The 55,184-nt window shown below is 68.0% G+C and carries 59 protein-coding genes and 1 other RNA gene (2 of these 60 cut by a window edge); 25 read left to right on the top strand and 35 right to left on the bottom strand.

The features are described 5' to 3' along the window. The 3 genes in view from M9978_RS14650 to M9978_RS14640 are tightly spaced (at most 9 nt apart) and all read right to left on the bottom strand, a layout consistent with a single transcriptional unit that may run on beyond the window. A protein-coding gene (locus tag M9978_RS14650; protein ID WP_254294445.1) for a heparinase II/III family protein crosses the window boundary here: on the bottom strand, positions 1-1,061 show its 5' portion. The gene continues 673 nt to the left of window position 1, outside the view; 1,061 of the gene's 1,734 nt are visible here — the first part of the coding sequence; the start codon lies at positions 1,059-1,061; its stop codon lies beyond the left edge, outside the window. Beyond that, on the bottom strand, positions 1,058-1,732 hold the full coding sequence (gene rpe, locus M9978_RS14645) for a ribulose-phosphate 3-epimerase (RefSeq protein ID WP_254294443.1): 675 nt from the start codon (positions 1,730-1,732) through the stop codon (positions 1,058-1,060). Before rpe ends, M9978_RS14650 begins: the two co-directional genes overlap by 4 nt. Positions 1,733-1,741: 9 nt before the next feature. Beyond that, complete coding sequence (locus M9978_RS14640; RefSeq protein ID WP_254294441.1) at positions 1,742-3,034, bottom strand: RsmB/NOP family class I SAM-dependent RNA methyltransferase; 1,293 nt, start codon at positions 3,032-3,034, stop codon at positions 1,742-1,744. A gap of 62 nt (positions 3,035-3,096) precedes the next feature. Between M9978_RS14640 and M9978_RS14635 the strand changes: the two genes are divergently transcribed. Next, positions 3,097-3,258 carry a DUF1674 domain-containing protein gene (locus tag M9978_RS14635; protein WP_254294439.1) on the top strand — a complete coding sequence of 54 codons (162 nt, stop codon included), beginning with the start codon at positions 3,097-3,099 and terminating at the stop codon, positions 3,256-3,258. Here the strand turns inward: M9978_RS14635 and M9978_RS14630 are convergent. Genes M9978_RS14630 through M9978_RS14600 form a run of 7 tightly spaced genes read right to left on the bottom strand, consistent with a single transcriptional unit; the run spans position 3,255 to position 7,843 of the window. Next, positions 3,255-3,800, bottom strand: a complete 546-nt coding sequence (locus M9978_RS14630; RefSeq protein WP_254294436.1) for a DUF1697 domain-containing protein — start codon at positions 3,798-3,800, stop codon at positions 3,255-3,257. The two genes, M9978_RS14635 and M9978_RS14630, sit on opposite strands and share 4 nt — an antisense overlap. Position 3,801: 1 nt before the next feature. Beyond that, positions 3,802-4,779 (bottom strand): NAD(P)H-dependent glycerol-3-phosphate dehydrogenase, encoded by a 978-nt coding sequence (locus M9978_RS14625; protein WP_254294434.1) that lies wholly within the window; start codon positions 4,777-4,779, stop codon positions 3,802-3,804. Further along, complete coding sequence (tsaD, locus tag M9978_RS14620; protein WP_254294432.1) at positions 4,776-5,801, bottom strand: tRNA (adenosine(37)-N6)-threonylcarbamoyltransferase complex transferase subunit TsaD; 1,026 nt, start codon at positions 5,799-5,801, stop codon at positions 4,776-4,778. The genes M9978_RS14625 and tsaD overlap by 4 nt, the downstream gene beginning before the upstream one ends. A gap of 23 nt (positions 5,802-5,824) precedes the next feature. After that, complete coding sequence (locus tag M9978_RS14615) at positions 5,825-6,361, bottom strand: SRPBCC family protein (RefSeq protein WP_254294430.1); 537 nt, start codon at positions 6,359-6,361, stop codon at positions 5,825-5,827. A 5-nt stretch (positions 6,362-6,366) separates the two neighbouring features. After that, positions 6,367-6,801 (bottom strand): SRPBCC family protein, encoded by a 435-nt coding sequence (locus tag M9978_RS14610; RefSeq protein WP_254294428.1) that lies wholly within the window; start codon positions 6,799-6,801, stop codon positions 6,367-6,369. After that, complete coding sequence (locus M9978_RS14605; protein WP_254294426.1) at positions 6,798-7,127, bottom strand: ArsR/SmtB family transcription factor; 330 nt, start codon at positions 7,125-7,127, stop codon at positions 6,798-6,800. The genes M9978_RS14610 and M9978_RS14605 overlap by 4 nt, the downstream gene beginning before the upstream one ends. 44 nt (positions 7,128-7,171) lie before the next feature. Then, positions 7,172-7,843, bottom strand: coding sequence for an MBL fold metallo-hydrolase (locus M9978_RS14600; RefSeq protein ID WP_254294424.1), 672 nt, complete (start codon positions 7,841-7,843; stop codon positions 7,172-7,174). 97 nt (positions 7,844-7,940) lie between these two features. Between M9978_RS14600 and pabB the strand changes: the two genes are divergently transcribed. The 3 genes from pabB to msrA all read left to right on the top strand — a co-directional run bounded on the left by pabB (position 7,941) and on the right by msrA (position 11,831). Continuing rightward, positions 7,941-9,704, top strand: coding sequence for an aminodeoxychorismate synthase component I (gene pabB / locus M9978_RS14595; protein ID WP_254294422.1), 1,764 nt, complete (start codon positions 7,941-7,943; stop codon positions 9,702-9,704). Between the two features lie 32 nt (positions 9,705-9,736). Next, positions 9,737-10,936: a pyridoxal phosphate-dependent aminotransferase gene (locus M9978_RS14590; RefSeq protein ID WP_254294420.1), complete on the top strand. Its 1,200-nt coding sequence runs from the start codon at positions 9,737-9,739 to the stop codon at positions 10,934-10,936. A gap of 265 nt (positions 10,937-11,201) precedes the next feature. Further along, on the top strand, positions 11,202-11,831 hold the full coding sequence (gene msrA / locus M9978_RS14585) for a peptide-methionine (S)-S-oxide reductase MsrA (protein ID WP_254294475.1): 630 nt from the start codon (positions 11,202-11,204) through the stop codon (positions 11,829-11,831). Here msrA and M9978_RS14580 read toward each other — a convergent pair. Both M9978_RS14580 and mgtE read right to left on the bottom strand, forming a co-directional pair. Next, entirely contained in the window at positions 11,828-12,223 is a 396-nt protein-coding gene (locus tag M9978_RS14580) for a DUF1489 family protein (protein WP_254294418.1), read from the bottom strand. The genes msrA and M9978_RS14580 overlap by 4 nt on opposite strands. A gap of 31 nt (positions 12,224-12,254) precedes the next feature. Continuing rightward, positions 12,255-13,652 (bottom strand): magnesium transporter, encoded by a 1,398-nt coding sequence (mgtE, locus tag M9978_RS14575; RefSeq protein WP_254294416.1) that lies wholly within the window; start codon positions 13,650-13,652, stop codon positions 12,255-12,257. 139 nt (positions 13,653-13,791) lie between these two features. Between mgtE and M9978_RS14570 the strand changes: the two genes are divergently transcribed. The 4 genes from M9978_RS14570 (at position 13,792) to ribA (ending at position 17,139) form a co-directional block, all read left to right on the top strand. Beyond that, on the top strand, positions 13,792-14,250 hold the full coding sequence (locus tag M9978_RS14570) for a peptidylprolyl isomerase (protein ID WP_254294414.1): 459 nt from the start codon (positions 13,792-13,794) through the stop codon (positions 14,248-14,250). A 62-nt stretch (positions 14,251-14,312) separates the two neighbouring features. Beyond that, entirely contained in the window at positions 14,313-14,921 is a 609-nt protein-coding gene (locus M9978_RS14565) for a LolA family protein (protein ID WP_254294412.1), read from the top strand. Positions 14,922-15,304: 383 nt separating this feature from the next. Beyond that, positions 15,305-16,090, top strand: coding sequence for an exodeoxyribonuclease III (locus M9978_RS14560; RefSeq protein WP_254294410.1), 786 nt, complete (start codon positions 15,305-15,307; stop codon positions 16,088-16,090). Continuing rightward, the gene (gene ribA / locus M9978_RS14555; RefSeq protein ID WP_254294408.1) at positions 16,087-17,139 is read left to right on the top strand and encodes a GTP cyclohydrolase II; all 1,053 of its coding nucleotides are present in this window, start codon (positions 16,087-16,089) and stop codon (positions 17,137-17,139) included. The genes M9978_RS14560 and ribA overlap by 4 nt, the downstream gene beginning before the upstream one ends. On the opposite strand, the gene ygfZ is transcribed toward ribA, so the two are convergent. Continuing rightward, complete coding sequence (ygfZ, locus tag M9978_RS14550) at positions 17,136-17,867, bottom strand: CAF17-like 4Fe-4S cluster assembly/insertion protein YgfZ (RefSeq protein WP_254294406.1); 732 nt, start codon at positions 17,865-17,867, stop codon at positions 17,136-17,138. The genes ribA and ygfZ overlap by 4 nt on opposite strands. 44 nt (positions 17,868-17,911) lie before the next feature. On the opposite strand from ygfZ, the gene M9978_RS14545 reads away from it, so the two are divergent. Further along, entirely contained in the window at positions 17,912-19,237 is a 1,326-nt protein-coding gene (locus M9978_RS14545; protein ID WP_254294404.1) for a dihydroorotase, read from the top strand. Here the strand turns inward: M9978_RS14545 and M9978_RS14540 are convergent, their stop codons facing one another. After that, positions 19,238-21,055 carry an ABCB family ABC transporter ATP-binding protein/permease gene (locus M9978_RS14540; protein WP_254294402.1) on the bottom strand — a complete coding sequence of 606 codons (1,818 nt, stop codon included), beginning with the start codon at positions 21,053-21,055 and terminating at the stop codon, positions 19,238-19,240. A gap of 125 nt (positions 21,056-21,180) precedes the next feature. On the opposite strand from M9978_RS14540, the gene M9978_RS14535 reads away from it, so the two are divergent. Beyond that, positions 21,181-21,408 (top strand): hypothetical protein, encoded by a 228-nt coding sequence (locus tag M9978_RS14535; RefSeq protein WP_254294400.1) that lies wholly within the window; start codon positions 21,181-21,183, stop codon positions 21,406-21,408. A 39-nt stretch (positions 21,409-21,447) separates the two neighbouring features. Then, positions 21,448-23,031: a peptide chain release factor 3 gene (locus tag M9978_RS14530; RefSeq protein ID WP_254294398.1), complete on the top strand. Its 1,584-nt coding sequence runs from the start codon at positions 21,448-21,450 to the stop codon at positions 23,029-23,031. Positions 23,032-23,271: 240 nt separating this feature from the next. Here M9978_RS14530 and M9978_RS14520 read toward each other — a convergent pair whose 3' ends face one another. Both M9978_RS14520 and M9978_RS14515 read right to left on the bottom strand, forming a co-directional pair. Next, positions 23,272-24,537 (bottom strand): spinster family MFS transporter, encoded by a 1,266-nt coding sequence (locus tag M9978_RS14520; RefSeq protein ID WP_254294394.1) that lies wholly within the window; start codon positions 24,535-24,537, stop codon positions 23,272-23,274. Positions 24,538-24,619: 82 nt separating this feature from the next. Continuing rightward, positions 24,620-25,384, bottom strand: a complete 765-nt coding sequence (locus M9978_RS14515) for a TonB-dependent receptor domain-containing protein (RefSeq protein ID WP_254294392.1) — start codon at positions 25,382-25,384, stop codon at positions 24,620-24,622. Positions 25,385-25,461: 77 nt separating this feature from the next. Here M9978_RS14515 and M9978_RS14510 point away from each other — a divergent pair, with 77 nt between their 5' ends. After that, positions 25,462-26,133, top strand: a complete 672-nt coding sequence (locus tag M9978_RS14510) for a TetR/AcrR family transcriptional regulator (protein WP_254294390.1) — start codon at positions 25,462-25,464, stop codon at positions 26,131-26,133. 13 nt (positions 26,134-26,146) lie between these two features. On the opposite strand, the gene M9978_RS14505 is transcribed toward M9978_RS14510, so the two are convergent. Next, a complete protein-coding gene (locus M9978_RS14505) occupies positions 26,147-27,148 on the bottom strand; it encodes an NADP-dependent oxidoreductase (RefSeq protein WP_254294388.1) in 1,002 nt (333 codons plus the stop codon). Between the two features lie 206 nt (positions 27,149-27,354). Here M9978_RS14505 and hrpB point away from each other — a divergent pair, with 206 nt between their 5' ends. Continuing rightward, on the top strand, positions 27,355-29,823 hold the full coding sequence (gene hrpB, locus M9978_RS14500; protein WP_254294385.1) for an ATP-dependent helicase HrpB: 2,469 nt from the start codon (positions 27,355-27,357) through the stop codon (positions 29,821-29,823). 10 nt (positions 29,824-29,833) lie between these two features. Next, a complete protein-coding gene (locus M9978_RS14495) occupies positions 29,834-30,115 on the top strand; it encodes an ETC complex I subunit (protein ID WP_254294383.1) in 282 nt (93 codons plus the stop codon). Between the two features lie 33 nt (positions 30,116-30,148). Here M9978_RS14495 and M9978_RS14490 read toward each other — a convergent pair whose 3' ends face one another. The 5 genes from M9978_RS14490 to M9978_RS14470 are packed head-to-tail and all read right to left on the bottom strand — an operon-like array spanning position 30,149 to position 33,260. Next, the gene (locus tag M9978_RS14490) at positions 30,149-30,679 is read right to left on the bottom strand and encodes an NUDIX hydrolase (protein ID WP_254294381.1); all 531 of its coding nucleotides are present in this window, start codon (positions 30,677-30,679) and stop codon (positions 30,149-30,151) included. Next, the gene (locus M9978_RS14485; RefSeq protein WP_254294379.1) at positions 30,676-31,350 is read right to left on the bottom strand and encodes a TPM domain-containing protein; all 675 of its coding nucleotides are present in this window, start codon (positions 31,348-31,350) and stop codon (positions 30,676-30,678) included. The genes M9978_RS14490 and M9978_RS14485 overlap by 4 nt, the downstream gene beginning before the upstream one ends. Beyond that, complete coding sequence (locus M9978_RS14480; RefSeq protein ID WP_254294473.1) at positions 31,350-32,153, bottom strand: TPM domain-containing protein; 804 nt, start codon at positions 32,151-32,153, stop codon at positions 31,350-31,352. The genes M9978_RS14485 and M9978_RS14480 overlap by 1 nt, the downstream gene beginning before the upstream one ends. Before the next feature lie 2 nt (positions 32,154-32,155). Further along, a complete protein-coding gene (locus M9978_RS14475) occupies positions 32,156-32,638 on the bottom strand; it encodes a TPM domain-containing protein (RefSeq protein ID WP_254294377.1) in 483 nt (160 codons plus the stop codon). A 37-nt stretch (positions 32,639-32,675) separates the two neighbouring features. Then, positions 32,676-33,260, bottom strand: coding sequence for a LemA family protein (locus M9978_RS14470; protein ID WP_254294375.1), 585 nt, complete (start codon positions 33,258-33,260; stop codon positions 32,676-32,678). Between the two features lie 256 nt (positions 33,261-33,516). On the opposite strand from M9978_RS14470, the gene mscL reads away from it, so the two are divergent. Next, positions 33,517-33,951, top strand: a complete 435-nt coding sequence (gene mscL / locus M9978_RS14465) for a large conductance mechanosensitive channel protein MscL (RefSeq protein WP_254294373.1) — start codon at positions 33,517-33,519, stop codon at positions 33,949-33,951. Here the strand turns inward: mscL and M9978_RS14460 are convergent. Continuing rightward, positions 33,948-34,379 (bottom strand): RrF2 family transcriptional regulator, encoded by a 432-nt coding sequence (locus tag M9978_RS14460; RefSeq protein WP_254294371.1) that lies wholly within the window; start codon positions 34,377-34,379, stop codon positions 33,948-33,950. The genes mscL and M9978_RS14460 overlap by 4 nt on opposite strands. A gap of 82 nt (positions 34,380-34,461) precedes the next feature. On the opposite strand from M9978_RS14460, the gene ssrA reads away from it, so the two are divergent. Next, positions 34,462-34,806, top strand: a transfer-messenger RNA (tmRNA) gene (gene ssrA, locus M9978_RS14455). 39 nt (positions 34,807-34,845) lie between these two features. On the opposite strand, the gene M9978_RS14450 is transcribed toward ssrA, so the two are convergent. Next, complete coding sequence (locus M9978_RS14450; protein ID WP_254294369.1) at positions 34,846-35,979, bottom strand: serine hydrolase domain-containing protein; 1,134 nt, start codon at positions 35,977-35,979, stop codon at positions 34,846-34,848. Between the two features lie 132 nt (positions 35,980-36,111). Between M9978_RS14450 and M9978_RS14445 the strand changes: the two genes are divergently transcribed. Further along, positions 36,112-37,560 carry an amidohydrolase family protein gene (locus M9978_RS14445; RefSeq protein WP_254294367.1) on the top strand — a complete coding sequence of 483 codons (1,449 nt, stop codon included), beginning with the start codon at positions 36,112-36,114 and terminating at the stop codon, positions 37,558-37,560. A gap of 92 nt (positions 37,561-37,652) precedes the next feature. Here M9978_RS14445 and pnp read toward each other — a convergent pair whose 3' ends face one another. The 9 genes from pnp to rimP all read right to left on the bottom strand — a co-directional run bounded on the left by pnp (position 37,653) and on the right by rimP (position 48,018). Next, positions 37,653-40,016 carry a polyribonucleotide nucleotidyltransferase gene (pnp, locus tag M9978_RS14440; protein ID WP_254294365.1) on the bottom strand — a complete coding sequence of 788 codons (2,364 nt, stop codon included), beginning with the start codon at positions 40,014-40,016 and terminating at the stop codon, positions 37,653-37,655. 179 nt (positions 40,017-40,195) lie between these two features. After that, complete coding sequence (gene rpsO / locus M9978_RS14435) at positions 40,196-40,465, bottom strand: 30S ribosomal protein S15 (RefSeq protein WP_254294363.1); 270 nt, start codon at positions 40,463-40,465, stop codon at positions 40,196-40,198. A 21-nt stretch (positions 40,466-40,486) separates the two neighbouring features. Further along, on the bottom strand, positions 40,487-41,368 hold the full coding sequence (gene truB, locus M9978_RS14430) for a tRNA pseudouridine(55) synthase TruB (RefSeq protein ID WP_254294361.1): 882 nt from the start codon (positions 41,366-41,368) through the stop codon (positions 40,487-40,489). A gap of 5 nt (positions 41,369-41,373) precedes the next feature. Continuing rightward, the gene (locus M9978_RS14425; RefSeq protein ID WP_254294359.1) at positions 41,374-41,958 is read right to left on the bottom strand and encodes a thymidine kinase; all 585 of its coding nucleotides are present in this window, start codon (positions 41,956-41,958) and stop codon (positions 41,374-41,376) included. An 18-nt stretch (positions 41,959-41,976) separates the two neighbouring features. After that, the gene (gene rbfA, locus M9978_RS14420; protein WP_254294357.1) at positions 41,977-42,384 is read right to left on the bottom strand and encodes a 30S ribosome-binding factor RbfA; all 408 of its coding nucleotides are present in this window, start codon (positions 42,382-42,384) and stop codon (positions 41,977-41,979) included. 44 nt (positions 42,385-42,428) lie between these two features. Then, on the bottom strand, positions 42,429-45,101 hold the full coding sequence (gene infB, locus M9978_RS14415) for a translation initiation factor IF-2 (RefSeq protein WP_436977195.1): 2,673 nt from the start codon (positions 45,099-45,101) through the stop codon (positions 42,429-42,431). A 1-nt stretch (position 45,102) separates the two neighbouring features. After that, entirely contained in the window at positions 45,103-45,858 is a 756-nt protein-coding gene (locus tag M9978_RS14410; RefSeq protein ID WP_436977194.1) for a DUF448 domain-containing protein, read from the bottom strand. After that, entirely contained in the window at positions 45,839-47,470 is a 1,632-nt protein-coding gene (gene nusA, locus M9978_RS14405) for a transcription termination factor NusA (RefSeq protein ID WP_254294355.1), read from the bottom strand. Before nusA ends, M9978_RS14410 begins: the two co-directional genes overlap by 20 nt. Before the next feature lie 2 nt (positions 47,471-47,472). Next, the gene (rimP, locus tag M9978_RS14400) at positions 47,473-48,018 is read right to left on the bottom strand and encodes a ribosome maturation protein RimP (protein ID WP_254294353.1); all 546 of its coding nucleotides are present in this window, start codon (positions 48,016-48,018) and stop codon (positions 47,473-47,475) included. Between the two features lie 195 nt (positions 48,019-48,213). Here rimP and M9978_RS14395 point away from each other — a divergent pair, with 195 nt between their 5' ends. Then, positions 48,214-49,344 (top strand): PQQ-dependent sugar dehydrogenase, encoded by a 1,131-nt coding sequence (locus tag M9978_RS14395; RefSeq protein ID WP_254294350.1) that lies wholly within the window; start codon positions 48,214-48,216, stop codon positions 49,342-49,344. Here M9978_RS14395 and M9978_RS14390 read toward each other — a convergent pair. Together M9978_RS14390 and M9978_RS14385 are read right to left on the bottom strand one after the other, a co-directional pair. Further along, positions 49,334-49,723 (bottom strand): PaaI family thioesterase, encoded by a 390-nt coding sequence (locus tag M9978_RS14390; RefSeq protein ID WP_254294348.1) that lies wholly within the window; start codon positions 49,721-49,723, stop codon positions 49,334-49,336. The two genes, M9978_RS14395 and M9978_RS14390, sit on opposite strands and share 11 nt — an antisense overlap. After that, positions 49,720-50,157 (bottom strand): PaaI family thioesterase, encoded by a 438-nt coding sequence (locus M9978_RS14385; RefSeq protein ID WP_254294346.1) that lies wholly within the window; start codon positions 50,155-50,157, stop codon positions 49,720-49,722. Before M9978_RS14385 ends, M9978_RS14390 begins: the two co-directional genes overlap by 4 nt. Before the next feature lie 143 nt (positions 50,158-50,300). Between M9978_RS14385 and M9978_RS14380 the strand changes: the two genes are divergently transcribed. The 7 genes in view from M9978_RS14380 to M9978_RS14350 are tightly spaced (at most 58 nt apart) and all read left to right on the top strand, a layout consistent with a single transcriptional unit that may run on beyond the window. Next, complete coding sequence (locus M9978_RS14380) at positions 50,301-50,450, top strand: hypothetical protein (RefSeq protein WP_254294344.1); 150 nt, start codon at positions 50,301-50,303, stop codon at positions 50,448-50,450. Positions 50,451-50,462: 12 nt separating this feature from the next. After that, positions 50,463-51,401 (top strand): hypothetical protein, encoded by a 939-nt coding sequence (locus M9978_RS14375; protein ID WP_254294341.1) that lies wholly within the window; start codon positions 50,463-50,465, stop codon positions 51,399-51,401. Beyond that, positions 51,389-52,276, top strand: coding sequence for a transposase (locus M9978_RS14370; RefSeq protein ID WP_254294339.1), 888 nt, complete (start codon positions 51,389-51,391; stop codon positions 52,274-52,276). The genes M9978_RS14375 and M9978_RS14370 overlap by 13 nt, the downstream gene beginning before the upstream one ends. A gap of 58 nt (positions 52,277-52,334) precedes the next feature. Continuing rightward, on the top strand, positions 52,335-52,952 hold the full coding sequence (locus M9978_RS14365; RefSeq protein WP_254294337.1) for a winged helix-turn-helix domain-containing protein: 618 nt from the start codon (positions 52,335-52,337) through the stop codon (positions 52,950-52,952). Between the two features lie 29 nt (positions 52,953-52,981). Next, entirely contained in the window at positions 52,982-53,767 is a 786-nt protein-coding gene (locus M9978_RS14360; RefSeq protein ID WP_254294336.1) for a crotonase/enoyl-CoA hydratase family protein, read from the top strand. 42 nt (positions 53,768-53,809) lie between these two features. Then, on the top strand, positions 53,810-54,715 hold the full coding sequence (hemC, locus tag M9978_RS14355) for a hydroxymethylbilane synthase (RefSeq protein WP_254294335.1): 906 nt from the start codon (positions 53,810-53,812) through the stop codon (positions 54,713-54,715). Further along, positions 54,712-55,184: the 5' portion of a uroporphyrinogen-III synthase gene (locus M9978_RS14350; RefSeq protein WP_254294334.1), read on the top strand. 202 nt of this gene lie beyond the right edge of the window; the window shows 473 of its 675 coding nt (coding positions 1-473); the start codon lies at positions 54,712-54,714; the stop codon falls past the right edge of the window. The genes hemC and M9978_RS14350 overlap by 4 nt, the downstream gene beginning before the upstream one ends.

The following is a 55,184-nucleotide window of genomic DNA, read 5'->3' as shown; positions in this document are numbered from 1 at the left end:
GCGGCATCCATGATCAGGACCGTCTTCTGCTGCGCCAGCCGCTGATAGCCCCAGGCCCGTGCCTGCCGCAGCGGTCGCACGCGTGCGCCAGTCGCCGCGATCATCGCGTCGATCGTCTCGCCATCGACCGGTACGCCGCCCTGCCAGCTGGCCAGCCCCCGGTCGCCATGCGTCACCCCGAGCAGCGCGGTGACCATCTTCGTCAGCGTCGCGCTGACCAGCTCGGGCGCCTCGAGCCGCCGCGCGGCATAGGTCGAACGCAGCAAAGTCAGCAGCATGACCGCGTCGAGCAATGCCTGCGGCGAGCGTCCGTTGATTCCGCCATCGTCGCTTACCGATCCGCGCAGCGCTCGCGCCAGCCCCGCCTCGCCGAATGCGCGGCGCGGGTCGCCGCCCGGGATCATCAGCCCCGCAGTCAGCACGCCGCACCACGCCGCGATGCGCGGCACGCCCAGCGGCACCCGCTCGGCCGAACGGTCGAGATGCCGCGCGCCGCGCGCCAGCGTGTTGAGCACCTTCGAGCGATAGACGAGGTCGGTGCTCGACAGGATCAGCGGCGCATGCGCGGTCCAAAACAGGATGCGCCGCCCCCACAGATCGGCGCGCCACGCCGGATCGGTGACCTTGTCGGCGTGCGCGGCCAGCCATTTGCGCATCAGCGTCTCGGCCACCGGCACCGCTTCCACCCGCGTCGCCACGCTCGACAGGTCGCGCAGCCAGGCGAAGCTGTGAAGATAGTCGCCGAACGGCTTGGACCAGTTGGGCCTGGCGAGATCGAGGCCTTCGACCACATGGTTCTCGCCACGAAAGCTCAGCTTGCCGTCGAGCAAAGCCCGCCCGCGCGCGACATCGCCGAAGAAGGGATCATCGACCACCGCGATCAGCTTGAGCGGATGCCGGCCGCGCAGGCGAAAGCTGTGGATCGGCGTGCGCCAGGCCAGCCGGTGCAGGCGCTCGCTGACCCGATCGGCAAGCGACAGCCCCCGGTCGCCCCCGATACGGATCAGCCGCTTGCCTTGCTCGATCCCGTCGGTAGCGGGATCGCCGCGCTCGTCGCTCACCGGATGCTTGCGATCTCTGGCCGCAACGCCCGGATATTGTCGGCGTAATGCGCCGGCCCGCCCTTGAACGCGGCGGTGCCCGCGACCAGCGCGTCGGCGCCCGCCGCGATCACGCGCGCGCAATTATTGGCATCGACCCCGCCATCGACCTCGAGGTCGATCTGCCGCCCGCTGGTGTCGATCTTGGCACGCAGCGTGGCGATCTTGGCAATTTGGCTCTCGATGAACTTCTGCCCGCCGAACCCCGGATTGACGCTCATCACCAGGATCAGATCGGTGAGGTCGAGCACATGATCGACCACATCGACCGGTGTTGCCGGATTGAGCACCACGCCGGCACGCTTGCCCAGCGCCTTGATCGTCTGCAGCGTGCGGTGGAGATGGGGCCCGCTCTCGGGATGCACCGACAGGCAGTCCGCGCCAGCCTCCGCAAAGGCTTCGAGCATCGGATCGACCGGCGCGATCATCAGATGGACGTCGAACGGCTTGGCACTGTGCGGGCGCAGCGCCTTAACCACTGCCGGACCGATCGTGAGATTGGGCACGAAATGCCCGTCCATCACGTCGATATGGATCCAGTCGGCACCCGCTTCGTCGATCGCGCGTACCTCCTCGCCCAATTTGGCGAAGTCGGCGGAGAGGATGGACGGCGCGATGCGGACTGCTGACATGAAGACCCCTTAAGCCGCCCGCGAATCACCCGCAACACGCATCAGCCGCACCATGAAAAAGCCGTCGAGCCCACCTTGTTCCGCCAGCATGCCGGGCAGCGTGCGCAGCCAGCCGCGCTCATGCGCGTACAGCCCGGCGGGCAGCTCGTCCGCGCTCACGCGATCGATCGCAAAGTCCGCATGCGCGCTCAGGAAACGCTCGATCTGCGCCTCGCCTTCCTCGGGCTCGAGCGAGCAGGTCGCATAGACCAGCAGCCCACCGGGCCGCACCCACTTCGCCGCGCGCGGGAGGAGTGCCGCCTGCATCTCGGCCATCTCGGCGATCACGCGCGGGCGCACGCGGTGGAGCACATCAGGGTGGCGGCGGAAAATGCCGGTCGCGCTGCACGGCGCGTCGAGCAGCACGGCATCGGCCGCGAACCCCGGTTCCCACTTCATCAGATCAGCGGTGACGACGCTCGCCGTCAGTCCGATGCGGTCGAGATTCTCCGAAAGTCGCGCCAGACGACTATCCGAGATGTCGACCGCGGTGACGTCCCAGCCAGCCGCGGCGAGCTGCAACGTCTTGCCGCCGGGCGCGGCGCACAGGTCGAGCGCGCGGCCGGTGCCTTTGCCGATCAGCCGCGCGGGCAGCGACGCGGCGAGGTCCTGCACCCACCATTGCCCTTCGGCATAGCCGGGCAGTTGCTGGACCGGCACATCGGTCCGGACTCGAACATGGCCCGGCAACAGGCTCTCACCTTCGACCGGCGATTCGCCCCGCACGGTCAGGTCGAGCGGCGGTTGGTCGGTGATCGCGACAGCCGCCGCGTCGGCCACCGCCTCGCCCCAATTCGCCATCAGCCGCATATAGGCGGCGTCGGGGAGGCTGGCATGTTCGGGCAGGGTCGCGTTCTGGCGCATCAGCGTACCGAACACGCCGTGCACGAGCTTGCGCGGCCCGCCCTCGACCAGCGGCAGGGCGGTCGAGATCGCGGCATGCGGCGGCGTGCCGAACTGCAACGCCTGGACCAGCGCAATGCGCAGCACGAAGCGCGCCTTGGCGTCGTCCGCCAGCCGGTTGCGCGTCGCGCTGTCGATCAGCGCGTCGAGATCGGCGAGCCGGCGCAGCACCTCGGCCGCGATGGCATGGGCGAGCCCACGGTCGGGCGGCGCCAGTCCGCTCGTCGCATTGTCGAGCGCCTGCTCGATCGCGAGGCCACGCCGCAGAACCGCGTCGAGCAGCCGCAACGCGGCGCGGCGCGCAGGCACGCCGGGCGGATCGGCAGCCAGATGCGATGGGCGTGTCTTCGAACCGTTCACTTGACCCGCTCCTTTGCCGCCCCGATGTGGGGCCTGACTGCCGCTGTAACCAGGACAAGCTCATGGGCAAGCGCCCCGATCATGTGAAGCCGCCGGCCTATCTCTCGAAGAGTCCGCCTTTGCCCAAGCCCGAACCGGGCACGAAGGCGGAAACCGACCCGCTCGGCAACGATCCCACGCGCTATGGCGACTGGGAGCGCAAGGGGATCGCGGTCGACTTCTAGAGCGCGTCGCGGATCTTCAACACCGTGTTCCAGTTGCGCGCCGTGTTGACCGGATCGAGCTTCGGCCGCGCCTTGCTCATCGCCGGATAGAGGTTCGACCGCCCCTGCCCGTCGGGAAAGTCGATGAACAGCTCGCGCCCGGTTGCCTTCACCCGCTCCGGCCCGTCGTAGCTTTCCAGCAGCTCGCCGAGCGGCGCCGGGTCGATCGCGTCGCGATGGAAGATCACCACCAGCTGGCTCGGGCGTTCCTTTGCCACCTCCGGAAACGGATTTGCGGCGACGATCGCGTCCATCTCGTTGGGACCTCGCACGAAAATCTCGGACTTGAGTCCGGTCGCCTTCGCCAGCGCGTCATGGATCGCGGCTTCCAGCGCCGCCGCGTTCGTGCCCGGCGCGGTGAACACGACATTGCCCGAGGCGAACAGGGTCTTGACGTCAGTGAAGCCCAGCCCCTCGACCACCCCCTTCAATTCCGCCGATTTCAGCTGGCGCTTGCCGAGATTGATCCCGCGCAGCAGCGCCGCCCATCTCGATCCGCTCATTTCAATGGGCTTCCTCGCGCAACGGCCGCGCCAGCAGCGACCGCACGACCTGCTCGACCGGTGCGCCTTCGAGCAACGCGCACACCGCTGCTGTGACCGGCATGTCCACCCCAACCGCCTGCGCGGCCTCGCGCAGCACCGGTGCGGTCGCGGCACCTTCCGCCACGGTGCGGCGGTCGGCGAGCAGCTCCACCGCCGCCTTGCCCTGCCCCAGGCCGACGCCGAGCGAGAAGTTGCGAGAATTTATCGATGAGCAGGTCAGCACCAGATCCCCGAGTCCCGACAGCCCCGCCAGAGTCTCGGGCCGCCCGCCGCGCGCGACGCCGAAGCGCGTCATCTCGGCAAAACCGCGCGCGATCAGCGCCGCGCGCGCGTTCAGCCCCAGCCCCGCGCCCTCGACCACGCCGCACGCGATCGCCAGCACATTCTTGACCGCGCCGCCAATCTCCGCGCCCGCGACATCGGACGAGCCATAAGTGCGGAACGCCGGCCCCGCGAGCCGCTCGGCCAGTGCCTCGCGCAACCCTTCATCCTCGCACGCCAATGTCACTGCGGTCGGCAATCCCTTCGCCACCTCGTGCGCGAAGGTCGGCCCCGACAGCACCGCCACCGGGGCGTCGGGATGAAGCTCGCGCGAGACCTCGGCGACCAGCTTGCGCGTTCCCGCCTCGATCCCCTTGGCGCACAGCACCAGCGGCCGGCCGGCCACCGGTGCCGCCACCAGCACGGACCGCAGGAATTGTGCGGGCACCACCACCAGCAGCGCTTCGGCATCATCGAGATCGGCCAGTTCGCCGGTTGCGCGGATCGATGGCGACAGCGGCACGCCGGGCAGGAACAGCCGGTTTTCATGGGCGTCGTTGACCGACGCCACGACGTCATCCTCGCGCGCCCACAAGGTCACCGGCGCGTCGCCGCGCGCCGCGACCTGTGCGAGGGCCGTGCCCCATGCGCCACCGCCAAGAACGCCGATCCTCATGCCTTCACGCCCGCCCCTCTCACCTTCTCCGCATCCGGATCGAGCGGCCAGCGCGGGCGCGCGGCCAGGTCGAGCGGATCGGTCAGTCCGGCGGCGAAGCGCTCCGCCCCGGCCCAGGCGATCATGGCGGCATTGTCGGTGCAGAGCCAGAGCGGCGGCGCGACGAAGCGCAGCCCATGCTCGCCCGCCAGCGCTTCGAGCGCCCCACGCACCGCGCCATTGGCCGCGACGCCACCGGCGACCACGAGCGCCGACGCCTGTGGCGCCTTGCCCAATGCGATCCGCGTGCGGTCGACCAGGCAATCCACCACCGCCTGCTGGAACGAGGCCGCGAGATCGGCGGCGGGGAACTTGCCCGCCTTGCGCGCGACGTCGCTCTTCAGTCCCGCGAACGAGAAATGCGGCTCGCCCGACCCGACCAGCGGACGCGGCAGCGGCACCGCGCGCGGGTCACCATCCTTGGCCGCGCGCTCGACCGCCGGCCCGCCGGGAAAACCCAGGCCCAGCAATTTCGCGGTCTTGTCGAACGCCTCGCCGGCGGCATCATCGATCGTCGTGGCAAGGCGCCGATACCGCCCGACGCCCTCGACCAGCAACAGCTGGCAATGCCCGCCCGACACGAGCAGCAGCAGATAGGGGAAGTCCAGATCGGGATCGGCCAGCCGCGGCGAGAGCGCGTGACCTTCGAGATGATTGACCGCCACCAGCGGCTTGCCCGCGGCATGCGCCAGCGCCTTGCCGGTCACCAGCCCGACCATGACGCCACCGATCAGCCCCGGCCCGGCGGTCGCTGCGATCGCATCGACATCGGCGAGCGTCACGCCCGCATCGGCCAGCGCCGCCTCGACCAGAGGCGCCAGCGCCTCGACATGCGCGCGCGCCGCGATTTCGGGCACCACCCCGCCGAACGGCCGGTGCGCCTCGTCCTGCCGCGCGAGCCGGTGCGCCAGCACCTCGCGCTTGTCGGTCACCAGCGCGGCGGCGGTTTCGTCACAACTCGATTCGAGGCCCAGGATCAGCATGGCCCCGATCTAGGCATTCGTGCTTAACTTGTCGAAGATTGCGCCATCGCCGCCGCGACCTTGGCTTCGGACTGTGCGTGCAATGCCCAGAAGTCGCGCACCGGCTCGCCGCGTAGCACGCCCTGCAGCACCGCCAGATGTGAATGCCAGCCCCCGCCGAAATTGGCGAGCGGCCCCGGGCCGGTGATCCCGCTATGCGTCAGCACCAGCCGCGTGCGGTCACCCTCCGCTTCGAACAACTCGAACTTCGCGACCCCTTCCTTGCCGCCGTCCCAGCTGATCGCGAACACGCGCGGCGGGTCGAACTCGAGCACGCGCTCGACGCCCTTCGCGCCCTTATATTCGGCATATGCCGCCGGATAAGGGACATCGTCGGCCGACAGATTATCATGGTCGAACACCAGCTCGACCGCCTCGCCCGCGCGCGCATCGGTGCCGCCCGAAAACCATTGCTCGCGCAGGCTCGCCTCGGTGAGATAGCGCCACACCGTCGCCGGCGGCGCATCGAGCAGCCGCTCCATACGCAGCGTGCCGGGCGCGGGGATTTCGAGGTCGATCATGCGGGTCACTCCGTGATGCGGGCGAGGCTGTCTAGGATCATCGTCCAGCCCTTGCGGGTCTGCTCCTTATAGGCCGCCCATTGCGGGTCCATTTCATGCGTGAGGGTGAGCGTGCAGCCGGTTTCCGTCGGCGCGATCTCGATCGACACGCGAGTCCATTCGCCCTCTTCCGCCGGATCGGCGGCGAACAGGAAGACCAGCCGCGACGGCCGCTCGATCACCTCATATTTCAGTCGGTGCGCGGCATCGCCGCGCTCGCGCCGCTCGACGATCAGCGCGCGGCCGCCGACGCGTGCGTCGATCTCCACCGTCTGCATTTTGCCGTCCGGCGTCGCGAACAGGAAACGGCGCGCCATCTCGGGATCGAGCCAGGCGTCGAACACGCGCTCTGGCGAGGCGGCGAGTTCCCGCCGCACGGTAAGAACGACCGGCTCGCTCATCGCTCGGTCTCCTTGTGATCGCGCAGCAGTGCTTCCAGCGCGTCGAGCCGCAGATTCCAGAACTGCTCCCATTGCCGCAACCATTGCTCGGCTTCGGCCAATGGCCCGGCCTCCAGCCGGCAGAGCTGCGCGCGTCCGGCCTTGCGGCGCGTCACCAGCCCCGCTCGTTCGAGCACCTGCACATGCTTCGACGCCCCGGCGAAGCTCATCGCATAGGGCTGGGCAAGCTCGCCGATGCTCTTCTCGCCCAGCGCGAGGCTGGCGAGCATCCCGCGCCGCGTCGGGTCGGCCAGCGCATGAAAAGTGGCATCGAGTCGTTCAACCATATGGTTGAACTACCCGCTCGCCTCAGAATAGTCAACCGATCGGTTTAGCTTCGCGCGAGTACAGCGTCAGCCACGAACGGATTGCTCTGCCGCTCCTGCGCGAACGTGCTGGGCTGGCCATGGCCGGGCACGAACACCGTTTCCCCGCCCAGCGGCCACAGCTTGCCGGTAATGGCGTCGAGCAGGTCCTGATGATTGCCCATCGGGAAATCGGTGCGCCCGATCGATCCCTGAAAGATCACGTCGCCGACCATCGCCAGCTTCGACGGCGCATGGTGGAACACGACATGGCCCGGCGTGTGGCCGGGGCAATGATAGACGTCGAGCGTCAAATTCCCCACCGTCACCGTGTCGCCATCGACCAGCCAGCGGTCGGGCTCGAAGATCCTGCCGTCGATGCCATAGCTGCGGCCGTCATCCTCCAGCCGGCTGATCCAGAAGCGGTCGGCCTCGTGCGGGCCCTCGATCGGCACGCCCAGTTCCTTGGCCAGCGTCCCGGCCTGCCCGCAATGATCGATATGGCCATGCGTGATCAGCAATTTCTCGATGGTGACACCATGCTGCTTCGCCGCCGCCTTCAGCCGGTCGAGATCGCCGCCCGGATCGGTAAAGGCGCCGCGCATCGTCTGCGTGCACCAGATCAGCGTGCTGTTCTGCTGCAACGGGGTTACCGGCACGATCGCGGCACGCAGCGGAGGATTGGAAGCATCGGTCATCGCGCTGCGAGATAGGCGGCGCGCGCGCCTGCGGCAACAAAGCCGTGCATCAATCACGGCTTGCGGCTTGGCGCGCGGGATTGCATGCCGTTGCGCAATGCGCGCCGACGCCCCTTTCGTGCTGCTCGACGATGCCCGGCCGGGCGGCGTGGATGCGCATTTCTACCGCGACCCGCTTCGCACCATCGTGGCGCACAGCGCGGACGAGGTCCGCGATGCGCTGGCCGCGCTCGATGCCGCGCAGGCCGAAGGCCTGCACGCCGCCGGCTACATCGCCTACGAAGCCGGGCACGCGCTCGAACCCAGACTGAAAGCCCCGATCACGGCCGGTCCACTACTGTGGTTCGGCCTGTTCGATTGCGTCGAGATCATCCCCGCCGCCGACATCCCGTCGCGCTTGCCCGACCCGGCCAGCGCCTGGCTCGGCCGGCCCCGGCCCGGCATCTCGCGCGCCGATTACGGCGCCGCCTTCGCCCGCGTGCATGAGTGGATCGAGGCCGGCGACATCTATCAGGCCAACCTCACCTTCCGCGCCGCCGTCCGCGTGCTCGGCGATCCGCTCGCCGCCTATGCCGCGGTCCGCCAGCGCGCCGCGGCCGGCTATGGCGGCATCGTATGGACCGGCAGCGACTGGCTGCTGTCCTTCTCGCCGGAACTGTTCCTCGCGCTGCGCGGCGGCGAACTGATCGCGCGCCCGATGAAGGGGACCACGCCAAGAGGCGCCACCCCGGACGAAGACGAGGCCGCCCGCGCCACCCTCGCCAGCGACGAAAAGCAGCGCGCCGAGAATTTGATGATCGCCGACCTGATGCGCAACGACCTCACGCGCATCGCCGCGCCCGGCAGCGTCTCGGTGCCAGAGCTGTTCAAGGTCGAAACCTATCCGACGCTGCACACGATGGTCTCGACGATTGCTGCGAAACTCGCCCCCGGCACCAGCATTGGCGAAATCATCGCCGCGACCTTCCCGTGCGGATCGGTCACCGGCGCACCCAAGATTCGCGCGATGGAAGTGATCGGCGCGGTCGAGCCCGACGCGCGAGGCGTTTACACCGGCTCGATCGGCCGCATCGACCCGAATGGCGACGCCGCGTTCAACGTTGCGATCCGCACGCTGCACCTGCCCGCCGGCGGCGACACCGCCAGCATCGGCCTCGGCTCGGGCGTGGTCGCGGATTCGCGCGCGGGCGAGGAATGGGACGAATGCCTTGCCAAGGGCGCGTTCCTGACGCGCGGCCAGCGCCGCTTCGACCTGATCGAGACGATGCGTTTCGACCCCGTGGACGGGATCGCGCTGCTCGAACGTCATCTCGCGCGGATCAAGGAGAGCGCCGAGGTGTTCGGTTTCACGTTCGACCGCCATGCCGCACGCAACGAGCTCCAGGCGGCGACTTTCCGCCTGCGTGGTCCGGCGCGCGTGCGGCTGCTGCTGTCGGCGAAGAGCAATATCGCGATCGGCACCGCGCCACTGCCGCCCGCGCCCAAAGCGCCAGTCACCGTCGCGATCCGTCCGCTCATAGTCGCGCCGCGCGACTTCCGCCTCACGCACAAGACCAGCGACCGCCGCATCTACGCGCGCAACGAAGGCACGTTCGAGACCATCTACACCGACCCTGACGGCCACCTCACCGAGGGCAGCTTCTCCTCGATCTTCGTCGAGCGCGACGGCATCCTGCTCACCCCGCCCTTGTCGCGCGGCCTGCTCCCCGGCGTGTTGCGCGCCGAGCTGCTCGACACCGGCCGCGCCGCCGAAGCCGATCTCACCCCGGCCGATCTCGCCAGCGGGTTCTTCATCGGCAACGCGCTGCGCGGACTGATATCAGCTGTTACGGTTGCGGAAGAGGGTACCTCGGACCTATAGGGCGCGCGCGTTCCCTCCAGTCAGGACCCGTCATGCAGACCTCCGCCGCGCTCAACCGTATCCAGCCCTCCGCCACGCTCGCCATGACGAGCCGCGTGCTGGACCTGAAACGGCAGGGCATCGACGTGATCGGCCTCGGCGCGGGCGAGCCCGACTTCGACACGCCCGACTTCGTCAAGGAAGCGGCGATCGAGGCGATCCGCAACGGCGCGACCAAATATACCAATGTCGACGGCACCGCCGAGCTCAAGGCTGCGATCGTCGCCAAGTTCGCGCGCGAGAACGGCCTCACCTATGCCGAGAACCAGATCAGCGTGAACTCGGGCGGCAAGCACACGCTGTTCAACGCCTTCTGCGCGACGATCGACCCGGGCGACGAGGTGATCGTGCCCGCCCCCTATTGGGTGAGCTATCCCGACGTGGTCGAGTTCGCCGGCGGCAAGCCGGTCTTCATCAGCGCCGGCGCCGATCAGAACTACAAGATCAGGCCCGAGCAGCTCGACGCCGCGATCACCGCCAGAACCAAATGGGTCGTGCTCAACTCGCCGTCCAACCCGACCGGCGCGGCCTATAGCGAGGCCGAGCTGCGCGCGCTGGGCCAGGTGCTAGAACGTCACCCGCATGTGCTGATCTATGCCGACGATATGTACGAGCACATCCTGTACGACGGCTTCGAGTTCAAGACGATCGCGCAGGTCTGCCCCTCGCTCCACGATCGCACGCTGACCGCGAACGGCGTGTCCAAGGCCTATGCCATGACCGGCTGGCGCATCGGCTATGCCGGCGGCCCGCAATGGCTGATCAAGGCGATGGGCAAGCTCCAGTCGCAATCAACGTCGAACCCATGCAGCGTGTCGCAGGCCGCGTCGGTCGCGGCGCTCAATGGCGACCAGTCGTTCCTCAAGGACCGCGCCGCCGCTTTCCAGAAGCGCCGCGACCTCGTCGTATCGATGCTCAACCAGATCAACGGCATGAACTGCCCGCGGCCCGAAGGCGCCTTCTACGTCTATCCCGAATTCAGCGCGCTGATCGGCAAGACCACGCCCAAGGGCCTCGTCATCGACACCGACGAGACGATGGTCGGCTATCTGCTCGACGACGCCAAGGTGGCGGCGGTGCATGGCGGCGCGTTCGGCTTCTCGCCGGCGCTGCGCATCAGCTATGCGACCAGCGAGGATATCCTGACCGAGGCGTGCGGCCGCATTCAGGAAGCCTGCGCCGCGCTGCGCTAAGCTGAACCTCGCCTAACACAAGGCGCCACTGCCGGTTCATCGGCGACAACTAAAACTTGGCTTGGATTCGCGGGACGGGGTTCCGACCTCTCCCGCATTCAAGCACAGGGAATTGCTCATGCTCGCGATGTTCAAATCCGCGATGTTCCACCGTTTCCTCGCCGGCTTCTCGCTCGGCGCGATCGGAATGGTGGCGTTCAACATTGAACAGGTCGCCGCGCACACCATCTTTTAGGGCGTGCGCGTTGTCCTCGCCCTTGCCGGGCTGACCAGCCTCGGCCTCTTCGCCGCCGCCAGCTATGCGGGCGCCGCCGAAAAGGCCGTCAACATCCCCGCCGCAACGCACGACGTCGCCGCCGCACCCGGCAATCAGGTCGCGGTCCTCGCCGGCGGCTGCTTCTGGGGGATGGAAGCGGTGTTCGAGGGGGTGAAGGGCGTCAGGTCGGTGACCAGCGGCTATGCCGGCGGCACTCGCGGCACCGCCACCTACGATCAGGTCTCGAGCGAACGAACGCGCCACGCCGAGGCGATCCGCATCGTCTACGACCCGCGCGCGGTCAGCTACGCCACGCTGCTGCGCATCTATTTCGCCGTCGCCCACGACCCGACGCAGCTCAACCGCCAAGGTCCCGATACCGGCCCCAGCTATCGCTCGGCGATCTTCCCACAGAACCCGGGGCAAGCCCGCGTCGCGCGAACCTATATCGCGCAACTGGCCGCCAGCCGCGCCTATCCCCAGCCGATCGTCACCACGGTCGAGACCGGCCAATTCTATCTCGCCGAGCCGGAGCATCAGGACTTCGCCCGCCGCAACCCGAGCCACCCCTATATCGTGCGCTGGGACAAGCCCAAGGTCGCCGCCTTCCGCGCCGCCTTCCCCTCGCTCGCGCGCTAGGCGAGGCCCAGTTCCGCCAGCTTCCCCGCCAGCTCCGGCGGTAATGACGCCATGTCGCCGCTGCCCAGATCCGGCGGCGCGTCCTTTCCCTCGAGATAGCGCCAGCCCTGATGCGCGCGCTTGGGCCGCGGCTGCACCAGAATCAGCTCGGACTCGAGATGGATCGCCACCCGCCCGCCTTCGGCCTCGCCGAAGCTGACGATCGGCGTCCGTCCGATCAGCTGGTGCTTGATGATCCAGAACAGCGAACCCCCGACGATCTCCTCATGCCGCTTGGGCAGATAGCGCGTCGTCAGGAAGGAAGGCCCATGCGCCGCACGCAGCGCGAGCCGCTCCCTGAGATACTCGATACTGTCGCAGCCATAGGCGACCTTGGTGAGATGCAGCGGCATCGCACCAATCTGGGCAGCGCGAGGCCGTGGATCAACCCGCCAGCCCGGCTGCCACCGCCAGCCCGAGGAATGCGAGGAACCCCATCGAATCGGTCACCATCGTCACGAACACCGACGAGGCGACCGCCGGGTCCTGCCCCATTCGGTCCAGCGTCACCGGCACCAGCACGCCGGCCAGCCCCGCGACGAGGATGTTGATCACGATTGCCGCCGCGATCACGCCGCCCAGCGCCGCGTTGGCGAACACCACAGCTGCGCCGATTCCCAGCAGCACCGCGATCGTCCCGCCATTCAACAGCGCAACCAGAATCTCGCGCCGGATCGTCCGCACGGTGTTCGATTGCGTCAGCTGGTTGGTCGCGAGCGCGCGCACCACGATCGCCATCGTCTGCGTGCCGGCATTGCCGCCGACCGACGCGACGATCGGCATCAGCACCGCCAGCGCCACCATCTGCTCGATCGCGCCGCCGAACAGCGCGATGATCGACGACGCCACCAGCGCCGTGAACAGGTTGGCGATCAGCCACCGCACGCGCGCGAGATAGCTGTCACGCACCGGCTCGTTGATGTCGCCGTCGCCAGCACCCGACAGCAGCAGCGCGTCCTCGCCCGCTTCCTCGGAGATGATGTGGACGATGTCGTCCACCGTGATCATACCGACCAGCCGGCCGCTGTCGTCGACCACCGCGGCCGAGATCAGCGCGTACTTCTGGAATTTGAGCGCCACTTCCTCCTGGTCCATCTCGACCGGGATCAGCGTCTGCTCGCGCTTCATAACGTCCGACATCGACACCGCGCGCGGCGTGCGCAAAATCCATGACAGCGCGCAGGTGCCGACCGGCTTGTGCCCCGGATCGACGACGAAGATTTCCCAGAAATCGGTCGCCAGATCCTCGGTCTTGCGCAGGAAGTCGAGCACGTCGCCGACCGTCCAGTGCTCGGGCACCGCGATCAGCTCGCGCTGCATCAGGCGGCCGGCGGATTCCTCCGGATAGGACAGCGCCTCCTCGATCGCGGCACGGTCATCGGGGTCCAGCGCGCGGAGGACGGCGCGCTGGTCCTCCTCCTCCATGTCCTCGATGATCGCGACCGCGTCGTCGGTATCGAGCTCGGCGGCGATGTCGGCCACCTCGTGCGGGTCGAGCGCCTCGATCAGCTCGTCGCGGACCCAGTCGTTCATTTCGGACAGTACGTCGCCGTCAATCAGCCCGGCGATCGCCGCCGCCAGCGCCTGACGCTGGTCGCCCGGGGTCAGTTCGACCAGATCGGCGATGTCGGCGGGGTGGAGCGGCTCGACCTTCTCGCGCGCCGCCTCGATCTCGCCCGCCTCGACCAGTTCGAGCACGGCGCGGACGAAGTCGGGGCTGAGATGCTCATGCCCCTCATGCGCCGATTCGGGCGTGTGAACGGTATCGGTCTCGTCGGTCATCGAGCCCTCCCGTGTGGCGCCTGCGCGCCTCCTCTAACGCGCTCAAATCATGCTGCCAATGCCGTTGCGCCGCTACCCGATTTGCAACGGCAGCCGCACTTGCCTAGTTGGCATCCGCATTCCCCATTGGAGCAACGCAATGTCCGACCTTCCCACGCGCCTGACCCTCACCCTCGATACGGGCGACGTGCAGATTCGCCTTCGTCCGGATCTCGCGCCCAAGCATGTCGAGCGCATCGCCAAGCTCGCCGACAGCGGCTTTTATGACGGCGTCGTCTTCCACCGCGTGATCGCGGGCTTCATGGCGCAGGGCGGCGATCCCACCGGCACCGGCATGAGCGGTTCGAAGGAGCCCAACCTCCCCGCCGAGTTCAGCAGCGAGCCGCACGTCCGCGGAGTCTGCTCGATGGCGCGCACCAACGATCCCAACAGCGCCAATTCGCAATTCTTCATCTGCCTCGACGACGCGACCTTCCTCGACCGCCAGTACACCGTGTGGGGCGAAGTGACCGAGGGCATGGACCATGTCGATGCGCTCCCCAAGGGCGAGCCGCCGCGCAACCCGGGCAAGATCGTCAAGGCGACGACCGCGGCTTAAAAGGCGGTTAAGCGGGAGTTCAATCCGGAACCGGCAGGGCTTCGAGCATGTTAGGCACGACCATGATGACACGAAGCCTTGCCGCCGTTGCGGCGATCACCCTCGCTTTGCCTGCCGCCGCGCAGCAGGGCACGCTCGCACAGGTGCAGGACCATCTGCGCGCCGCGCAGACCATGACCGCCGCGTTCGAGCAGACCGACCGCGCCGGCAAGACCGTGCGCGGCACCCTGACGCTCAAAAAGCCGGGCAAGATCCGCTTCCAATATGAAAAGGGCGTGCCGCTGCTGATCGTCGGCGACGGCAGCTCGCTCTGGTTCATCGACTATTCGGTGCGGCAGGTGTCGCGCTGGCCGGTCAAGAACTCGCCGCTCGGCGTGCTGCTCGACCCCAATCGCGACCTGTCGCGCGTCGCGAAGGTCGTGCCGACCGGCAACCCCAATGTCGTCAGCATCGAGGCGCACGACCCCAAGCGGCCCGAATATGGCCGGCTGACGTTGGTGTTCGCCAAACAGGCCTCGGCCCCCGGCGGCCTCATGCTGCAAGGCTGGGTCGCGCTCGACAGCCAGAACAACCGCACCACCGTGCGCCTGTCGAATCAGCGCTTCAACGCCGCAATCAGCGACGGAGCGTTCCGCTGGAACGACCCGCGGAGAAAAGGCGGCAACCGCTGACCGCCCTATTCATGTTGGCGACAGCTTCGCCCCGCTAACACGGCTCTTGCGGACGGGGCGTCCGGGATTTTTCCCCCTGTTGCCTGGACAATGTCCCTTCCCGCCTGCGTGACGAACGCCAGGTCGGCCCTCGCTCCATGCCCCCGGAGCGGGGGCCTTTGGCGTTTTTGAGGCGCTGCGCTGGGCGCCGCACCAGCCCGCTCCCCCACCCGGCCACCCATGGAATACTGACGTAGGGCGTCCGGCTGGCGCAGCGGACTGGTGCGACACCCACCTCCCTCGTCACCCCGGGCTTGACCCGGGGTCCCGCTTCTTCTCCACCCCACCGACGATGTCGCGCCCCACTAGCGCCCCCACCCCAACCCGACTACATCCGCCCCGCAATGAAAATCGCCTCCTGGAACATCAACTCGGTCCGCTTCCGCATGGACATCGTCCAGCAATTCCTGCGCGAAGAAGCGCCCGACATCTTGTGCCTTCAGGAAACCAAGGTCATCGACGGCGACTTCCCGCACGCTCCGCTGCGCGAGCTCGGCTACGACCACATCATCATTCACGGCCAGCGCATGCATCACGGCGTCGCGATCGTCAGCCGTATCCCGGTGACCGAGGATGACCGCTTCGACTGGCAGGCCAATGGCGAGGCGCGCCATGTCGGCGTGCGCCTGCCCAACGGCGTGCGGCTCGAAAATGTCTACGTGCCCGCGGGCGGCGACATTCCCGACCGCGAGCTGAATCCGAAATTCGGCCAGAAGCTCGACTTCGTCGAACGCATGACGCGCTGGTCAGAGGGCCTCTCCGGCATCCCGTCGATCGTCACCGGCGACTTCAACATCGCCCCGCTCGAATGCGACGTGTGGAGCCACAAGCAGCTGCTCGGCGTCGTCAGCCATACGCCGGTCGAAGTCGCCGCGCTCGCGCGGTTGCAGGCGGCAAACGACTGGATCGATCTGGGCCGCGAGTTCATCCCTGCGCCCGAGCGCTGCTTCACCTGGTGGAGCTACCGCGCCAAGGACTGGCTCGCCTCGGACCGCGGCCGCAGGCTCGACCACATGTGGGCGAGCCGCGACGTCGCTGCGAAGGCCACTGCGCATCGCGTGTGCGAACCGGTGCGCGGCTGGCTCAAGCCGTCGGACCATGTGCCGATCGTGACGGAATTCGACTTTTGAACGCGCGCGCGGTTGCTCAGGCGATCGACGCCCTGCGCCGCGGCTGGCCGATCGCGATTCGCGGCGAGGCGGGAACGCTGTCGCTGCTCGCGATCGAGACCGCCGACGCCGGCCGCCTCGCCGAGTTCGACCCCGACGCCACGGCACCGGTGCTGATCTCCGCCGGTCGCGCGGTGACGCTCAAGCTCGCCAACCAGCTCGAAGCCGCCACCCCCGACGCCCCCGTGCTCGTCCAGCGCGCGCCATGGCTCGACTTCGATGGCGCGGTCGCGCTCGCCGACCCGCAGCTCGATCTCGCCACCCCGCTCAAAGGGCCGTTCCGCGCGATCCCCGTCACCACGCCGGACGCCGCTTCCGCCGCGCTGCGTCTCGCCCGCATTGCCGGGCTGGTCCCCGCTTTCTTCGTACAGGAAGGCGGCGCTGAAGCCGTCACGCCAGCCGATATCGACGCGCACGAAGACCCCGCGCGCTTGGCGATCGTCACCCGCGCGCGACTCCCGGTCGCGGGCGCGGAGGATGCCGAGATCGTCGCCTTCCGCACGCCTGAAGCCCCCGACGAACATATCGCGCTGCTGATCGGCCAGCCGACCGGCGCGCCGCCGCTCGTCCGCCTGCACAGCGAGTGCCTGACCGGCGACGTGCTCGGCAGCCTCAAATGCGATTGCGGCCCGCAACTCCACGCCGCGATCGCCGAAATCGCGCAAGCCGGCTGGGGCGTGCTGCTCTATCTCCGCCAGGAAGGCCGCGGCATCGGCCTGATCAACAAGCTCCGCGCCTATGCGTTGCAGGATCAGGGCTTCGACACGGTCGACGCCAACACCCGCCTCGGCTTCGCGGTCGATGCACGCGATTTCGGCGTGGCCGGGCGGATGCTGAAGCTATTGGGGCAGGACAGGGTGCGCCTGCTCACCAACAATCCCGCCAAGGTCGCAGGCCTGCAAGCGACCGGGATCGAAGTGATCGAACGCGTGCCGCATCACCTGCCGCCGAACCCCCACAACGAACGCTACCTCGCAACCAAGCGGGATCGCACAGGTCATCAACTCTAGTCGAGCGCCCCCGCCAGCCACGCCGGCAGCACCGCATCGCCAAGCGCCTCGACTCGCCGAAACTCCACCATCAGCCCGATCTCCGGATACACCGCCCGCGTCCGCTCGCCCGCCTCGCCCAGCGGCGCCACCACCAGCCGCCGGTTGACCTTGGCGCGCCAGTTCATCCGCGCGGTATTCTCCTGCCCGACGTAACATCCCTTGGAAAAGCTCACGCCGTTCAGCTCGGCGGCATTGCACTCCAACCACAGCGTCTTGTCCGATCCGAGTTCACCCACGCCCTCGGTGACGCCAAGCCGCAGCCTGTGTTCCAGCCAGCCGCTCGCCGCTTCGCCACCAGCCTCGCCCAGCCAGCGAAACCCCAGTTCCGCCAGCCGCGGGTCGGCTACGCCCCGCCCGGCCTCTCGCGACCAATGCACCCCGCCTTCGATCGCCTCGATGACGATCTTCCGCCGCAGCCGGTAGATCGACAGCCGCCGCACCAGTGCCTCGCGCTGATCCGCCTCGCAGTCGATCAGCACATCGTCGCCATCCCCCCACAGAAGGAAATCGAACAGCGCCTTGCCCTGCGCGGTCAGCAGCCCCGCCCATAACGGCGCGTCCGGCCGCACCATCGCGACATCCTGCGTCACCAACCCTTGCAGGAACCCGCGTACATCTTCCCCCGAGACGCGGATCAGGGCACGCCCTTCCAATCGGGTGGCGGACAGCAGGGTGGCATCGCTCATGCCGAACAGGTAGGACGCCCGCGACCCAACCGAAAGAGGCGGATATGGCGACCTTCGATCTCAAGCTCACCGGCGGCGCCGTCCACCTCCCTTCCGGCCCGGTGCACACCGATGTCGGCGTGCGCGACGGCAAGATTGTCGAGATCGGCGCGACCGGCGACGCGGGCGAGACGATCGACTGTACCGGCCTCGACGTGCTGCCCGGCGTGATCGACACGCAAGTCCATTTCCGCGAACCCGGCCTGGAAGCCAAGGAAGACCTCGAATCCGGCAGCCGCGCCGCGGTGCTGGGCGGCGTCACCGCGGTGTTCGAGATGCCGAACACCAAGCCCAACACCGACAGCGCGGATGCGGTGAACGACAAGCTCGCCCGCGCCAAGGACCGCATGTGGTGCGACCACGCCTTCTATGTCGGCGCCACCAACAGCAACGCTGCCGACCTTGCCGAACTCGAACGGATGCCCGGCACCGCGGGGGTGAAAATCTTCATGGGCGCTTCGACCGGGGACCTGCTGGTGTCGGACGACGCCAATCTCGCCCGCGTCCTCGCCAGCGGCCACCGCCGCGTCGCGATCCATGCCGAGGACGAGTTTCGCATGAACGCGCGCGAAGGCGAGCGCATCGCCGGCGACCCCTCGTCGCACCCCGTCTGGCGCGACGATGAATCCGCGATCCTCGCCACCCGCCGCATTCTCAAGCTCGCGCGCGAGGCGAAGCGCCGCATCCACGTCCTCCACGTCACCACGCCCGCCGAACTGGAGCTGCTCGCGCAGCACAAGGACATCGCCACCTGCGAGGTCACCCCGCAGCACCTGACGCTGGCGGGCGAGGACGCCTATCCGCGCCTCGGCAGCTATGCCCAGATGAACCCGCCGATCCGCTCCGCCGCCCACCGCGATGGCCTGTGGCACTGGCTCAACCAAGGCGTGCCCGACGTGCTCGGCTCGGACCACGCGCCGCACACGATCGAGGAAAAGGCCAAGCCCTATCCCGCCAGCCCCAGCGGCATGCCCGGCGTGCAGACATTGCTCCCGCTGCTGCTCGACCATGTCGCCAAGGGTCGCACCACGCTGGCGCGCCTGATCGACCTCACCAGCGCCGGCCCGCAGCGCGTGTTCGGCCTGGTCGGCAAGGGCCGCATCGCCGCCGGTTACGACGCCGATTTCACGGTGGTCGATCTGAAGGCGCAATGGACGATCGAGGAAAGCTGGCTCGCCTCGCGTTGCGGCTGGTCGCCCTTCACCGGCGACACGCTGACCGGCAAGCCGATCGGCACGATCATCCGCGGACGTCAGGTGATGTGGGACGGCCAGCTCGCCAACGCGGCGCATGGCCGGCCGGCGCGGTTCGAGGCGGTCGAGTTCGGGTAACTACTCCGCTGCCTCCGCCACCGCCTCGCGCTCGGCCTGCTGCCGCGCCCACATGTCGGCGTAAAGCCCCCGCAGCTCCAGCAATTCGGCATGCGTGCCGCTCTCGGCGATCCGCCCCGCCTCCAGCACGACGATGCGGTCGGCATTGACCACCGTCGACAGCCGGTGCGCGATCACGATCGTCGTGCGCCCGCGCTCGATCGCTTCGAGCGTATCGAGGATCTCCGACTCGGTCCGCGAATCCAGCGCTGACGTCGCCTCGTCCAGAATCAGGATCGGCGGGTCCTTCAGCAACGTCCGCGCGATCGCCACGCGCTGCTTCTCGCCGCCGGACAGCTTCAGCCCGCGCTCGCCGACCCGCGTCGCATAGCCGTCGGGCATCGACTCGATGAACCCGGCAATCGCCGCGCCGCGCGCCGCCTGCGCCACCTGCTCCGGCGTCGCGCCCTCGCGGCCATAAGCGATATTGTAGCCCACCGTGTCGTTGAACAGCACCGTATCCTGCGGCACGATCCCGATGGCGGCACGCAGCGACGCCTGCGTCACTTGCGAAATGTCCTGCCCGTCGATCGTCACGCGCCCGCCGTTCAGATCGTAGAAACGGTACAAAATCCGCGCGAGTGTCGACTTGCCCGCCCCCGAAGGCCCGACCACCGCCACCGTCTGCCCGGGCCTGATCACCAGATCGATACCCTTGAGGATATCGCGGTCGCGCTCATAGCCGAAACGCACCCCCTCGAACCGCACCTCGCCGCGTCCGACCTCGAGCGACGCCGCGCCAGCCACATCCTTCACCTCGGCCTGCGTGTCGATCAGATCGAACATCGCCCCCATGTCGATCACGCCCTGCCGGATCGTGCGATAGACCCAGCCGAGCATGTCGAGCGGCCGGAACAGCTGCGACAACAGCGTCGACACGAACACCACGTCACCCGCGGTGAACTCGCCGGTCGACCAGCCCCACGCCACCACCGCCATGCCTGCGCCGAGCATGAAGTTGGTGATCAGCGACTGGCCCATGTTGAGCCACGCCAGCGAATTCTCGCTCTTCACCGCCGCCGTGGCATAGGCCTCGACCGCCGCCGAATAGCGGTCCGCCTCGCGCTTCTCGGCGTTGAAATATTTGACCGTCTCGAAATTGAGCAGCGAATCCACCGCATGCGCCACCGCCCCGGTGTCGAGGTCGTTCATCCGCTCGCGCAGTTTCGCGCGCCAGTCGGTCACCCAGCGTGTGAACGAGATATAGATCACCACCATCGCCATGGTGGAGGCGACCAGCCACCAGCCGAATTTCGACCCGAAAATCTGCAGCACCAGCGCCAGCTCAAGGATCGTCGGCGCGATGTTGAACAGCAGGAAATACAGCATCGAATCGATGCTCTTGGTGCCGCGCTCGACCACCTTGGTCACCGCGCCCGTGCGCCGTTCGAGATGAAAGCGCAGCGACAGCTGGTGCAGATGGGTGAAGGTGACGATCGCCAGCCGCCGCGTCGCGTCCTGCCCGACCTTCTCGAACACCGTGTTGCGCAGATTGTCGAACACCGTGGTACCCAGCCGCGCCGCGGCATAGCCCACCACCATCAGCACCACGAAGGTCACTGCGCCGCGGTCGCTCACCGACATGCTGTCGACCGCCGCCTTCAGCGCATAGGCCGCGCCATAGACCTGCACGACCTTCGAGAACAGCACGAGCAGCAGCGCACCGACGATACGCGCCTTCAGCCCCGGCATGCCGGCGGGCCACAGATAGGGGAGGAAACGCCTCAGCGTGGCGAACAACGGGCGTTCGCCGCCGGCGGGTGCGGTGTCGGGCGGCATAGGGACGCCATTTGGGCGCGCCAGCCGCCATATGCAACCGATCCGCCCGGCGATCTCGGTTCGCCAGCGCAACAGAAGGAACGGCGCTCCGCCACATTCGTTAACACCGGCGAGGAGCGAGGAATATGGAACCGGTCTATTTCGTGATGGCGATCCTTGGCTGCGGCGATCTTCAGGATCAATGCCAGCAGGCGCGCGTCGAGCCGACCCGTTACCAGAGCGCGGCGCAATGTCAGGCCGCGATGGCGCAGGTTCTGCCGCGCCACATGGACCTTTCCTTCCCGACCATTGCCGCCACATGCCAGCGCAACGGCCAGCAGATGGCTCGCGCCGATACGCGCCCGCGCGGCTAATATTTGCCCGAATGCGCGCAGCCCTCTAGAGGGCCGCCCATGTCTTTCCCTTCTCGGCCTACCCATAGCGGCCGCCGCACCTTCGCGATTATTTCCCACCCCGACGCGGGCAAGACCACGCTCACCGAAAAGCTGTTGCTGTTCGGCGGCGCGATCCACTTGGCCGGCGAGGTCAAGGCGCGCGGTCAGGCCCGCCGCGCCCGTTCCGACTGGATGAAGATCGAACAGCAGCGCGGCATCTCGGTCACGTCCTCGGTGATGACGTTCGAGCGCGATGGCGTCACCTTCAACCTGCTCGACACGCCGGGCCACGAGGATTTCAGCGAGGACACCTACCGCACGCTGACCGCGGTCGACTCCGCCGTCATGGTCATCGACGTCGCCAAGGGCATCGAAAGCCAGACACGCAAGCTGTTCGAGGTCTGCCGCCTGCGCAACGTGCCGATCATCACCTTCGTCAACAAGGTCGACCGCGAGGGCCGCGAGGTGTTCGAGACGCTCGACGAGATCGCCGAATTGCTCCAGCTCGATGTGTGCCCGATGACCTGGCCGGTCGGCATGGGCGGAACGTTCGAGGGCATTTACGACCTGCGCACCAACCGCCTGCTGCTGCCGGAGGGTCCGAGCCGAGAATTCCAGGGCAAGGTCATCCAGACCACCGGCCTCGACGATCCCCAGCTCGACGCGCTGGTATCGGCCGACAACCTCGCGAAACTGCGCGAGGATGCCGAACTGGCACTCGCCGGCTATGCCGATTTCGACGGCGAAGCGTACCGTAATGGCGATCTCACCCCCGTTTTCTTCGGCTCCGCGCTCAAGGAGTTCGGCGTCGATTCGCTGATCGACGCGCTCGCCAAGCACGCGCCGCCGCCGCACGCGCTGCCCGCCGAGCCCGCCCCGGTCGAACCCGACAATAGCGAGGTCACCGGCTTCGTGTTCAAGGTCCAGGCCAATATGGACCCCAATCACCGCGACCGCATCGCGTTCATGCGGCTCGTCTCGGGCACCTTCAAGCGCGGCATGAAGCTGACCCCGACCGGCCATGGCAAGCCGATCGCGATCCACTCGCCGATCATGTTCTTCGCGCAGCAGCGCGAACTCGCCGATGAAGCCTTTCCCGGCGACATCATCGGCATCCCCAATCATGGCGTGCTGCGCGTCGGCGACACGCTGAGCGAAAAGGCGCAGGTCCGCTTCACCGGCCTGCCCAATTTCGCGCCGGAAATCCTGCGCCGCGTCCAGCTCAAGGACCCGACCAAGACCAAGCAGCTGCGCAAGGCGCTCGACGACCTTTCCGAAGAGGGCGTGATCCAGGTCTTCTATCCCGAGATCGGCTCGAACTGGGTGGTCGGCGTGGTCGGTCAGCTTCAACTCGACGTGCTGCTGTCGCGGCTCGAGGCCGAGTACAAGGTCGCCGCCGTGCTCGAGCCCGCCCCGTTCGACACCGCGCGCTGGCTCGGCGGCGAGGCAAGTGACATCAAGGCGTTCATGGACCTCAACCAGGGCGCGATGGCCAAGGACCGCGATGGCGACCCGGTATTCCTAGCGAAGTCGGCGTGGGAAGTCGGCTACGTCGCCGACCGCTATCCCGCGGTGAAATTCCTGGCGACGCGCGAGCGGTGAAGACCCGGCCGGGCATCTGCGCACGCAAGCGTCGGTTCCGGTCAGAAGACGAAGCGATGCAGGAAGCCCGCGACGCGCAGGTGACGCTCCGCGTCTATCGCTGCGCCCTGTGCCGCGACTATCACCTCACCAGCCGTACCAAGGGAATGCGGCAGCTCAAGTCCCCCTCCCGCTTGCGGGAGGGGTAGGGGAGGGCGTGTCGCCAAGCGATGGCCCATCCGAATGACAGCCCCCTCCCGATCACCCGACCCAATCACGCCTTAGCGGCTTCACCGCCAGCAACATCAACCCCGCTGCCACGAGGTAGAAGCTCAACGCAGCCACCGCCGCATAGCGCAGCGCCTCGTTGCCATAGCTCGCGGTCATCGCGTCCGACATCATCCCCATCACCCACGACCCCGCGCCCAGCCCGATCAGGTTGTTGATCAGCAGGAAGCTCGCGCTCGCCGTCGCACGCATATGCGGCGGGACGAGATGCTGGACCGCGGTATTCACCGGCCCCAGCCACAGGATGTTGAGCCCGTTGGGGATCAGGAACAGGAACCACGCCAGCGTCACATTGTCGGTCAGGAACCCGCCGGCAAAGAACGGGACGCAAACCAGCCACGCCAAGGCCGGCAGCCTGGCATAGAAACCGCGGTCGCCCTGCCCGGCACGGTCGGCGAACCACCCGCCCGCGAACACCCCGATCGTCCCGCCGATCAGCAGGATCGATCCGAAATAATAGCTCGTCGTCGCAAGGTCGAAGCCGAAGCTGCGGATGAAGAAGGACGGCGCCCAGAAGGCGAGCCCATAGCCGCACATCGAGCTGAACCCGGCGGCGAACGCCATCAGCCAGAAACTCGGCTTTTTCGCGAGGATGCCGAACACCTGCCCGATCGGCGCGCGCCCGGCACTGCTCGCGGGCCGCGGCGGCTCCTTGACGATCAGCCGGAAGAACGGCGCGATCACCACGCCGGCAATGCCCACCACCAGAAACGCCGCGCGCCAGTCGACATTCGCCGCCAGCCAGGCACCGAGCAGCGTGCCCGTCGCCAGCCCGATCGGGATGCCGAGCGAATAAATCGCCAGCGCCCGCGCCCGCTGATGCGGCGGGAAATAGTCGGAAATGATCGCATAGGACGGCGCGACCCCGCCCGCTTCGCCCACGCCCACGCCGATGCGGAACAGAAACAGGCTCCAGAAGCCGGTCGCAAGCCCGCACAGCGCGGTGAATCCGCTCCACACCGTCAACGACGCGGTCACCACCCAGGTCCGGCTGGTGCGGTCGGCCAGCAGCGCCAGCGGCACGCCCAGCGTCGAATAGAGAAAGGCGAAGGCGATCCCGCCGAGCGCGCCGAGCTGGGTATCGGTCAGCCCGAGATCGGCCTTGATCGGCGCGACCAGAATCCCGAGGATCTGCCGGTCGAGGAAGTTGAACGTATAGACCAGCAGCAGCATCGCGAGCACCAGCGCGCGATAGCCAGGCGTCGAATGACCCGCCTGCGTGTTCGCCGCGTCGCTCATCCCATCCCCTCCAAAATTTTGGCCGGACGCCCTCGCGAGCGCCCGGCCATCTCAGTCTGTCATACTCGACGCGGCAAGACGATCAGTACTTCACCTCGAGCGTCGCGGTGAAGGTGCGGGGCGGGCCGTAATAGCCGATCACCGAATTGCCGGTCAGCGCGCCCGGGAAGTTGTAGCCGCCGACGCGGTAGCGTTCGTCGGTGAGGTTGCGGCCGGCGATGCCGATGCGATACTTGCCGTCGCCCGAGGTCCAGTTGACCGATGCTTCGACCAGCGCATAGCCGTCCTGATCGAGCGTCGGGGTCGCCAGTTCGAACAGCTGGATGTCGCTGCGCAGCGACACCGCCGGCGTGAAGGCGATCGTCCCGCCCGCCAGATCGTCCGACCAGGTGATCGATGCGTTGGCAGTCCATTCCGGCGTGTTCTGGAACGCGCGCTGGTTCGACACGTCGACTGGCGTGGTTCCGCCGCCGATCAGGGTGAAGAACTCCTTGTAGTCGGCATTGGTGTAGCCGACCACGACGCTGGCCGAGAAGTTGCGCGACGGCACCATCCGCGTCTCCAGCTCGAAGCCATAGATCACACCCTTGCCGGCATTATCGACGAAACTGGCGATCCCGCTCGGCAGCGCCGGCACCTGGATCGTGACCTGCTGGTCCTTGTAGTTCGAGTAGAAGCCGGCGAGGTTGACGAACAGCGTGCGGTCGAGGAACGCGCCCTTCACGCCCAGCTCATAGCTGTCGATCGTCTCGGGATCATAGCCGTTGACCGTAAAAGAATCGGACGGGCAGACGGAATCAGGCGCAGCATCGAAGCTTCCTCCCCAAAATGGCCGGCAGTTTAACACCGGCTTGTAAGACGTTGAGCGAGGCTATACTGAAACCTGAACCGGGTTTCAACTTCGGATCGACGGGGAGGGTGGCAGTGGCTGAAAAACGTGGCATCATGGCCACAGTCACACAGTCGGGTGACACAGCATCGGACGGAAGGGGCGCCGCTATCGCCAGCGAGGGGAAGCAGCCGCGCACGGCCCGCGGGCAGCGCACGCTGCGCGCGATCCTCGACGCCGCCGCGGCCGAGTTCGGCGAGAAGGGATTCCACGACGGCTCGATCAGCGGCATCACCCGCCGCGCCGGCGTCGCGCTGGGCAGCTTCTACACCTATTTCGATTCGAAGGACGAAGTGTTCCGCGCGCTGGTGCGCGACATGAGCGATCAGGTGCGCGAGCATGTCGCCCCCGCGATCCGCGCCGCGCCCGAACAGATCGCCGCCGAACGTGCGGGCCTGCAAACCTTCATCGAGTTCGTGCGCAGCCACAAGGAAATCTACCGCATCATCGACGAATCCGAATTCGTCGATCCCGAAAGCTTCCGCCTCCATTACGCCACCACCGCCGACCGCATCGCCGCGCGCCTGAAGGCGGCCGCCGAACGCGGCGAAGTCCGCGCCGACGTGTCCGAAGTCCATGCCTGGGCGATCATGGGAATGAACGTGTTCCTCGGCCTGCGCTACGGCGTGTGGGGCGAGGAACTGACCCCCGAAGCCGTGGCCGACACGGTTGCGACGATGCTGGCGCGGGGGCTGGCGCGGGACTAGCCCAAGCGCCGCCTCACATCCGCACCACCACCTTGCCCTTGGCCCGGCCCGATTCGAGATAGGCGAACGCGTCGCCGATCGCCTCGAACGGCACCACGCGGTCGATCACCGGCGTCAGCTGCCTCGTCTCGACCAGCTGGCCGAGCTCAGCCAGCTCCGCTCCGCTCGGATGCATGAACAGAAAGCGGTAGCGGACGCCATGCTTGCGCGCTTGGGCGCGTAGCCGCCAGCTCACCGCCCAGAACAGCGCCGCAAGCCCCATGCCCCGGCCCAGATCCTTGAGCGCGGTCTGCGGCTCGGGCAAGGCCGCGACCGACACCACCGTACCGCCTCGTTTCACCACACCGAACGCCTGTTCGAGCGTCTCGCCGCCAATCAGGTCGAACACGCCGTCCATGCCGCTGACATGATCCTCGAAGCGCTGTGCCGTATAGTCGATCACCACATCGGCGCCGAGCCGCTCGACCAGCGCCTTGCCGCGCGGCGAGGCGGTGGTCGTCACCTCGGCGCCGAGCCATTTGGCGATCTGGATCGCGAAGGTCCCAACCCCGCCCGCACCACCCGGGATGAACACGCGGCTGCCCGCTCGCAAATGCAGCTCGTCGCGCAACGCCTGCAGCGCCGTCAGCCCGGCGAGCGGGATCGCCGCCGCCGTCTCGAAATCGAGCGACGGCGGCATCGTCGCCAGCACGTCCTCGGGCACCGCCGCATAATCGGCGAAAGCGCCCATCGCCGCCTTGGCCATGCGGCCGAACACGCGGTCCCCGACCGCAAAGCGCGTGACGCCCTCGCCCAGCGCCTCGACCGTGCCGGCAAGCTCGTTGCCCATAACCACGGGCAGCGCATAGCGCTGGACGACCTTGAGCTTGCCTTCGCGCGTCTTGAAATCGACTGGATTGAGGCCCGCCGCATGCACCCGGACCAGCACCTCGCCCGGCCGCGGCGACGGCCGCGGCACGTCGCGCAACACCGCCGCTTCCGGCCCGCCATATTTCGTCAGCACGAACGCCCGCATGCCGTCAGCATATGCCGCAAAGTCGCCCGGGTGGATAGCGGAACGCGGTTGCAATGTAGGAACCGATTTGCTTGCGTTTCCCGCATGTATCCGCGCCACCCCGCCCTGATCAGCGCCCGGTCCATGGCCCGGCTGACGGCGGCGGCCTCGCGCGTAGCAGGTGTGACTTTTGGGACTTTTTACGTCCCCAACGCGGGAGTCGCCGCATGACCGGCCTTCCGATCCACGCCGTCCTGCCCGACCTCCTCGCGGCGCTGCGCGAGACGAACAACGCGGTCCTCGTCGCCCCGCCCGGCGCCGGCAAGACCACCGCGGTCGCCCCGGCGCTCCTGACCGAAGACTGGTGCACCGGCGAAATCCTCCTCCTCTCCCCCCGCCGTCTCGCCGCCCGCGCCGCCGCCGAGCGCATGGCGAACCTCGCCAGCGAACCCGTCGGCAAGACCTATGGCTATGCCACCCGCATGGACACGCGTCGCTCGGCGCAGACCCGAGTGACGGTCGTCACCGAGGGTATTTTCGTCAATCGCATCCAGGCCGATCCCGAACTCGCCGGCGTATCGGCGGTGCTGTTCGACGAAGTCCATGAACGCAGCCTCGACAGCGACTTCGGCCTTGCGCTCGCGCTGGATGCCCAAGCGGCCTTACGGCCAGACCTGCGCCTCGTCGCCATGTCCGCCACGCTCGACGGCGCGCGCTTCTCGGCCTTGATGGGCGACGCCCCGGTAATCGAAAGCGAGGGCCGCAGCCATCCGCTTGATCTCATCCATCTCGGCCGCGCCGCCGAAGCCCGGATCGAGGACAGCGTCGCCGCCGCGATCCGCCAGGCCCTCCGCGAAAGTGAAGGCGGCATCCTCGCCTTCCTCCCCGGCGTTGCCGAGATCGAGCGTACCGCGGAGCGCCTCGATCCGCCCCCCGGCACGATCCTGCACAAGCTCCACGGCAGCCTCGACCCCGCCGCGCAGCGTGCCGCGATCGCGCCCGACCCCCAAAACCGCCGCAAAATCGTCCTCGCCACATCGATCGCCGAGACCTCGCTGACGCTCGACGGAATTCGCGTCGTTGTGGATTCCGGCCTCGCCCGCCGCCCGCGCTACGACCGCGCCGCCGGTATGACCCGTCTGGTCACCGAACGCGCCAGCCAGGCCGCGGTCATACAGCGCGCCGGGCGCGCCGCGCGGCAGGGGCCGGGCACCGCCTATCGCCTGTGGGAAGCCGCCGCCACCGCCGGCCTGCCGCGCTTCGACCCGCCCGAAATCCTCGAAGCGGACCTGTCCGCGCTCACGCTCGATTGCGCCTTATGGGGCGTGTCCGACCCGCGCGACCTCAACTGGCTCGATCCACCCCCCGAAGCTGCGGTGCAGGAAGCCCGCACCCGCTTGACCGCGCTCGAGGCGCTCGACCCCGATGGCCGTCCCACCCCGCACGGCAAGGCCATCGCCCGCCTGCCCTTGCCTCCACGCCTCGGCCATATGCTCGCTCGCGCCGCCGCAATCGGCCTCGCCTCGACCGCCGCACAGGTCGCCGTCCTGCTCGGCGAGCGCGGCCTTGGCGGTCCCGATGCCGACCTCGAACATCGCCTGCGCCGCTGGCGCACCGAACGCGGGCAGCGCGCCGAAAATGCCCGAAAGCTCGCCGACAGATGGTCCAAACTCGCTCCCCTCCCTGCAAGGGAGGGGCTGGGGGTGGGTGCCGAGCAAAGCTCGGCCGAGGCCGTCGCCACCTGCATCGCCCTCGCCTTCCCCGACCGCATCGCCAGGCGCCGCGACGACACCGGCGAGACCTGGGCGTCGGCCGGCGGCCGCGGTTTCCGCCTCGACCCGACGTCCTCGGTCGCCCGCCACGACTGGCTCGCCGTCGCCGAGACGCAGGGCATGGCCGCAGGCGCGCGCATTCTCTCCGCCGCGCCGATCGACGCCGCCACGGTCGAAACCCTCTTCGCCCATCGGATCGAGACCCGCCGCACCGTCCGCTTCGATCCCGCGACCGGCCGCGTCGAGGCCACGCGCGAGCGCCGCCTCGGCGCGATCCGCCTCTCGTCCGGCCCCGACACGCACGCCGACCCCGGCGAAATCACCGACGCCCTGCTCGAAGGCGTCCGCAAGCATGGCCTCGACCTGCTGCCATGGTCCGCAACCGGTCACGCTCTGCGCACGCGCGCCGCCTATGCCGGGATCGACGCGCTGTCCGACGCCGCGCTCATCGCCGAGCTCGACGACTGGCTCCCGCCCGCGCTCGCCGGCAAGCGCCGTCTCGACGCGGTTCCGCCCGAATCGCTCACGCAAGCGCTGCAAAACCGCCTCGGCTGGGACGGCCAGAAGCTGCTCGAGCGCCGCGCCCCCGCCCGCTTCGAAACCCCCGCCGGCTCCAGCCACGAAATCGACTATGCCGCCGAGGCCGGCCCCACCGCCGAGATGCGCGTGCAATCCCTGTTCGGTCTCGCCGCGCATCCCACCATTGGCGACGGCATCCCGCTGATCCTCTCGCTCACTTCACCCGCCGGCCGCCCGATCCAGACCACCCGCGACCTGCCCGGCTTCTGGAAGGGCAGCTGGGCCGATGTCGCCAAGGAAATGCGCGGCCGCTACCCGCGTCACCCCTGGCCGGACGACCCCGCCGCCGCCAACGCCACGCTGCGCACCAAAAATGCGGATGCAAGGCGCGCAGGGACACGATAAGGAGCCTCTCATGTCCACCGCACGCATCTATCAGCGCCCCAAGAACGCCATGCAGTCGGGCCGCGCCCGCACCGACCGCTGGGTGCTCGAATTCGATCCTGCCGAACAGCAGCAAGCCGACCCGCTCACCGGCTGGGCCGGCTCGGGCGACACCCGTGCGCAGCTTCGCCTCAACTTCCCGACGCTCGAAGCCGCGCAGGACTATGCCGCGCGCGAGAACATCGCCTACCACGTCGTCCCCGCGCCGCAGCGCAAGCTCAAGCTGCAGGCCTACGCCGACAATTTTCGTTGATGCCGGGGGCTGGACCGCGCTTTGAAATCGCGATCAGCCGAGCAATGACGGCGCCAGCACCAGCAGCAATTTGACGTCGATCGCCATGCCCCGCGCGCGGCATCGATCGACAAAGGCCGGCACGTCGGTCAGCTTCACGCGATGGACGGTGATGCCTTCGCCCTCCACCCCGCCGCCCTCGCCAATGCGCTCGAGATCGAAAGCGCGGACCAGCGTGAAGCTCTCACTTACCATGCCGGGCGAGGAAAAATACTCGCCGAGCGACTCGATTCGCCCCGCGCGATAGCCGGTCTCCTCCTCCAGCTCGCGAGCCGCAGCGATCTCGACCGCCTCGCCATCGCTGTCGTCCCCGACCAGCCCCGCCGGCAGCTCGAGACACGCCCGCCCCAGCGGCACGCGATGTTGCTCGACCAGGATCAGATGCCCGTCGTCGATCGCGACGATCACCGCCGCCCGGATGCCCCGCGCCCGCGAGACATATTCCCACCGCCCCTGTTTCTTCGCCGCGATGAACTTGCCCTGCCAGACGGTCTCGACCGGCGCATCGGCATCCGGCGCGCTCACAGCTCGATCAGCCGGTCGGGAAGCTCGTTGGGGTCCTCGCTCGTCTTGGGAAAATGCTCGCTCAGCACCACGCCGATCCGTGTCACCGCGGCGGCCATTCCGCCCGCCGGGTCGCCGGCGCGGATGCGGTCGACCAAAGCGACCATCGCCTCGCCCCACACCTCGTCCTTGACCTTGGCGACGATCGCTTCGTCCGCGACGATCTCGGCGCGATGCTCGGCAAGGCTGAGGTAGAGCAGCACCCCGACCCGCGCCACCGTTCGCTTCTCGGCGCTCGCCTTGAAGAACTGCACCGCGCGCCGCCGCACCCGCCGCCCGCGCACCGCGCTCGGAATCAGCAGCCCGCGGAACGGCAGCGCCTCGAACCCGAACCGCACCGCCAGGAACAGCACCGCCTGCACCACCACCAGCAGCGCCAGCTCGACATGCCGTTCCGCCTCGCCCCAACCGCCGGTGAACCAGGCGAGCTTGGCATCGAGCAGCCCCGGAAACACCGCGAACAGCCCCAGCGCCGCGACCATCACCGCCGCGGCATAATAGAGCGAGACGTCATGATAATGGTCCGACCAGTCGGTGACGATCGTGACGATCTCGCCATCGGTGCCGCGTTCGGCCTGCGCCACAGCTGCGGTGACCACGGCGTGTTCTTCGGGGGTAAATTTCCGCGCCATCACCAGCCCCCCGATGCGCCGCCGCCGCCGAACGACCCGCCGCCGCCGGAGAAACCACCGCCTCCGCCGCCCCAGTCGCCACCGCCGCCGCCCCATGAGCCGCCGTCGCCCGATCCCCCCCAGCCCGGCCCCCAGATCACCACCGGCCCGCCACCACGGCGATAACGCCGGCCCTTGGCCGAGCCGAACACGATCGGCAGAATCACGAACAGCAGAATACCGAGCCAGAAGATGATGGTGACGATATTGGCGCCGCCCCCGCCGCTGCGCTGCTTGCGCTGGCCTTCGTCGATCAGCTTCTTCGCCCGCGCTTCGGCGGCCTCCAGCGGCAGTTTGAGCTGCTCGTTGATCGCGCTCGCGCCAGCGATGATGCCTTCGCCCATCTTGCCCGCCTTGAACAGCGGCGTGATCGTGTCACGGATGATGATGCCCGACAGCCCATCGGTCATGATCGGTTCGAGCCCATAGCCGACCTCGATCCGGATGCGCCGCTCATTGGGCGCGACGATCAGGATGATGCCGTTATTGGCCTTGGCTTGCCCGATCTGCCACGCCCGGCCGAGCTTGTAGCCATAATCCTCGATCGGATAGCCCTGCAGGTCGGGCACCGTCGCCACCACCAGCTGCCGCCCCGTCGCCTTCTCGGTCGCGGTCGACATCGCGGCGAGCTGCGCTTCCTGCTCGGGCGAGAGCAGGCTCGCCGCATCGACCACCCGGCCGGTCAGCTTGGGAAAGGTCTGCGCCCGCGCCGCGCTGCCCAACGACAGCACGCCCAGCATCAGCGCGACGAGGAAACGGGCCATTTTCACGGCGTCGCTCCCGGCACGTCGATCTCACGCATGATCACGGCGCTGCCGGCGAGAATGCCGCCGCCCATATCGCCCCGGCGAAAGCGCGGCATGATCTTCCCGTCGATGATCGCCTTCGCCTCCACGTCGCGTAAAATACCTTCGAGACCGTATCCGACTTCGATCCGCACCTGCCGCTCCGTGGGTGCGACGATCAGCATGACGCCGTCGTCGATATCGTAACGTCCGACGCCCAATTCGCGGCCCAGATCCACGCCAAAGTCCACGATCGACTTCCCCTTGAGGTCGGGTACGGTCGCGACCACGAATTGAGCGCGCGTCCTGCGCTCGGAACGGGCGAGCGCACGTTCGAGCCGAGCTTCCTCCGCTACCGTCAGCAGATTGGCACGATCGACCACCCGGCCCGGCGAGACGGGCGATTCACGCTTCGGTTCCGCCTGACCGCCACAGGCCGCCAATGCCACTCCTGCGGCGAGCATCGGCGCCCTTGCGTCCATCAGCCGGCCCCGCCGCCGATCAGCTGCCGTTGCCGAATTCGACCTTGGGCGCCGTATCCGCGCCGGGCGTGGTCGCCTGGAACGGCACCATCGGCTTGGCCCCGTAGAAGATCTTGGCGCCGATCGCGTCGGGGAAGGTGCGGATCGTGGTGTTATAGCCCTGCACCGCCTCGTTATAGTCGCGGCGCGAAATGCCGATGCGGTTCTCGGTGCCCTCGAGCTGAGTCATCAGCGTCGCATAATTGGCCTGCGACTTCAGTTCGGGATAAGCCTCCTGCAGCCGCTGCAGCGACAGCGTGACGCCGGCCTGCGCCCGCTCATAGGCCTGCAGCTTGGCCGGGTCGGTCAGGTCCGCGTCGCTCACCTTGACCTGAGTCGCCGCGGCGCGCGCCTGTGTCACCTCGACCAGAATGGCCTTTTCCTGCGCCCCGGCAGCCTTCACCGTCGAGACGAGATTGGGGATGAGATCGGCGCGGCGCTGATACTGGTTCTGCACCTCGGCCCATTTCGCCTTCGCATTCTCTTCCGCGGTCGGCACACTGTTGAGCCCGCAGGCGGACAGCAGCACAGCGCCAGCCATCGCGGCAACCAGACGAAGCTTCATGTCGAACCATCCCTCCAGGCGTGCCGCATGTTTGCGATACGCTCAATTGACGTGTGTCGCATCGATACGACACCGGCGAAGGTAGGGACACCGTGCCGCCTGCGCAATGGACCGCGCATTGATCCAGATGAATCACGCGGTTAGACTTTGTTGGCTGCGGCACCGGCCCGCTCCCCCACCCGGCCACCCAACGGCAATATCCTATGGGTGGCCGGGTGGGGGAGCGAGCCGGTGCCGCGCAGACAAGGGGAGCGTCATGATCAAGGAATTCAGGGCCTTCATCGCCCGCGGCAACGTGCTCGACCTCGCCGTCGCGGTGATCATCGGCGCCGCGTTCGGCAAGATCGTCACCTCGCTGACCGAGGACATCATCATGCCGGTGATCGGCAAGATCTTCGGCGGACTCGACTTTTCGAGCTATTTCCTGGTGCTGGGCGAGGTACCGGCAAACCTTCAGGGCTCGACCGACTATGCCGCACTCAAAAAGGCCGGTGTGCCGCTGCTGGGCTATGGCGAGTTCGTCACGCAGGCGGTGAACTTCCTGATCATCGCCTTCATCATCTTCCTGCTGATCCGCGCGCTCAACAAGGTCATCGCCAAGCCCGAGGAAGCCCCCGCCGCCGATCCGGCCGATGTCGTGCTGCTGCGCGAGATCCGCGACGAGCTGCGCAGGAAGAACGGAGGCGCTTAGGCCGCTGCCAGTTCCTCGGCGGTCGCGTCGGCGAGGCTCGTGCCGTCGAGGATGCGCGCGGTCTCGTCGCGCACGCGCGCCATGGCGTGGCGGATCGCGCAGCTCGCCTCGTCCTTGCAGTCGAGGCATGGGCGATAGGCGGTACGGCTGACGCACGGCACTAGCGCCAGCGGTCCTTCGATCACTCGGATGATCTCGCCCAGCGAAATCAGATGCTTGGGCCGCGACAGGCGATAGCCGCCCATCTTGCCGCGCGTCGAATCGAGGAACCCCGCCTCGCGCAGATCGGCCAGGATCAGCTCGAGGAACTTGCGCGGTACATTGGCCTCGGCGGCAATTCGCGTCATCGGCGTCGGCGCGCCGTCCACCGGCTGCTTCGCCAGAAAAAGCATGGCGCGCAGGGCGTAACGGGAACGCTGGGTAAGCATGACAATTTCCTTGCACCCCCTTTATGGCCTTGTGAAGGCCAAATCCCAGTATTTTTAGGGGGGATTTTCGCGGGCGCGGCAACCTCTTTCAAAACTCCGCCCCGCACCCTATATCGGTTCCGCCGGGTTCGCCCGGCTATGACGATAAATTGTGGCGTGCAATAGATGCAGCGGACCCGGGGGCAGTACCCGGCGGCTCCACCATAAGGTGGTGTTCTTGGACACCGTTTCTGACGGGGCCGAACCAGGATCGACGTGTGTTGAAAAGCGCTTCTTTCGTTCGGAATGGGACCACCGCGACGGCCCATACACACAAGTGCCAACGATAACGAAGCACTCGCTATTGCGGCGTAATCCCAAGACCTAACGGTCTAGGATTATTCTAAAATGCGCGGTTGGACCGCACCGGGCAACAGAAGCGGATTCCGGCGGTAGGGGGAGCACCGAGCAACAGAAGCTCCCCACTTCACTTTGCTCGCGCGAGACGTTCTTCCTCGCGGCTGAATGCCGACCGGCCCTTACTGTCCGGCGGCGTCGCCGTGGCAAAGAAGGCGACGCCCGTCCCCGCCGCGCGATCGATCCACAACCCGGAGCGCACCCCATAGGCCTCACCGGCATGACCGACGCGCGCGCGGGTGTCGCCGAACAGATCGTCCGCGCAGCCCGCCTGCGCGGTCGGCAGGGCCGTCACCGCCAACCCATATTGGCAGTAAAGGCCGCCCGATGGGTCGCCATTGGCGCCGTCGAAACGCCACCCCACCCACTCGATCTCCGCGATCGATTCGCGCTTCACGAAGCTGCCGTCGTTCCGCAGCAGCATCCGGCCGATCACCGCCAGATCGCGCATAGAGGCGCGCAGCCCGCCCTGCGGGCTGAACAGCGCGCCATTCTCGCCGAGCTGATAGCCGGCAAGGTCACAGCCGGCTTTGGCGATCACCGGACAGTCGGGCCGCTTTCCGTCCAAGTCGTCTAGCGCAACTTCGCCGGTCGAACGGTAAAGCACGACGGCGCGCGCGATCTTGCCGTCGCTGCACGTCGACCAGTTGAAGCACGCGTCGAGCTTCAACGGCTCGAACACCAGCCGCTGCATCAGCCGGTCGAACCGCTCGCCGCCCGCACGCTCCATCACGCTCGCGATCACCGGAAAGCCGATATTGGCATAGCGAAACCAGGCGCCGGGCCGGTGCGCCGCATCCCATGTCCCCGGCCGCGTAACCACGGCCCGTAACTGCTCGCCGAGCGGCACGCGATACTCCTCGGGATCGATCAGCCCCGATCGATGCGACAGCAATTGCCGCAACGTCACTGGCACATCGGGAAAGGCCGGATTGCGCAGCGGCCAGCCGAGCCAGGCCGACACATCGCGGTCGAGATCCAGCTGCCCCGCCTCGACCATCCGCATGACGCCCAGCGCAACGACCAGCTTCGAGATACTCGCGACGCGCACCGCATCGTCTGCTGTCACGCGCCGCCCCGAAACTGGATCGGCCGCGCCCGACGCGCGCGCACCGGTCACCGCCTCCGCATCGAACGCGACGCGCACTTGAGCCGACACCGCCGCACCGGGCCGGCCAGTCGCGGCGCAACCGCCTATCAGCATAGCGAGGGCAAACAGCGTGAACGGGCGCATCGCGCGATCATGCCGACCCGAGGGCAAAAGAAAAGGAGCCAGCGCGACATTTGCCACGCCGCCATTCGGTGCCATGAGGGTGCCAATGGTTGGAGGGATGCCATGAGACTGCTGCTGGCTTGCCTGCCGCTCGCGATCGCTGCGCTCGCCTCATCCGCTGCCGCCAGTCAGCGCGCCGACGCCATCATCCGCCGTGTGACCGTGATCGACGTGGCGCATGGTCGCGCCCGTCCCGGTCAGGCCGTCGTGATCCGCGGCACCGATATCGTCGCGGTCGGTCCCGACGCCGCCGTCGCGCGGGGCTGGCGCGCCGCACGCGCGATCGACGGCAAGGGCCGCTTCCTGATCCCAGGCCTGTGGGACATGCACGTCCATTTCGGCGGCGGCCCTGCGCTGATCGACGAGAACCGGGCGCTGCTGCCGCTCTATGTCGCGCATGGCATCACCACGATCCGCGATTGTTCGGGCGACCTGCCCGATCAGGTACTCGCATGGCGCAGCGCCATCGCGCGGGGCACGCTGGCAGGCCCGCGTCTGCTGACCTCGGGCGCGAAGATCGAGGGGCTGAAGCCGGTGTGGAAGGGGACGATCGAGGTCGGCAGCCGCGCCGATGCCGATGCCGCGCTTGCCCGATTGCAGCGGGACCGCGTCGACTTCGTCAAGATCACCGACAGCACGCTCGATCCGCAGCTGTTTCTCTACGCCCTCGCCCGCGCGAAGGCGCTCGGCCTGCGCACTTCCGGCCATATCCCGATGGCGCTCACCGTCGGCCAGGCGGTCGACGCCGGGATCAGTTCGATCGAGCATCTCGATTATGCGTACAAGGCCGGCGTGAAGGACGAGGCGGCGATCGCCGCCGATTTCGCCGCCGGGCGCATCGACCGCGCCGAGGCCAATCGCCGCATCGACAGGGGCTTCGATCGCGCCACCGCGCTTGCCGCCTATCGCGATTTTGCCCGCAAGGGCGTGTTCGTGACGCCGACACTCAACGGTAGCCGCATCCTCGCCTGGCTCGACCGCGACGATCATTCGCGCGACCCTTATCTGGCCTATATCGGGCCGAAGCTGCGCAAGACCTATGACTGGCGGATCGAGCGCGCCGCGCAGGCCGATGCCGCCGCGGTCGCCGCCCGCCACGCGCATTATCAACGCATGGCCGCGATCCTGCCACTGCTGCAACAGGCCGGCGTCACGATCATCGCCGGCACCGATGCCGGCTTTCTCAATGCGTTCAACTATCCCGGCATCGGGCTGCACGACGAATTGTCGCTTTTCGTGAAACAGGGCCTGACGCCGGCGCAGGCGCTCGCCTCGGCAACGCGCGCCGGCCCGGCCTGGTTCGGCTGGCTGAACCGCTATGGTGCCATCGCGCCGGGCAAGGCCGCCGATCTCGTGCTGCTCGACCGCAATCCGCTCATCGACATCGCCGCGACGCGCGCGATCCGGACCGTGGTGCTTCGGGGCAAGGTCCACGACCGCGCCACGCTCGATCGGATGCTGGCGGATACCCGGGCCAAGGTCGCGGCGTGGAACGCGCAGGCGCAGCGCTGACAAGGTAAAGGGGTCCGGCTTGCGCCGAACCCCTTCATCCTCTCCGCGTCCGTTTGGACGTCAGCTCAATCCCGTCGCCGGTCGAGCGACAGTTAGTCCCTGTCGCCGGTCAGGAAGGCCGGGGGCGAGAACGCCTCGGGCGCCTCGTCCTTGCCGCCGTCCGAAGATTCGCGGCGCGGACCGCGGTCACCACGGCCTTCGCCACGCGGACCACCGTCACGGCGCGGGCCGCGGTCACGGTCGCCATCGCGGCGCGGACCACGGTCGCCACCGTCACGGCGCGGACCACGATCCCCCCGCGGGCCACGGTCGCCGCCTTCACGCGGTTCGCGCGCCGGACGCGTGTCTTCGAGCTCTTCGCCGGTTTCCTGGTTCACGACGCGCATCGACAGGCGAACCTTGCCGCGCTGGTCGATCTCGAGCACCTTGACCTTGACCTCCTGGCCTTCGCTCAGGACGTCGCTGACCTTCTCGACGCGCTCGTTCTTGATCTCCGAGACGTGGACGAGACCGTCCTTGCCGCCCATGAAGTTCACGAACGCGCCGAAATCGACCAGGTTGACGACCTTGCCGTTATAGACCTTGCCGACCTCGGCCTCTTCGACGATGCCCTTGATCCAGTTGATCGCGGCTTCGATCTGGCTGGTGTCGGACGAGCTGATCTTGATCAGGCCCTCGTCGTCGATATCGACCTTGGCGCCGGTGGTGGCGACGATCTCGCGGATCACCTTGCCGCCGGTGCCGATGACGTCGCGGATCTTCGACTTGTCGATCTGCAGCGTCTCGATGCGCGGCGCGTGCGCCGACAGCTCCGAGCGGGTCTCGCCCAGCGCCTTGTTCATCTCCCCGAGGATATGCGCACGGCCTTCCTTGGCCTGACGCAGCGCGGCCTCGAAGATCTCCTTGGTGATGCCGGCGATCTTGATGTCCATCTGCATCGTGGTGATGCCTTCGGACGTGCCCGCCACCTTGAAGTCCATGTCGCCGAGGTGATCCTCGTCGCCCAGGATGTCGCTCAGGATCGCATAGTCCTTGCCTTCCAGGATCAGGCCCATGGCGATGCCCGAGACCGGACGCTTGATCGGCACGCCGGCGTCCATCATCGCGAGGCTGCCGCCGCACACCGACGCCATCGACGACGAGCCGTTCGACTCGGTGATGTCGCTGGTCAGGCGGATCGTATAGGGGAACTCGTCCTTGGTCGGCAGCACCGGGTGCAGCGCGCGCCACGCCAGCTTGCCATGGCCGACTTCGCGGCGGCCCGGCGCGCCGAAGCGGCCGACTTCACCGACCGAATAGGGCGGGAAGTTATAGTGCAGCATGAAGTGCTGGTACGACAGGCCGTTCAGGCCATCGACCATCTGCTCGCTGTCCTTGGTGCCCAGCGTCGCGGTGGCGATCGTCTGCGTCTCGCCGCGGGTGAACAGCGCCGAGCCGTGCGCGCGCGGCAGGAAGTGAGTCTCGGCCTCGATCTTGCGGATCTGCGTGGTCGAGCGGCCGTCGATGCGGATGCCTTCCTTGAGGATCGCGCCGCGAACGATGTTCGCCTCGAGCTTCTTCACCAGCTTGAGCGTGCCCAGATACTGCGCCGGATCGCTTTCCTTGAGGTCGGCGAAGGCGTCACGCGCCTTTGCGCGGGCCTCGTTCAGCGCATTCTGGCGCTGCTGCTTGTCGGTCAGCTTGTAGGCGGCGGCGATGTCCTTGCCGATCGCCTTGTCGAGCTTGGCGAGCGTCGCCGACTTGTCGTCGACCTTGCTGAGCTCCCACGGCTCCTTGGCGGCCTGCTCGGCGAGCTTGACGATCGCCTTGACGACTTCGCGGCAGGCGTCGTGCGCGAACAGCACGGCGCCCAGCATGACGTCTTCCGACAGCTCATTGGCTTCGGACTCGACCATCATCACCGCGTCGTAGGTGGCGGCGACGACCAGATCGAGATCGCCCTGCGCGACCTGCTCGTCGGTCGGGTTGAGGATATATTCGCCATCGACATAACCGACGCGCGCGGCGCCGATCGGGCCCATGAACGGCACGCCCGAAATCGTCAGCGCGGCCGACGCCGCGACCATCGCGAGGATGTCGGGCTCGTTATGGCCGTCATAGGACAGCACCTGGGCGATCGCGTTGATCTCGTTGTAGAAGCCCTCCGGAAAGAGCGGGCGGATCGGGCGGTCGATGAGACGCGAGACCAGCGTCTCCTTCTCGGTCGCGCCGCGCTCGCGCTTGAAGAAACCGCCGGGAATGCGTCCCGCCGACGAATATTTCTCCTGATAGTGAACGGTCAGCGGGAAGAAGTCCTGCCCTTCCTTGACGGTCTTCGCGGCGGTGACGGCGCACAGCACCACGGTCTCGCCGAGCGTCGCCATAATGGCGCCATCGGCCTGACGGGCAACCTTGCCCGTTTCGAGTGTCAGGGTCTGTCCGCCCCACTCGATCGATACGGTTTTCTTGTCGAACATCTGTTTTCCTTTGGACCGGACGCCCAATGCGTCCGGGGCCTGTGTGCAGGCTGTCCGGCCTGCGCGGTGCGGCGTGGTGTTCACGCCTTTGTGGGTCAGCGGCCGGATTGCCGTGACACCGGGAGCCGGGGTTACTTCCCCGGAATGACAAAAAGGCGACCCGAAGGCCGCCTTTCCGGTTACTTGCGAAGCCCGAGCTTCGCGATGAGTGCGGTATAGCGATCGCCGTCCGTCTTGCGGAGGTAATCGAGCAGGCTGCGGCGCTTGTTGACCATCATCAGCAGGCCGCGGCGCGAGTGATTGTCCTTGGCGTGGCCCTTGAAGTGGCCGGTCAGGTTGAGGATCCGCTCGGTCAGGATCGCAATCTGGACTTCGGGGCTGCCGGTGTCGCCTTCGGCGCGGCCATGTTCCTTGGAAAGCTCGGCCTTGCGCTCGGTCGTGATCGTCATCTGTTTTCCTTCGACATCTCTTTACAGGTTGAAGCCGCGCACGACCCGGACGGTGCCGTCCGAAACCTCGACCAGCGCGACCGGCGTATCGCCGTCCAGCGCGAAGTGTTGGCCATCATTCGCAGCAATCCCGGTCAGCACTTTCCCCTGACGGAGCGCCCCTGCCTGACCGGGTGCGAGAGATAGAGCCGGGATGTCGTCCAGCCCCGCCCTCAACGGCAGGAGCAATTGTTCAAGCGTGCGGCCCTTAGCGGCATCGGCCAGTTTGTCCAGCGAAATCGCGGATTCCAGCCCGAACGGCCCGGCCCTGGTCCGCCTCAGCATGGTGACGTGCCCGACCGTGCCGAGCGCCAGCGCAATGTCGCGCGCAAGGCTGCGAATATAGGTGCCCTTCGAAACGTGCGCGGTCAGTGTCGCCGACTCGGCATCGGCGTCGTGCAAGGTCAGCGAGTGGACCGTCACCGCGCGCGTCGCCAGTTCGACCGTCTCGCCCTTGCGCGCGCGATCATAGGCGCGCGCGCCATCCACCTTCAGCGCCGAATAGGCAGGCGGCACCTGCTCGATCGGCCCGGTGAAGCGCGGCAGGATCGCCTCGACCGAATCGCGCGACGGGCGAACGTCAGACGCCGCGATCTCGCGCCCTTCCAGATCGAGCGTATCGGTCTCGACCCCGAACCGCACGGTGAAGTCGTAGATCTTGTCGCTGTCGAGCATCCGCCCGGCAAGCTTGGTCGCCTCGCCCAGCGCGATCGGCAGCACCCCGGTCGCCAGCGGATCGAGCGTGCCGCCATGCCCGACCTTGAACTTGCCGTAACCGCCATCGCGCAGCGCGCGCTTGACCGCGCTCACGCCTTGCGTCGAACCAAGCCCGAGCGGCTTGTCGAGGATGATCCAGCCATGCATGCCCGTCAGCTCGCCGCCGCGACCGCTTCGGTGAAATGGCGGCGGCACAAGGCGACATAGCGGTCGTTGCCGCCGATCTCGGTCTGCGCGCCCTCGGCGACCGCGCGGCCCTCGGCATCGACGCGCAGGTTCATCGTCGCCTTGCGCCCACAGCGGCACACCGACTTGATCTCGATGAGCGCGTCGGCGAGCGCGAGCAACCGCGCCGAACCCTCGAACAGATTGCCGCGAAAATCGGTGCGCAGCCCATAGCCGAGCACCGGAATCCCCATCACATCGGCGACCGCCGCGAGCTGATCGACCTGGCCAGATGTCAGGAACTGCGCCTCGTCCACCAGCACGCAATGCACTGGTCCCGTGTCCGCCTCACGCTCGACGCGCAGCCGCAGGTCCATCTCGCCATCGAACGCGATCGCTTCCGCCGCCAGCCCGATCCGCGACGCGACGCGACTCGCGCCGGCGCGGTCATCGACCGCAGCGGTGAACAGCAACGTCCGCATCCCGCGTTCGCGATAGTTGAAATCGGCCTGCAGCAGCGTGGTCGATTTGCCGGCATTCATGCTGGCATAATAGAAATAGAGCTTGGCCATCGCCGCTCCCTAACGTGATCAGCTTTCGCCGTCGCCTTCGCTGTCGAGATCGCGCGCCACCTTGGGATCGCGCAGCAGCCGGTCGATATGGCTGCCCTCGTCGAAGCTCTCGTCGGCGAGGAATTTGAGCTTGGCGGCATATTTCATCTTCACGCGGCTCGCGACCGCGCGCTGGAGATAGGCGGTGTTGGTGCGCAGCGCCTTGAGCACCGCTTCCTCGTCCTTGCCGAGCAGCGGCTTCACGAACACCGTCGCGTGGCGCAGGTCGGGCGACATGCGCACTTCGGTCACGCTCACCACATGGCTGGTCAGCACATCGTCATGCACTTCGCCGCGCGCGAGGATGTCGGACAGGATATGGCGCACCTGTTCGCCCACGCGCAGCAGGCGGACGGAGCGGGTTTCGGACGTCTCGTTATGCTTCATGGCCGGCATCCGCCGCCCCGGCCGGGACCGGGGCGGAGATTGAGTTAAAGCGTGCGCTCACGCAGCTCGACCTCGAAGGTTTCGAGGAAGTCGCCGGCCTTGATGTCGGTGAAGTTCTGCGTGAACGTCACACCGCATTCCAGGCCCGCGCGGACTTCGGCGACATCGTCCTTGAAGCGGCGCAGCGACGCGATCTCGCCCTGATAGATGATGACGTCGTCGCGCGTGATGCGCGCCTTGAGCGCCTTGCGGATCGCCCCGTCGACCACCAGCAGACCCGCCGCCTTGCCATGCTTGCCCGCCGAGAAGACCTCGCGGATTTCGGCGCGGCCGACCACGGTCTCGAACGCTTCGGGCCCGAGCTGCCCGGCCATGCCGGCGCGGATCTCGTCGGTCAGGTCGTAGATCACGTCATAATATTTGAGCGCGACCTTGTTGCGCTCGGCGATCTCGCGCGCCTTGGCGTTGGGACGGACGTTGAAGCCGATGATCGGCGCGCCCGAAGCCGCCGCCACGTTGACGTCGCTCTCGGTGATGCCGCCGACGCCCGAGTGCAGGATGCGCACCTTGATGTCGTCGGTCGAGATCTTGTGCAGCGAGCCGACGATCGCCTCGACCGTGCCCTGCGTGTCGGCCTTGACGACGAGCGGATACTCCATCGCCTGCTTTTCCTTGAGCGCGCTGAACATGCTCTCGAGGCTGGCGGGGGTGTTGGTCGTGCGCTTGTTCTGGATCACGCCGGCGCGATAGGCGGCGACCTCGCGGGCGCGCGCCTCGCTCTCGACCACCTGCAGCGGATCGCCCGCCATCGGCACGCCCGACAGACCCAGCACCTCGACCGGCATCGACGGGTCGGCCTGCTTGAGCTGGCGGCCCTTGTCGTCCATCAGCGCGCGCACCTTGCCGCTCTCCGCGCCGACGACGAACACGTCGCCGACCTTGAGCGTGCCGCGCGTCACCAGGATCGTCGCGACCGGACCGCGGCCCTTGTCGAGCTTGGCCTCGACCACCGTGCCCTCGGCATCGCGGTCGGGGTTGGCCTTCAGCTCGAGCAGTTCGGCCTGAAGCTGGATCTTCTCGATCAGGTCATCGAGCCCGGTCTTCTTGAGCGCCGAAACCTCGACGTCCTGCGTCTCGCCGCCCATGCCCTCGACCTGCACGTCATGCTCGAGCAGGCGCTCGCGCACCTTCTGGGCATTGGCCTCGGGCTTGTCGATCTTGTTGATCGCCACGATCATCGGCACGCCGGCCGCCTTGGTGTGGTTGATCGCCTCGATCGTCTGCGGCATCAGCCCGTCATCGGCGGCGACAACCAGCACGACGATATCGGTGACGTTCGCGCCACGCGCACGCATTTCGCTGAACGCTTCGTGGCCCGGGGTGTCGAGGAAGGTGATCTTCGACTTGTCCTTGAGCGTCACCTGATAGGCGCCGATATGCTGGGTGATGCCGCCGGCCTCGCCCCGCACCACGTCGGTGCCGCGCATCGCGTCGAGCAGGCTGGTCTTGCCATGATCGACATGGCCCATGATCGTAACGACCGGCGGGCGTGCCTTGAGCGTATCCTCGGCGTCATCGACCGTGTCGGTAACGAGATCGATGTCCGAATCCGACACGCGGACGATGTTGTGGCCGAACTCGGTCACCAGCAGCTCGGCGGTGTCCTGGTCGATCGTCTGAGTCATGGTGACGGGCATGCCCATCTTGAACAGCGTCTTGACCAGGTCCGCACCCTTTTCGGCCATACGGTTGGCGAGTTCCTGGACCGTGATCGCCTCAGGCACCTGCACGTCGCGGATCTGCTTGACCTGCGGCTCGCGCGGACCGGAGTGACGGCGGTTTTCCTTGTCGCGCGCACGCTTGAGCGCGGCGAGGCTGCGCGCCCGCGCGCCATCGTCGCCGCCGAGCGCGCGGTTGACGGTCAGCTTGCCGCCTCGGCGCTCGTCGCCGCCCTTGCGGTCGCGCGGCTGCGGCTTTTGCGGCTCGGGCGGACGCGCCGGCGCGCGGTTGGGGCCAAGATTGGCGCCACCGGCAGGGCGCGGCGCAGCAGCACCGCCGGCATTGGCCGGGGCCGCCACGTTCGGCTCGGGACGCGCCGGGGCCGGACGCGGGATTTCGGGACGCTGCACCGGTGTGAACTGGCGCGGCGCGGGTCGGGTCGGGTCGAGCTGAAGCGCGACTGGCTCCGGACGCGCCGGCGCCGGCGCGGGTGCGGGTGCCGGAACAGGCGCCGGCGCGGCAGCGACGGGCGCTTCGGCAACGGGCGCAGCCTTCGGCTCGTCCTTGGGCGCCTGCGCGGCTTGCGCCGCGGCCTGCGCCCGCTCCTCGGCGCGGCGCTGCTCGGCTTCGAGCGCGGCGGCGCGCTCGCGCTCTTCGCGGCGGCGGCCTTCCTCGAGCGCCTGCATGCGCTGCTCGTCGGCTTCGCGCAGCATGCGCGACTGGCGCTCCTGCGCGGTCTCGCCGGCCGGGGCGGACGGACGCGGCGCGGGGGCGGGTGGGGGCGGCGGCGCCGCGACCGGCTCGGGCGCGGGTGCTGCTTCTTCCTGCACCGGCGCGCCCTGCGGACCGAGCACCCGGCGGCGCTTGACCTCGACCACGACGGTGTTCGAGCGCCCGTGGCTGAAGCTCTGCTTCACCTTGCCGGTCTCGACCGTGCGCTTCAGCCCCAGCGGCTGGCGCATGCCCAGTTTCGGCTTTTCGTTTTCGGTATCGCTCAACTCAAATTCCCGTCTGTTCTTCGTTCGTCCGGCCGCCGCCAGCGCCCGATGCGCCTTGCGAAGCGGTTTCGCAAGGCTCGGAGGCTGGATCGGGACCGATAAAATGCAGCCAGCGGGCAAGCGCTTCGCTCACCCGGCCAGCTGCCCTGGGGTCTGTCAGGCCGACATGTACCACATTTTCGCGGCCCAGGGCCACGGACAATATGGTGCGCTGCACCGGCAATGTGAAGCCCGTGTCGCCGGAGCCTTCGCGATCGGTGCCGACGCGCAGCGCCTGATCGAGCTTGCGGTTGCCGTCCGCGCCCGCGTCCGCGGCGTGGAGCAGCAGGTGCAGCTTGCCCATCCGCCCGGCCTTCTCGATGCGCTCGCCGCCGATCACGACATAGCCGGCCTTGGCCTCGAGCCCGAGCCGGTCGAGAAAGGCGCGTTCGAGCTGCGCGGCGATCCGCGCGCCGAGATCTTCGGGGATACGCAGCTCGTTCGTCTTGAACGCGCGCGACAATGCCCCGCGCAACTTCTTGGCGCTGGCGTCGAGCTCGGTGCGGTTGACCCCGATCCATGCGCCCCGCCCTGGCGCCTTGGCGCGCACGTCGGGGAGAATTTCGCCCTGCGGCGAGAGGGCGAGCCGGATCAGCCCGTCGCGAGGGGATTCCTCGCGCGAGAGGATGCAGGTGCGGACGGCGCCACCCTTACCGGCGCCCTCCGCACGCTGACCGTCCGTCAGTTCAGCCGGGGTTTCATTGTTCGGAGTCCGCAATTGCGTCCTCCCCGCCAGCCGCAGCCGGCTCTTCTTCGTCGGCGAACCAATGCGCGCGGGCCGCCATGATGATCTCGTTGCCCTGCTCTTCGCTGAGGCCATATTCGCCGAGCACGCCGCCCTTGTCGGCTTCGCGCTGCGGTGCGGCCGGACCGTCGCCGCGGCGGCGCGGCTCGGGCCGCTTCTTGGCGATCAGCTCGTCGGTGGCGAGGTCGGCAAGATCATCGAGCGTCTTGATGCCCGCCTTGCCCAGCGTAACCAGCATCGCCTCGTTCAGATACGGCATGGTCGCGAGATCGTCCTCGACGCCCAGCTCGCGACGCGCCTGCCGGTTGGCTTCCTCGCGGCGCTCGAGCGCCTCGGCCGCGCGGTTCTGAAGCTCCTGCCCCAGATCCTCGTCAAAGCCCTCGATCCCGGCGATCTCGTCGAGTTCGACATAGGCAACTTCCTCGAGGCTGCTGAAGCCTTCGGCCACCAGCAGCTGCGCCAGCGTCTCGTCGACGTCGAGCTCGTTCTGGAACATCTCGCTGTTCTGGATGAACTCGTTCTGGCGCTTCTCGCTCGAATCGGTCTCGGTCAGGATGTCGATCGCCTTGCCGGTGAGCTGGCTGGCGAGACGCACATTCTGGCCGCGGCGGCCGATCGCGAGGCTGAGCTGATCGTCGGGGACGACCACTTCGATGCGATCCTCTTCCTCGTCGATCACCACGCGCGCGACATTGGCCGGCTGCAGCGCGTTGACGACGAAGGTCGCGGTGTCGGGCGACCAGGGGATGATGTCGATCTTCTCGCCCTGCATCTCCTGCACGACGGCCTGCACGCGGCTGCCCTTCATGCCGACACAGGCGCCGACCGGGTCGATGCTCGAATCATGGCTGATCACGCCGATCTTGGCGCGCGAACCCGGGTCGCGGGCAGCGGCCTTGATCTCGATGATGCCGTCGTAAATCTCGGGCACTTCCTGCGCGAACAGCTTCTTCATGAAGTCGGGATGCGCGCGGCTGAGGAAAATCTGCGGCCCGCGCGTCTCGCGCACCACCTTGAGGATCAGCGAGCGCACACGGTCGCCGACGCGCACCACTTCGCGCGGGATCTGCGCGTCGCGGCGGATCACGCCCTCGGCGCGGCCCAGATCGACCACGACATGGCCGAACTCGACGCGCTTGACCACGCCGGTGATGATTTCGCCCTGGCGGTCCTTGAACTCTTCATACTGCCGCTCGCGCTCGGCATCGCGAACCTTCTGGAAGATCACCTGCTTGGCGGCCTGTGCGGCGATGCGGCCGAACTCGATCGGCGGCAGCGGATCGACGATATAGTCGCCGACAACGGCACCCGCCTGAAGCTTCTGCGCTTCCTTGAGGTTCACCTGCTTGAAGAAGTCGTCGACCGCCTCGACCACTTCGACCACGCGCCACAGGCGCAGGTCGCCGGTCTGCGGGTCGAGCTTGGCGCGGATGTCGTTCTCGGCACCATAGCGGGCGCGGGCGGCGCGCTGGATCGCGTCCTCCATCGCCTCGATGACGATGCCCTTGTCGATCATCTTCTCGGACGCCACCGAGTTCGCGATCGCGATCAGTTCGGCACGGTTGGCGGTAACGGCGGTGGCCATCGTCAAACCTCTTCTTCGATAATCTTGTCGGCGCCCTCGACGGAGAGCGGCGCGGTTGCGGCAATGAGTCGGTCGGTGATCAGCAGCTTGGCGTCAGCGACCTGCGAATAGGGGATGGTGACGGCGCGATATTTGCGCACGTCGATGCTGACCTGGTCGCCTTCGACCCCGATCAGGTCGCCGGTGAGCTGCTTGCGGCCATCTTCGGTCGGCTCGGTCAGGTTGATCCGCGCCTCCTGCCCCTTCCAGTCCTGGAAATCGGCGAGCCGGGTCAGCGGCCGGTCGATCCCGGGCGAGCTGACCTCGAGCCGATAGGCATGGTCGATCGGATCCCTGCCCGCCGCTTCGAGCTCGTCGAGCCGGTCGGAAATGCGGCGCGACAGTTCGGCGCAATCGTCGATCGTCAGCTGGCGCGTCTCGGGCCGCTCGGCCATCACCTGCAGCGTCGGATCGGAGGTGCCGCCGAACATCTTGACGCGCACCAGCGCGAGCCCGAGCGCGGCGGCTTCGGGTTCGATGATCGCGGTCAATTTGGCGATGTCCGCCACGCACAAACTCCAAATGCAACTCGACGCTGCCGAACCCTCTGCGGGCCGGCCTCGGCAAGTTTCCAATGTCGAGAACGGTGCCGCTATAGTCCCTTGTCGCGGCGACGGCAAGATATTCGAGTTGGCGGCGGCCACCGGCCGGTGCAACATCGTTTCGCCCCGCGCGTTTCGCGACATTCATCACCGGAGAATCCGATGCGCCTGCTGCCGATCGCCGCCGTCTCGCTCACCCTGCTGGCCTGCACCGGGGCCGAACCCGGCAACAGCCAGCAAGCCGCCGCCCCCGGTCTGCCGTTCACGGTCACGCCGGTCGCCGATTTCGATTCGCCCTGGTCGATGACCTTCCTGCCCGACGGCCGCATGCTGGTCACCGAAAAGGCGGGCGTGCTGCTGCTGGTCACCGCCGACGGCAAGAGCAGCACGCCGGTGTCGGGCATTCCCGTGGTCGACAGCGCGGGGCAGGGCGCGCTCAAGGATGTCGTGCTCGACCCGCATTTCGTCCACAACAAGCGCGTCTGGTTCAGCTATTCGGAGGCGGCGACGAACGGCAAGGGCGTGGTGCTCGCGCGCGGCATCTTCACCGACGGCAAGTCGCCCAGTCTCGCCGGCGTCGAGACGGTGTTCCGCGCCACGCCTTATGTCACCGGCAACGGCCATTATTCGGGCCGCATCGCGTTCGCGCCCGACGGCAAGCACGTCTTCTTCACCAATGGCGAGCGCCAGAAGTTCGACCCCGCACAGGATCCCAAAGCGACGCTCGGCAAGGTGCTGCGCCTGACCATCGACGGCAAGCCGGCGGGCGACCCGGGGCTGACCGCCAAGGGCTTCCACCCGGCGATATGGTCCTATGGCCACCGCAACCTGCTCGGCCTCGCCTTCGACAAGGCCGGCAATCTGTGGGAGCAGGAAATGGGGCCGAAGGGCGGCGACGAGGTCAACCTGATCCTGCCTGGCAGGAACTACGGCTATCCGATCGTCTCCGACGGCGATCATTATGACGGCCGCGACATTCCCGACCACAAGACCCGGCCCGAATTCGAAGCGCCCAAAGTGTCGTGGAACCCGGTCATCTCGCCCGGCGGGCTGATCGTCTATTCGGGCAAGGCGTTCCCGCAATGGGCTGGCGACCTGTTAATCGGCGGACTGTCGAGTCAGGCGCTGGTGCGAGTCGATGTGAACGGCACGAGCGCGAAAAAGGGCGATCAGTGGCCGATGGGCGCGCGCATCCGTGAGGTCGAGGAAGGGCCGGACGGCGCGATCTGGCTGCTCGAAGATGGCGGCCAGGGCTCGCAGGGCCGCCTGTTGAAGCTGACGCCTAACCGCTGATCAGGAAGTTCATCCGCGCGGCCGCTACCGGACGGTCGCGGTCGTCCTGCCACGCCACCGCCTCGACATTGGCGATGCGCGACCCGAGCCGCGAGACATGGCCCTGCGCGCGCGTCAGCTTCTCGCGCCCGCCGCGCATGAAGTCGACGGTGACGTTGACCGGCTTGAACCCGGCTTCGCCGCGCGCCTCAGCCGCCAGCGCATGCTCCAGCGCGGTGATCGCGGCCAGCTCGAGCAGCCCGGCCAGCGCGCCGCCATGAACGAAGCCCGGGCGCCCGGTCACGTCGTTGCCGAACGGCATCGCCAGCACCGGCGCCGCGGTGCCATCCTCGGATCCAATCGACGCGCCGAGCAACGCGGCATAGGGCGGCAGTTTCAAACGCCTGCCCCCGTGGTCATGAACGTGCCCGCGACATGCGCGACCGGATCGTCCGCATCGCCGTCATGCGCGATACCACGGACGAACGCGATCGAGCGCGTCAGCCGATAGCATTCGCCGCGGCCGATCACGTCGCGACCGGGCGTGGCGGGGCGCAGATAATCGACGCGCAGGTCGAGCGTCGCATGCGGCAGGAAGCCGCCGCGCTTCATCCACACGCCGACGCTGGTGGCCATGTCGAGCAACGCGATGATCGGCCCGGATGCGATCACGCCGCGCGCGGGATGGCCGATGAGCTCGAGCGAAAAGGGCAATGCGAGCTCGCACCAGTCAGCCCCGTGCGCGACGTAGCGGATACCCAGCCGGCCGCCATGCCCATCCTGGCAGTCGGTAAGGAACACCTTGGGATCGAACGGGATCGGCAGCATTTCCATGCCCCCGCCTAGCCCTCGCGTCGCCGGCGGGCAATCCCGCGCCGCCAGCGGGCAATCCCGCGCCGCCAGCATGGTTAACTCGAATTAACTCTGCCGTTCCGACGGCCCTGCCTAGCCTCGCATGGTTATTGGAGGAGGAAGTCATGCTCACATTGCCACTCGCTCAGATCGCCACGCTGGGAACCGAGGTCGCCACGCACGGCGCGCTCCGTATTGCCGAAATCGCGGGCGACGACGTGTTCGAGTCGATGATCGCGGTCGCGATCCTGATCTACGAAAACTATCCGCGCTGAGGCCAGCGGGCGATGCGGCCGGCGCAGTTTCCCGAGGCGCTGGCCGGTGCCCGGCACCGGTCCCGCCCGGTCAATGCCGACTGGCACGCCGGGCCATGCCGGGCGCTCGCCGCGCAGTTCGATGGCCTGACCGACCCCGAGGCGCTCGCCGCCCGCGCCGAAGCGCTGCTTTCCGGTGAGCATTGGGTTTCCACGCTGCTCGCCCCGCTGATCGATGCGCTCGCCGCCGACATCTGGTTCGAGCCGGGGTTGCGTACCAGCCACGACGCGCTGCGGACCGGCGCAGTGCTGCTCGAAAGCGAAGCGATTTCGATCGCCGCCACCGTCACCCGCGCCACCACGCTCAATGCGGCGCCGACGCCGACGACGCTGGTGATCCCGGGCCGCCTCACGCTGACGCGCTATGTGCGCGGCGGCGATGCCCGGATGCGGCGCTGGCGGACCGATCCGGCGACGCCCGATTTCACCGCCGCCGCCGCGCCGCCCTGCGTCGAGCGCAGCCCCCTGACGCTACACGACGGGATGGTGCTCCGGCATGACGGCCGCACCGACGGTCATCTGATCGTCGCAGCGGACCGCGACATCGTCGCGCTCGCCATCACGATCAAGCCGGGTGCCGCACCGCTTATGCGCGAATATGCCGTGGCCGACGGAAGTTTCGTGCGCGCCGCCTGCGCCGACGAGGCAGCGTCGCGGATGGAGATGCTGCTGACCTTCCTGCGAGCCTCCAGGCGCCCGGACGCGGCGTCGGGTTTCGAAACGGCGACCCGCCATCCCGCCTTTCACCTGCGCTGGGCGGCGATGCGCGAGTGGCTGATGCTCGACGCACGCAGCGCACGGCCGCGGCTCGCCGAGCTTGCCCGTGGCGACGCCAACCAGGAGGTCCGCACCGCCGCCACGGCCACGCTCGCCGCGCTCGACCGTCATCTGGAACCGCCATGCCCCGCCTGATCGATCCCGGCACCGACGAAGCGATCAGCCTAGACGAACTCACCGACGCACTCGACGCCTGCTCGTTCGATCCGCACGATGAGGATGAATTCGCCGCGCTCGGCCCGTTGCTCGCTCGGCTCGGCCGCAACCGCATGTTTCTCGCCGATCTCGCGCTCGCCGAACTCAAGGCGCGCTGTGCCAACCAGAGCGCGGCCAATGGCTATGGTCCGCAGGTCTTCCTGCTCGCCCCGCCCAACGGCCGCTATGTCGTCCGCGCCAATTTCTGGCCGGCGTTGACCGATCCGGTGGTGCAGGTGAGCGGCACCGCGCCGTTCTTCTACGACCTGCCGCACGACCATAATTTCCCGTTCCTGACCTATGGCTATCTGGGGCCGGGCTATTGGAGCGACTATTACGAATATGACGGCGCAGGGGAGGTCGGCGAACCCGCCGGACTGCGCTTCGTCGAACGCTCCCGCCTCGATCCCGGCAAGCTCATGCTCTACCGCATGCAGCGCGACGTGCATGTCCAGCTACCGCCCGACAGCTTCTCGGTATCGCTCAACATCCTCGGCCAGCACCCTTCGCATCCATGGATCGACCAGTACCGTTTCGACATCCGCCGCGGCGTGATCGCCGAGGCGCTGACGATGGCGCCGTCCGAGGCGCTGGCGACGCTCGCCGCGCATCTCGGCGGCGAGGCCGGGCGCGAACTGGTCGAGCATCTCGCGGTCTCCCACGCGCACCCGCGCATGCGCGCGACCGCGCTCGCCGCGCGGCTCTCGGCCGGGGCTGCGGTGGACGCGACCGCGACGCTCGAGCGCGCGGCGGCCGATGCCGCCGCCTTGCCCCGGTCGCTCGCCCGGCAAGCGCTGGCGCGACTCGCAAGTTGATCCAGACCGGATGGTTCTGCGGCAGACATATGCTGCCGCCTGACTAGAGATTTGCTGCGTGGGTCAGCGAATCATCACCGAAATCGAGATACCCGCTTTGGCCGAGGCGATGCTGGCGCGCGGCTATGCGCTGGTGCCGGTCGGCTTCGCCAGCGCCGACGAAGCGCCCGATTCGTCGTTGCCCGCCGCGATCCTGCGCAAATGGGGGCCTGGCATCACGTTGCGCGGCACCGGCATTCCCGAGATCGCCGTCACCCCCTGCGCCGCAGCGGTGGCGGCCGCGCTCGATGCCGGCGCCGCCGATGCCGTCGCGGTGCCGGTCGATGCACACGAACTCGCCGCGCGGCTCGACGCCCGCATCCGCCACCATGCGCCGCACCCGATCGTCATCGGCGACTTGCGCATCGACCCGGTGCGCCGCCACGTCACGCGCGCCGACCACACGATCCCGCTGCTCCCGCGCGAATATGCGTTGCTGCTCCATCTCGCCGAGCGGCGCGGCGAGTGCGTGAGCCGCCGCGCACTGCTCGCCGCGGTGTGGCAGCTGCGCTTCGATCCGGGCACCAACGTCGTGGCGGTGCACATGTCGAAGCTGCGCGCCAAGCTCGACCGCGGCTTCGCGTTCCCCCTGCTGCACACCGTCAAGGGAGTCGGTTATCGCCTCGATACCGACTAGGGTGCGGACCGAAAAACGAGGAGAGGCAGATGACCGGCGAGCGCGTGAGCATCGATATCGTGGATGGCGTCGCCGATGTCCGGCTGACGCGCGGCGACAAGATGAACGCGCTCGACCCGGCGATGTTCGCCGAAATCGCAGATGCGATCGACCGGCTCGGCAGCACCGCCGGGCTGCGCGCGGCGGTGCTGTCGGGTGAGGGCCGCGCCTTTTGCGCCGGCCTCGACATGGCGAGCATGGCAGGCGGCGGCACCGGACTCGACCTCGCCGCGCGCAGCCATGGCGACGCCAATCTGTTTCAGCAGGTCGCATGGGGCTGGCGCACGCTGCCGGTGCCGGTGATCGCGGCGGTGCACGGCGTCGCGTTCGGCGGCGGGTGCCAGATCATGTCGGGCGCCGACATCCGCATCGCCGCGCCGGACACGCGCTTTTCGATCATGGAGATGCGCTGGGGCATCGTCCCCGACATGGCGGGGTTCGCATTGTGGCGCGGCCAGGTGCGCGACGATGTGCTGCGCGAGCTGACGTACACCGCGCGCGAATTTTCGGCGGACGAGGCGCTGGGCCTCGGCTTCGTCACGCGAATCGCCGACGATCCGCACGCCGCCGCGCTTGAGCTGGCGCGCGCCATCGCCGCGCGCAATCCGCATGCGGTCCGCGCCGCCAAGCGGCTCGCCAACCATGCCGCCGACGCGGATGCCGCCGCGATCCTGACCGCCGAGAGCGCCGAACAGGCCCGGCTGCTGCGCTCGCCCAACCAGATCGAAGCGGTCATGGCCAACATGCAGAAACGCGACCCGGCGTTCACCGACTGAGCCCCCTTCGACAGCGCCGCGTTGACGCGCTAGAGGCCGCGCATGCTTCGTCTCGGCACCCGTGGTTCACCGCTCGCGCTCGTTCAGGCCAATCTCGTGCGCGACGCGCTGCTCGCCGCGCACGGCCTTGCGCCGGACGGGATCGAGATCGTCCCGATCCGCACCACCGGCGATCGCGTGCAGGACCGCCCGCTCGCCGAGATCGGCGGCAAGGCGCTGTGGACCAAGGAGCTCGACCGCGCGCTGCTCGCCGGCGAGATCGACTTCGCCGTGCATTCGATGAAGGATGTCGAGACGATCCGGCCCGACAGCATCGCCATCGCCGCGATGCTGCCGCGCGAGGATGTACGCGACCGGCTGATCGGGGCGGACTCGATCGCCGCGCTGGCGCACGGCGCACGGATCGGCACCAGCTCGCCGCGCCGCGCCGCGCAGATCCGCCGCATCCGCCCCGATCTCGCTATCGTCCCGCTGCGTGGCAATGTCGACACGCGCATTGCCAAGGTCGCGGCGGGCGAGGCCGACGCCACCCTGCTCGCCGCCGCCGGCCTCGAACGGCTGGGGCGGCCCGAAGTGGGCGCGACGATCCCGCTCGACATGATGCTGCCCGCGCCGTCGCAGGGCGCGGTCGGGATCGAAACGCGCGCCGGCGACCAGGCGACGCGCGAATTGCTCGCCGCAATCGGTGACCGCGCGACCGAGACCTGCGTGCTGACCGAGCGCGCCCTGCTCGCCGCGCTCGCCGCCGACTGCCACTCCCCCGTCGCGGCGCTCGCTACGATTGAGGACGGCCAGCTGCGGCTGCGCGCCGAACTGCTCGCCAGCGACGGCAGCGAGCATGTCGCCGCCGACCGCGCCGGCCTTTCCGGCCCGGACGCCGCGGGCGAAGCTGCGCGCGAGCTGCTCGCGGCCGCTTCCCCCGCATTGCGGGCGTTGTTCGGGCATTGACCCGCGCGGTTGCCGTTCTGCGGCCCGAACCGGGCAACCGGGCAACGGTCGAGCGCCTGCACGCCGCCGGGCTGACCGCGATCCCGCTTCCGCTGTTCGAGGTCGCGCCGGTGCCCTGGACCCCGCCCGACCCCGCCATGTTCGACCGCCTGCTGCTGACGAGCGCGAACGCCGTGCGGCATGGCGGCCCCGGTCTGTCGGCGCTGCAGTCGCTGCCGGTACTCGCCGTGGGCAGCGCGACCGCCGCCGCCGCGCGGGCCGCCGGGTTTGCGGTCGAAACCACTGGCAGCAGCGATGTCGCCGACCTGCTCGCCGGACTCGGCGCGGATCTGCGGCTGTTGTGGCTGTCGGGCCGCGACCGCACCGCGATCCACCACCCCGCGCTGGCGCAGACGCTCGCGATCTATCGCGCCGACCCGCGCCCGATCGCCACCGAGGAAGCCGCGAGCCTCGCGAACAGCGTCGCGCT

Source organism: Sphingomonas tagetis (genome assembly GCF_024211275.1).
Classification (GTDB): Bacteria; Pseudomonadota; Alphaproteobacteria; order Sphingomonadales; family Sphingomonadaceae; genus Sphingomonas; species Sphingomonas tagetis.
This window is presented reverse-complemented; position numbering and strand designations above follow the sequence as displayed.

Excerpts from the sequence above, each read along its gene's own strand:
- M9978_RS14520 (WP_254294394.1), bottom strand. The coding sequence starts at position 24,537 with ATGAGCGACGCGGCGAACACGCAGGCGGGTCATTCGACGCCTGGCTAT.
- M9978_RS14590 (WP_254294420.1), top strand. The coding sequence starts at position 9,737 with ATGCAGACCTCCGCCGCGCTCAACCGTATCCAGCCCTCCGCCACGCTC.
- M9978_RS14360 (WP_254294336.1), top strand. The coding sequence starts at position 52,982 with ATGACCGGCGAGCGCGTGAGCATCGATATCGTGGATGGCGTCGCCGAT.
- M9978_RS14470 (WP_254294375.1), bottom strand. The coding sequence starts at position 33,260 with ATGAAGCTTCGTCTGGTTGCCGCGATGGCTGGCGCTGTGCTGCTGTCC.
- tsaD (WP_254294432.1), bottom strand. The coding sequence starts at position 5,801 with ATGCTGATCCTGGGCCTCGAATCGAGTTGTGACGAAACCGCCGCCGCG.
- pabB (WP_254294422.1), top strand. The coding sequence starts at position 7,941 with ATGCGCGCCGACGCCCCTTTCGTGCTGCTCGACGATGCCCGGCCGGGC.
- nusA (WP_254294355.1), bottom strand. The coding sequence starts at position 47,470 with ATGGCCACCGCCGTTACCGCCAACCGTGCCGAACTGATCGCGATCGCG.
- M9978_RS14545 (WP_254294404.1), top strand. The coding sequence starts at position 17,912 with ATGGCGACCTTCGATCTCAAGCTCACCGGCGGCGCCGTCCACCTCCCT.
- M9978_RS14610 (WP_254294428.1), bottom strand. The coding sequence starts at position 6,801 with ATGAGCGAGCCGGTCGTTCTTACCGTGCGGCGGGAACTCGCCGCCTCG.
- M9978_RS14480 (WP_254294473.1), bottom strand. The coding sequence starts at position 32,153 with ATGGCCCGTTTCCTCGTCGCGCTGATGCTGGGCGTGCTGTCGTTGGGC.
- pnp (WP_254294365.1), bottom strand. The coding sequence starts at position 40,016 with ATGTTCGACAAGAAAACCGTATCGATCGAGTGGGGCGGACAGACCCTG.
- M9978_RS14445 (WP_254294367.1), top strand. The coding sequence starts at position 36,112 with ATGAGACTGCTGCTGGCTTGCCTGCCGCTCGCGATCGCTGCGCTCGCC.
- M9978_RS14485 (WP_254294379.1), bottom strand. The coding sequence starts at position 31,350 with ATGGCGCGGAAATTTACCCCCGAAGAACACGCCGTGGTCACCGCAGCT.
- hemC (WP_254294335.1), top strand. The coding sequence starts at position 53,810 with ATGCTTCGTCTCGGCACCCGTGGTTCACCGCTCGCGCTCGTTCAGGCC.
- M9978_RS14395 (WP_254294350.1), top strand. The coding sequence starts at position 48,214 with ATGCGCCTGCTGCCGATCGCCGCCGTCTCGCTCACCCTGCTGGCCTGC.
- rpsO (WP_254294363.1), bottom strand. The coding sequence starts at position 40,465 with ATGACGATCACGACCGAGCGCAAGGCCGAGCTTTCCAAGGAACATGGC.
- M9978_RS14600 (WP_254294424.1), bottom strand. The coding sequence starts at position 7,843 with ATGACCGATGCTTCCAATCCTCCGCTGCGTGCCGCGATCGTGCCGGTA.
- M9978_RS14605 (WP_254294426.1), bottom strand. The coding sequence starts at position 7,127 with ATGGTTGAACGACTCGATGCCACTTTTCATGCGCTGGCCGACCCGACG.
- M9978_RS14450 (WP_254294369.1), bottom strand. The coding sequence starts at position 35,979 with ATGCTGATAGGCGGTTGCGCCGCGACTGGCCGGCCCGGTGCGGCGGTG.
- M9978_RS14615 (WP_254294430.1), bottom strand. The coding sequence starts at position 6,361 with ATGATCGACCTCGAAATCCCCGCGCCCGGCACGCTGCGTATGGAGCGG.
- M9978_RS14375 (WP_254294341.1), top strand. The coding sequence starts at position 50,463 with ATGCGGCCGGCGCAGTTTCCCGAGGCGCTGGCCGGTGCCCGGCACCGG.
- M9978_RS14370 (WP_254294339.1), top strand. The coding sequence starts at position 51,389 with ATGCCCCGCCTGATCGATCCCGGCACCGACGAAGCGATCAGCCTAGAC.
- M9978_RS14425 (WP_254294359.1), bottom strand. The coding sequence starts at position 41,958 with ATGGCCAAGCTCTATTTCTATTATGCCAGCATGAATGCCGGCAAATCG.
- M9978_RS14530 (WP_254294398.1), top strand. The coding sequence starts at position 21,448 with ATGTCTTTCCCTTCTCGGCCTACCCATAGCGGCCGCCGCACCTTCGCG.
- M9978_RS14565 (WP_254294412.1), top strand. The coding sequence starts at position 14,313 with ATGATGACACGAAGCCTTGCCGCCGTTGCGGCGATCACCCTCGCTTTG.
- mscL (WP_254294373.1), top strand. The coding sequence starts at position 33,517 with ATGATCAAGGAATTCAGGGCCTTCATCGCCCGCGGCAACGTGCTCGAC.
- M9978_RS14385 (WP_254294346.1), bottom strand. The coding sequence starts at position 50,157 with ATGGAAATGCTGCCGATCCCGTTCGATCCCAAGGTGTTCCTTACCGAC.
- M9978_RS14535 (WP_254294400.1), top strand. The coding sequence starts at position 21,181 with ATGGAACCGGTCTATTTCGTGATGGCGATCCTTGGCTGCGGCGATCTT.
- M9978_RS14570 (WP_254294414.1), top strand. The coding sequence starts at position 13,792 with ATGTCCGACCTTCCCACGCGCCTGACCCTCACCCTCGATACGGGCGAC.
- M9978_RS14580 (WP_254294418.1), bottom strand. The coding sequence starts at position 12,223 with ATGCCGCTGCATCTCACCAAGGTCGCCTATGGCTGCGACAGTATCGAG.
- hrpB (WP_254294385.1), top strand. The coding sequence starts at position 27,355 with ATGACCGGCCTTCCGATCCACGCCGTCCTGCCCGACCTCCTCGCGGCG.
- rbfA (WP_254294357.1), bottom strand. The coding sequence starts at position 42,384 with ATGAAGCATAACGAGACGTCCGAAACCCGCTCCGTCCGCCTGCTGCGC.
- M9978_RS14625 (WP_254294434.1), bottom strand. The coding sequence starts at position 4,779 with ATGAGGATCGGCGTTCTTGGCGGTGGCGCATGGGGCACGGCCCTCGCA.
- M9978_RS14380 (WP_254294344.1), top strand. The coding sequence starts at position 50,301 with ATGCTCACATTGCCACTCGCTCAGATCGCCACGCTGGGAACCGAGGTC.
- M9978_RS14460 (WP_254294371.1), bottom strand. The coding sequence starts at position 34,379 with ATGCTTACCCAGCGTTCCCGTTACGCCCTGCGCGCCATGCTTTTTCTG.
- M9978_RS14630 (WP_254294436.1), bottom strand. The coding sequence starts at position 3,800 with ATGAGCGGATCGAGATGGGCGGCGCTGCTGCGCGGGATCAATCTCGGC.
- M9978_RS14495 (WP_254294383.1), top strand. The coding sequence starts at position 29,834 with ATGTCCACCGCACGCATCTATCAGCGCCCCAAGAACGCCATGCAGTCG.
- M9978_RS14635 (WP_254294439.1), top strand. The coding sequence starts at position 3,097 with ATGGGCAAGCGCCCCGATCATGTGAAGCCGCCGGCCTATCTCTCGAAG.
- M9978_RS14475 (WP_254294377.1), bottom strand. The coding sequence starts at position 32,638 with ATGCTCGCCGCAGGAGTGGCATTGGCGGCCTGTGGCGGTCAGGCGGAA.
- M9978_RS14540 (WP_254294402.1), bottom strand. The coding sequence starts at position 21,055 with ATGCCGCCCGACACCGCACCCGCCGGCGGCGAACGCCCGTTGTTCGCC.
- M9978_RS14560 (WP_254294410.1), top strand. The coding sequence starts at position 15,305 with ATGAAAATCGCCTCCTGGAACATCAACTCGGTCCGCTTCCGCATGGAC.
- truB (WP_254294361.1), bottom strand. The coding sequence starts at position 41,368 with ATGCATGGCTGGATCATCCTCGACAAGCCGCTCGGGCTTGGTTCGACG.
- ygfZ (WP_254294406.1), bottom strand. The coding sequence starts at position 17,867 with ATGAGCGATGCCACCCTGCTGTCCGCCACCCGATTGGAAGGGCGTGCC.
- M9978_RS14505 (WP_254294388.1), bottom strand. The coding sequence starts at position 27,148 with ATGCGGGCGTTCGTGCTGACGAAATATGGCGGGCCGGAAGCGGCGGTG.
- rpe (WP_254294443.1), bottom strand. The coding sequence starts at position 1,732 with ATGTCAGCAGTCCGCATCGCGCCGTCCATCCTCTCCGCCGACTTCGCC.
- mgtE (WP_254294416.1), bottom strand. The coding sequence starts at position 13,652 with ATGACCGACGAGACCGATACCGTTCACACGCCCGAATCGGCGCATGAG.